This window comes from Rhizobium deserti (assembly GCF_004358025.1).
GTDB lineage: Bacteria > Pseudomonadota > Alphaproteobacteria > Rhizobiales > Rhizobiaceae > Neorhizobium > Neorhizobium deserti.
Genome location: NZ_SMTL01000003.1, coordinates 171814 through 228155 on the forward strand (window position 1 = coordinate 171814; position 56342 = coordinate 228155).

Annotated in this window: 58 protein-coding genes, 2 tRNA genes, 1 pseudogene and 1 riboswitch (2 of these 62 only partly in view); of the genes and pseudogenes, 16 read left to right on the plus strand and 45 right to left on the minus strand. The window is 58.7% G+C overall.

The features are described 5' to 3' along the window. From nirB to E2F50_RS12860, 6 genes are all read right to left on the minus strand, one after another. Positions 1-457, minus strand: the start of a protein-coding gene (gene nirB, locus E2F50_RS12835; protein WP_133316572.1) for a nitrite reductase large subunit NirB. It extends 1994 nt beyond the left edge of the window; only the first 457 of its 2451 coding nucleotides appear in the window; its start codon is at positions 455-457; the stop codon falls past the left edge of the window. Between the two features lie 5 nt (positions 458-462). Continuing rightward, positions 463-1260, minus strand: coding sequence for an ABC transporter ATP-binding protein (locus E2F50_RS12840; RefSeq protein WP_133316573.1), 798 nt, complete (start codon positions 1258-1260; stop codon positions 463-465). 12 nt (positions 1261-1272) lie between these two features. After that, positions 1273-2166, minus strand: a complete 894-nt coding sequence (gene ntrB, locus E2F50_RS12845; protein WP_133316574.1) for a nitrate ABC transporter permease — start codon at positions 2164-2166, stop codon at positions 1273-1275. A 64-nt stretch (positions 2167-2230) separates the two neighbouring features. After that, complete coding sequence (locus tag E2F50_RS12850; RefSeq protein WP_133316575.1) at positions 2231-3544, minus strand: CmpA/NrtA family ABC transporter substrate-binding protein; 1314 nt, start codon at positions 3542-3544, stop codon at positions 2231-2233. 359 nt (positions 3545-3903) lie between these two features. Beyond that, on the minus strand, positions 3904-5163 hold the full coding sequence (locus tag E2F50_RS12855) for a CmpA/NrtA family ABC transporter substrate-binding protein (protein ID WP_133317099.1): 1260 nt from the start codon (positions 5161-5163) through the stop codon (positions 3904-3906). A 40-nt stretch (positions 5164-5203) separates the two neighbouring features. Then, on the minus strand, positions 5204-5791 hold the full coding sequence (locus tag E2F50_RS12860) for an ANTAR domain-containing response regulator (protein ID WP_133316576.1): 588 nt from the start codon (positions 5789-5791) through the stop codon (positions 5204-5206). A 215-nt stretch (positions 5792-6006) separates the two neighbouring features. Here E2F50_RS12860 and E2F50_RS12865 point away from each other — a divergent pair, with 215 nt between their 5' ends. The 3 genes from E2F50_RS12865 (at position 6007) to E2F50_RS12875 (ending at position 11546) form a co-directional block, all read left to right on the plus strand. Next, the gene (locus E2F50_RS12865; protein ID WP_133316577.1) at positions 6007-6252 is read left to right on the plus strand and encodes a DUF6074 family protein; all 246 of its coding nucleotides are present in this window, start codon (positions 6007-6009) and stop codon (positions 6250-6252) included. Positions 6253-7383: 1131 nt separating this feature from the next. Then, on the plus strand, positions 7384-8613 hold the full coding sequence (locus E2F50_RS12870; RefSeq protein WP_133316578.1) for a sensor histidine kinase: 1230 nt from the start codon (positions 7384-7386) through the stop codon (positions 8611-8613). A gap of 83 nt (positions 8614-8696) precedes the next feature. Continuing rightward, a complete protein-coding gene (locus tag E2F50_RS12875) occupies positions 8697-11546 on the plus strand; it encodes a hybrid sensor histidine kinase/response regulator (RefSeq protein WP_245515403.1) in 2850 nt (949 codons plus the stop codon). 232 nt (positions 11547-11778) lie between these two features. Here E2F50_RS12875 and E2F50_RS12880 read toward each other — a convergent pair whose 3' ends face one another. The 5 genes and pseudogenes from E2F50_RS12880 to crcB form a co-directional block, all read right to left on the minus strand. Further along, positions 11779-13551 carry a diguanylate cyclase gene (locus E2F50_RS12880; RefSeq protein WP_133316580.1) on the minus strand — a complete coding sequence of 591 codons (1773 nt, stop codon included), beginning with the start codon at positions 13549-13551 and terminating at the stop codon, positions 11779-11781. A gap of 136 nt (positions 13552-13687) precedes the next feature. After that, positions 13688-15052 (minus strand): TadE/TadG family type IV pilus assembly protein, encoded by a 1365-nt coding sequence (locus E2F50_RS12885; protein WP_133316581.1) that lies wholly within the window; start codon positions 15050-15052, stop codon positions 13688-13690. Positions 15053-15313: 261 nt separating this feature from the next. After that, positions 15314-17317: a methyl-accepting chemotaxis protein gene (locus tag E2F50_RS12890; RefSeq protein ID WP_133316582.1), complete on the minus strand. Its 2004-nt coding sequence runs from the start codon at positions 17315-17317 to the stop codon at positions 15314-15316. A 1096-nt stretch (positions 17318-18413) separates the two neighbouring features. Then, complete coding sequence (gene zwf / locus E2F50_RS12895) at positions 18414-19922, minus strand: glucose-6-phosphate dehydrogenase (RefSeq protein WP_133316583.1); 1509 nt, start codon at positions 19920-19922, stop codon at positions 18414-18416. A 194-nt stretch (positions 19923-20116) separates the two neighbouring features. Beyond that, positions 20117-20376, minus strand: a pseudogene (gene crcB / locus E2F50_RS12900) (fluoride efflux transporter CrcB); the annotation flags it as partial. A 76-nt stretch (positions 20377-20452) separates the two neighbouring features. Beyond that, a riboswitch (Fluoride riboswitch) is annotated at positions 20453-20515 on the minus strand. Positions 20516-20732: 217 nt separating this feature from the next. On the opposite strand from crcB, the gene E2F50_RS12905 reads away from it, so the two are divergent. From E2F50_RS12905 to E2F50_RS12910, 3 genes are read left to right on the plus strand one after another with little or no spacing between them, the layout of a single operon-like run. After that, complete coding sequence (locus E2F50_RS12905) at positions 20733-21287, plus strand: Crp/Fnr family transcriptional regulator (RefSeq protein ID WP_245515404.1); 555 nt, start codon at positions 20733-20735, stop codon at positions 21285-21287. Continuing rightward, positions 21284-21562, plus strand: coding sequence for a hypothetical protein (locus E2F50_RS23405; protein WP_245515405.1), 279 nt, complete (start codon positions 21284-21286; stop codon positions 21560-21562). The genes E2F50_RS12905 and E2F50_RS23405 overlap by 4 nt, the downstream gene beginning before the upstream one ends. A gap of 3 nt (positions 21563-21565) precedes the next feature. After that, positions 21566-21826, plus strand: coding sequence for a DUF6894 family protein (locus E2F50_RS12910; RefSeq protein WP_133316584.1), 261 nt, complete (start codon positions 21566-21568; stop codon positions 21824-21826). Positions 21827-21915: 89 nt separating this feature from the next. On the opposite strand, the gene arsK is transcribed toward E2F50_RS12910, so the two are convergent. The 7 genes from arsK to E2F50_RS12945 all read right to left on the minus strand — a co-directional run bounded on the left by arsK (position 21916) and on the right by E2F50_RS12945 (position 27063). Then, positions 21916-23118, minus strand: a complete 1203-nt coding sequence (gene arsK, locus E2F50_RS12915; protein WP_133316585.1) for an arsenite efflux MFS transporter ArsK — start codon at positions 23116-23118, stop codon at positions 21916-21918. Then, positions 23115-23840: an arsenical resistance protein ArsH gene (gene arsH, locus E2F50_RS12920; RefSeq protein WP_161974133.1), complete on the minus strand. Its 726-nt coding sequence runs from the start codon at positions 23838-23840 to the stop codon at positions 23115-23117. Before arsH ends, arsK begins: the two co-directional genes overlap by 4 nt. After that, positions 23815-24237, minus strand: coding sequence for an arsenate reductase (glutaredoxin) (gene arsC, locus E2F50_RS12925; protein WP_133316587.1), 423 nt, complete (start codon positions 24235-24237; stop codon positions 23815-23817). Before arsC ends, arsH begins: the two co-directional genes overlap by 26 nt. Positions 24238-24241: 4 nt before the next feature. Next, positions 24242-25282, minus strand: coding sequence for an ACR3 family arsenite efflux transporter (gene arsB, locus E2F50_RS12930; protein ID WP_133316588.1), 1041 nt, complete (start codon positions 25280-25282; stop codon positions 24242-24244). Positions 25283-25286: 4 nt separating this feature from the next. Continuing rightward, positions 25287-25748: an arsenic resistance N-acetyltransferase ArsN2 gene (gene arsN2 / locus E2F50_RS12935; RefSeq protein WP_133316589.1), complete on the minus strand. Its 462-nt coding sequence runs from the start codon at positions 25746-25748 to the stop codon at positions 25287-25289. Further along, on the minus strand, positions 25745-26101 hold the full coding sequence (locus E2F50_RS12940; RefSeq protein WP_133316590.1) for an ArsR/SmtB family transcription factor: 357 nt from the start codon (positions 26099-26101) through the stop codon (positions 25745-25747). The genes arsN2 and E2F50_RS12940 overlap by 4 nt, the downstream gene beginning before the upstream one ends. A 575-nt stretch (positions 26102-26676) precedes the next feature. Further along, the gene (locus E2F50_RS12945; protein ID WP_133316591.1) at positions 26677-27063 is read right to left on the minus strand and encodes a hypothetical protein; all 387 of its coding nucleotides are present in this window, start codon (positions 27061-27063) and stop codon (positions 26677-26679) included. 200 nt (positions 27064-27263) lie between these two features. Here E2F50_RS12945 and E2F50_RS12950 point away from each other — a divergent pair, with 200 nt between their 5' ends. Next, positions 27264-27578 (plus strand): hypothetical protein, encoded by a 315-nt coding sequence (locus E2F50_RS12950; protein WP_342635729.1) that lies wholly within the window; start codon positions 27264-27266, stop codon positions 27576-27578. A gap of 2 nt (positions 27579-27580) precedes the next feature. Further along, positions 27581-28198: an exopolysaccharide biosynthesis protein gene (locus E2F50_RS12955; RefSeq protein WP_245515406.1), complete on the plus strand. Its 618-nt coding sequence runs from the start codon at positions 27581-27583 to the stop codon at positions 28196-28198. 233 nt (positions 28199-28431) lie between these two features. Here E2F50_RS12955 and E2F50_RS12960 read toward each other — a convergent pair whose 3' ends face one another. Next, a complete protein-coding gene (locus E2F50_RS12960) occupies positions 28432-29355 on the minus strand; it encodes an alpha/beta fold hydrolase (RefSeq protein ID WP_161974135.1) in 924 nt (307 codons plus the stop codon). 897 nt (positions 29356-30252) lie between these two features. On the opposite strand from E2F50_RS12960, the gene rpsU reads away from it, so the two are divergent. After that, positions 30253-30519, plus strand: a complete 267-nt coding sequence (rpsU, locus tag E2F50_RS12970; protein WP_133316594.1) for a 30S ribosomal protein S21 — start codon at positions 30253-30255, stop codon at positions 30517-30519. A 380-nt stretch (positions 30520-30899) separates the two neighbouring features. Here rpsU and E2F50_RS12975 read toward each other — a convergent pair. The 11 genes from E2F50_RS12975 to E2F50_RS13025 all read right to left on the minus strand — a co-directional run bounded on the left by E2F50_RS12975 (position 30900) and on the right by E2F50_RS13025 (position 37793). Then, positions 30900-30975: transfer RNA gene (locus E2F50_RS12975), tRNA-Phe, on the minus strand. A 165-nt stretch (positions 30976-31140) separates the two neighbouring features. Continuing rightward, positions 31141-31347, minus strand: coding sequence for a DNA gyrase inhibitor YacG (gene yacG, locus E2F50_RS12980; protein WP_133316595.1), 207 nt, complete (start codon positions 31345-31347; stop codon positions 31141-31143). A gap of 2 nt (positions 31348-31349) precedes the next feature. Then, positions 31350-31970 (minus strand): Maf-like protein, encoded by a 621-nt coding sequence (locus E2F50_RS12985; protein WP_133316596.1) that lies wholly within the window; start codon positions 31968-31970, stop codon positions 31350-31352. A 24-nt stretch (positions 31971-31994) separates the two neighbouring features. After that, complete coding sequence (gene infA, locus E2F50_RS12990) at positions 31995-32213, minus strand: translation initiation factor IF-1 (protein ID WP_004435948.1); 219 nt, start codon at positions 32211-32213, stop codon at positions 31995-31997. A 127-nt stretch (positions 32214-32340) separates the two neighbouring features. Beyond that, the gene (locus E2F50_RS12995) at positions 32341-32820 is read right to left on the minus strand and encodes an arsenate-mycothiol transferase ArsC (RefSeq protein ID WP_133316597.1); all 480 of its coding nucleotides are present in this window, start codon (positions 32818-32820) and stop codon (positions 32341-32343) included. Positions 32821-32822: 2 nt separating this feature from the next. Further along, positions 32823-33296: a UPF0262 family protein gene (locus E2F50_RS13000; RefSeq protein WP_133316598.1), complete on the minus strand. Its 474-nt coding sequence runs from the start codon at positions 33294-33296 to the stop codon at positions 32823-32825. A gap of 3 nt (positions 33297-33299) precedes the next feature. Next, positions 33300-34613, minus strand: coding sequence for a histidinol dehydrogenase (gene hisD / locus E2F50_RS13005; protein ID WP_133316599.1), 1314 nt, complete (start codon positions 34611-34613; stop codon positions 33300-33302). Positions 34614-34671: 58 nt separating this feature from the next. Beyond that, the gene (locus tag E2F50_RS13010) at positions 34672-35103 is read right to left on the minus strand and encodes a DUF2948 family protein (RefSeq protein WP_133316600.1); all 432 of its coding nucleotides are present in this window, start codon (positions 35101-35103) and stop codon (positions 34672-34674) included. Positions 35104-35197: 94 nt separating this feature from the next. After that, complete coding sequence (locus E2F50_RS13015) at positions 35198-36040, minus strand: oxidoreductase (protein WP_133316601.1); 843 nt, start codon at positions 36038-36040, stop codon at positions 35198-35200. Between the two features lie 128 nt (positions 36041-36168). Next, positions 36169-37461 (minus strand): UDP-N-acetylglucosamine 1-carboxyvinyltransferase, encoded by a 1293-nt coding sequence (murA, locus tag E2F50_RS13020; protein WP_133316602.1) that lies wholly within the window; start codon positions 37459-37461, stop codon positions 36169-36171. A gap of 101 nt (positions 37462-37562) precedes the next feature. Beyond that, the gene (locus tag E2F50_RS13025; protein ID WP_133316603.1) at positions 37563-37793 is read right to left on the minus strand and encodes a hypothetical protein; all 231 of its coding nucleotides are present in this window, start codon (positions 37791-37793) and stop codon (positions 37563-37565) included. A 152-nt stretch (positions 37794-37945) separates the two neighbouring features. On the opposite strand from E2F50_RS13025, the gene E2F50_RS13030 reads away from it, so the two are divergent. Next, positions 37946-38020, plus strand: a tRNA-Thr gene (locus E2F50_RS13030). Between the two features lie 813 nt (positions 38021-38833). On the opposite strand, the gene E2F50_RS13035 is transcribed toward E2F50_RS13030, so the two are convergent. Beyond that, positions 38834-39136: a hypothetical protein gene (locus tag E2F50_RS13035; RefSeq protein ID WP_133316604.1), complete on the minus strand. Its 303-nt coding sequence runs from the start codon at positions 39134-39136 to the stop codon at positions 38834-38836. 816 nt (positions 39137-39952) lie between these two features. Here E2F50_RS13035 and E2F50_RS13040 point away from each other — a divergent pair. The 3 genes from E2F50_RS13040 (at position 39953) to E2F50_RS13050 (ending at position 42079) form a co-directional block, all read left to right on the plus strand. Continuing rightward, positions 39953-40840 (plus strand): DNA-processing protein DprA, encoded by an 888-nt coding sequence (locus E2F50_RS13040; protein ID WP_133316605.1) that lies wholly within the window; start codon positions 39953-39955, stop codon positions 40838-40840. After that, positions 40833-41468 carry a hypothetical protein gene (locus E2F50_RS13045; RefSeq protein ID WP_202615452.1) on the plus strand — a complete coding sequence of 212 codons (636 nt, stop codon included), beginning with the start codon at positions 40833-40835 and terminating at the stop codon, positions 41466-41468. The genes E2F50_RS13040 and E2F50_RS13045 overlap by 8 nt, the downstream gene beginning before the upstream one ends. 281 nt (positions 41469-41749) lie before the next feature. After that, positions 41750-42079: a hypothetical protein gene (locus E2F50_RS13050; protein ID WP_133316607.1), complete on the plus strand. Its 330-nt coding sequence runs from the start codon at positions 41750-41752 to the stop codon at positions 42077-42079. A 73-nt stretch (positions 42080-42152) separates the two neighbouring features. On the opposite strand, the gene E2F50_RS13055 is transcribed toward E2F50_RS13050, so the two are convergent. After that, on the minus strand, positions 42153-42506 hold the full coding sequence (locus tag E2F50_RS13055; protein WP_133316608.1) for a hypothetical protein: 354 nt from the start codon (positions 42504-42506) through the stop codon (positions 42153-42155). Further along, positions 42493-42960, minus strand: coding sequence for a hypothetical protein (locus E2F50_RS13060; protein WP_133316609.1), 468 nt, complete (start codon positions 42958-42960; stop codon positions 42493-42495). The genes E2F50_RS13055 and E2F50_RS13060 overlap by 14 nt, the downstream gene beginning before the upstream one ends. Before the next feature lie 249 nt (positions 42961-43209). Here E2F50_RS13060 and E2F50_RS13065 point away from each other — a divergent pair, with 249 nt between their 5' ends. Next, entirely contained in the window at positions 43210-43437 is a 228-nt protein-coding gene (locus E2F50_RS13065) for a hypothetical protein (protein ID WP_133316610.1), read from the plus strand. A 50-nt stretch (positions 43438-43487) separates the two neighbouring features. Further along, positions 43488-43706 carry a hypothetical protein gene (locus E2F50_RS13070; protein WP_133316611.1) on the plus strand — a complete coding sequence of 73 codons (219 nt, stop codon included), beginning with the start codon at positions 43488-43490 and terminating at the stop codon, positions 43704-43706. Between the two features lie 110 nt (positions 43707-43816). Here E2F50_RS13070 and E2F50_RS13075 read toward each other — a convergent pair whose 3' ends face one another. After that, positions 43817-44983 carry an N-acetylmuramidase domain-containing protein gene (locus E2F50_RS13075; protein ID WP_133316612.1) on the minus strand — a complete coding sequence of 389 codons (1167 nt, stop codon included), beginning with the start codon at positions 44981-44983 and terminating at the stop codon, positions 43817-43819. Positions 44984-45105: 122 nt separating this feature from the next. On the opposite strand from E2F50_RS13075, the gene E2F50_RS22960 reads away from it, so the two are divergent. Continuing rightward, the gene (locus E2F50_RS22960) at positions 45106-45273 is read left to right on the plus strand and encodes a hypothetical protein (RefSeq protein WP_161974139.1); all 168 of its coding nucleotides are present in this window, start codon (positions 45106-45108) and stop codon (positions 45271-45273) included. A gap of 19 nt (positions 45274-45292) precedes the next feature. On the opposite strand, the gene E2F50_RS13080 is transcribed toward E2F50_RS22960, so the two are convergent. From E2F50_RS13080 to E2F50_RS13130, 11 genes are all read right to left on the minus strand, one after another. Beyond that, entirely contained in the window at positions 45293-46570 is a 1278-nt protein-coding gene (locus tag E2F50_RS13080; RefSeq protein ID WP_133316613.1) for a class I SAM-dependent methyltransferase, read from the minus strand. A 63-nt stretch (positions 46571-46633) separates the two neighbouring features. Further along, complete coding sequence (locus E2F50_RS23220) at positions 46634-49240, minus strand: hypothetical protein (RefSeq protein ID WP_202615453.1); 2607 nt, start codon at positions 49238-49240, stop codon at positions 46634-46636. A 33-nt stretch (positions 49241-49273) separates the two neighbouring features. Continuing rightward, positions 49274-51421 carry a phage tail protein gene (locus E2F50_RS13090; RefSeq protein ID WP_133316614.1) on the minus strand — a complete coding sequence of 716 codons (2148 nt, stop codon included), beginning with the start codon at positions 51419-51421 and terminating at the stop codon, positions 49274-49276. Continuing rightward, a complete protein-coding gene (locus E2F50_RS13095) occupies positions 51418-51825 on the minus strand; it encodes a DUF6950 family protein (RefSeq protein ID WP_133316615.1) in 408 nt (135 codons plus the stop codon). Before E2F50_RS13095 ends, E2F50_RS13090 begins: the two co-directional genes overlap by 4 nt. Beyond that, positions 51822-52403, minus strand: coding sequence for a transcriptional regulator (locus E2F50_RS13100; RefSeq protein WP_133316616.1), 582 nt, complete (start codon positions 52401-52403; stop codon positions 51822-51824). Before E2F50_RS13100 ends, E2F50_RS13095 begins: the two co-directional genes overlap by 4 nt. Next, entirely contained in the window at positions 52403-52618 is a 216-nt protein-coding gene (locus tag E2F50_RS13105) for a hypothetical protein (RefSeq protein ID WP_133316617.1), read from the minus strand. The genes E2F50_RS13100 and E2F50_RS13105 overlap by 1 nt, the downstream gene beginning before the upstream one ends. 52 nt (positions 52619-52670) lie before the next feature. Beyond that, the gene (locus E2F50_RS23410; RefSeq protein ID WP_245515407.1) at positions 52671-53138 is read right to left on the minus strand and encodes a hypothetical protein; all 468 of its coding nucleotides are present in this window, start codon (positions 53136-53138) and stop codon (positions 52671-52673) included. A gap of 206 nt (positions 53139-53344) precedes the next feature. Further along, the gene (locus E2F50_RS13115; RefSeq protein ID WP_133316618.1) at positions 53345-53920 is read right to left on the minus strand and encodes a hypothetical protein; all 576 of its coding nucleotides are present in this window, start codon (positions 53918-53920) and stop codon (positions 53345-53347) included. 153 nt (positions 53921-54073) lie between these two features. Beyond that, positions 54074-55222 carry a phage tail tape measure protein gene (locus E2F50_RS13120; RefSeq protein WP_133316619.1) on the minus strand — a complete coding sequence of 383 codons (1149 nt, stop codon included), beginning with the start codon at positions 55220-55222 and terminating at the stop codon, positions 54074-54076. A gap of 244 nt (positions 55223-55466) precedes the next feature. Continuing rightward, positions 55467-55895: a hypothetical protein gene (locus tag E2F50_RS13125; protein ID WP_133316620.1), complete on the minus strand. Its 429-nt coding sequence runs from the start codon at positions 55893-55895 to the stop codon at positions 55467-55469. A 9-nt stretch (positions 55896-55904) separates the two neighbouring features. Further along, positions 55905-56342 carry the 3' portion of a phage tail tube protein gene (locus tag E2F50_RS13130; RefSeq protein WP_133316621.1) on the minus strand. 252 nt of this gene lie beyond the right edge of the window, so only the last 438 of its 690 coding nucleotides appear in the window; the start codon falls outside the window, past its right edge — the gene reads right to left on this strand; its stop codon occupies positions 55905-55907.

The following is a 56342-nucleotide window of genomic DNA, read 5'->3' on the forward strand; positions in this document are numbered from 1 at the left end:
CGCCGCCAATGACGACCGCCTTTTCACGGCTTTGCGCCGCCAGCAGCATGGCCTCGACGTCATCGAGGTCGCGATAGGTGATGACGCCCGGCAGGTCCTTGCCCGGCACCGGGATGATGAACGGCACCGATCCCGTGGCGATCACCAGCTTGTCGTAACCTTCGGTCACGCCATGGTCCGAGGTGACCGTCTTGGCTGCGCGGTCGATAGCGACGATCCTGTGGCCCTTGTAGAGCGTGATGCCGTGGTCGATGTACCAGCCGTCGCCATGGATGACGATCTGCTCATAGGTCTTTTCCCCGGACAGAACTGGCGAGAGCATGATGCGATCGTAATTGACGCGCGGCTCTGCATTGAAGATCGTGACCTGGTACTGGCCGGGCGCCTGTTCGAAGAGATGCTCCAGCATGCGCCCGGGCGCCATGCCATTGCCGATGATGACGAGTTTCTGGGTCATGGATATTACTCCGCGGCTTCGACGAAGCGGTGACGTTCGTAGAGGAACTTCAGCACGGCTTCGCGGCATTTGAGGTAGGCGCGGTCCGAAGCAAGCTCGATGCGGTGGCGCGGGCGTGCGATCGGCACGTCGAGGACTTCGCCGATGCGGGCGGCCGGACCATTGGTCATCATCACGATGCGGTCGGATAGCAGAACCGCTTCGTCCACGTCATGGGTGATCATCACCATCGTGTTGCCAAGGCGAGCGTGGATCTCCATTACCGCATCCTGCAGATGGGCGCGGGTCAGGGCATCGAGCGCCCCGAAAGGCTCGTCCAGCAGCAGGATCTTGGGTTCCATGGCGAGCGCCCGGGCGATGCCGACGCGCTGCTTCATGCCGCCGGAGATTTCCGAGGGGCGCTTGTCCTTGGCGTGGGCCATCTGCACGAGGTCGAGATTGGCCATGACCCAGTCGTGCCGCTCGGCCTTGTTCTTGGCACGCCCGAAGACTTTGGAAACAGCGAGGTTGACGTTTTCGTAAACGGAAAGCCAGGGCAGCAGCGAATGGTTCTGGAAGACCACAGCGCGTTCCGGGCCAGGCGAATTGACCTCGCGGTTTTCCAGCAGCACCGCACCTGCCGATACGGGCGCCAATCCGGCGATCAGGTTGAGCAGTGTGGACTTGCCGCAGCCGGAATGGCCGATGATCGAGACGAACTCGCCCTTTTCGATGATCAGGTTGATGTCCTTGAGGACTTCAGCACGATTGCCGCCGCGGTCGAAATGCTTGTCGATATGGTCGAGCTTGAGATAGGCGTTCATGGTTGTCGCTCCTCAGTTTGCCGATGCGCCGCGGGTGATGATGCTGCCGAGTGCGGAAACCAGCTTGTCGAGGGCGAAGCCGACGATGCCGATATAGGCGAGGGCGACGATGATGTCGGGCAGGCGCGACGAGTTCCAGGCGTCCCAGATGAAGAAGCCGATGCCGACGCCGCCGGTCAGCATTTCGGCCGCGACGATGGCCAGCCATGACAGACCGATGCCGATCCTCAGGCCCGTGAAGATGTAGGGCGCGGCCGACGGCAGCATGATCTTGAAGAAGAATTCGAACTGGTTGAGCCGCAGAACCTTTGCGACATTGCGATAGTCCTGCGGGATATTGCGCACGCCAACCGCCGTATTGATGATGACCGGCCAGATCGAGGTGATGAAGATCACGAAGATGGCCGACGGGCTGGCATTCTGGAAGGCCGCGAGCGACAGCGGCAACCAGGCGAGCGGCGGCACGGTGCGCAGCACCTGGAAAATGGGATCGAGACCACGCATCGCCCAAACGGACTGGCCGATGATGGCGCCAACGACCACGCCGGCGACGGCGGCAAGGCCGAAGCCATAGGCGACCCGCTGCAGCGAGACGAGGACGCGCCAGCCAAGCCCGATATCCTGCGAACCATTGTTGAAGAACGGATAGGCGATCAGGTCATAGCTTTGCTGCCAGACCACCAGCGGTGACGGCAAGGATGCGTCCGGAGACGAACAGAGGACCTGCCAGACCATGAGGATGAGGCCGAGCACCACCATGGGCGGCACGACATTGCGCAGGACTATCGAGCCGATATGCTTCAGGTCGATCCTGGACGTCGGTCGTCGCGAGAAAGGCACCACATTGGCTGCGGGTTTCGCGGCAGCGTTGGCAGGAATATTGTCTTGTTTGGCCAGGGCGGACATCAGCGCGCTCCGTTGAGAAGGAAAAGGCCGGCGCATCCCACGGATGCGCCGGAGGTGGGGAAGCTCAGGAGGCCGCCTTGATCGACAGGCTGTCGAGATAGGCAGACGGATTTTCCGGGTCGAAGACCTTGCCGTCGAAGAAGGTTTCCTTGCCGCGCGATGTCGAAGTCGGGATATCGGCCGAAGCCACGCCCAAATCCTTGGCTGCGTCGCGCCAGATATCCTGGCGGTTCACCTGACCGACCAGCGCCTTGATGTCGGTATTGGCTGGGAGATTGCCCCAACGGATATTTTCGGCCATGAACCAGGTATCGTGGCTCTGGTAGGGATAGGAAACGCCGCCCTTCCAGAATTTCATGAAGAGGTCGGTGCCCTTCACATTCCGGCCATTGCCATAGTTGATGTCGCCCTTCAGGCGGCCGAGCACATCCTTGGCAGGCACGTTGAACCATTGCCGCCTGGCCAGGATTTCGGCCATCTCCGCCTTGTTGTCCATGCTGTCGCACCATTGCTGGGCTTCCATCACGGCCATCAGCAGGGCCTTGGCGGCATTGGGGTTCTTCTCGATCCAGTCGGCGCGCAGCCCGAGTGCCTTTTCCGGGTGCCCTTTCCAAAGCTCGCCCGTGGTGGCGGCGGTAAAGCCGATTCCCTGGTTGACCAATTGTTCGTTCCACGGCTCGCCGACGCAGAAGGCGTCCATGTTGCCGACCTTCATATTGGCCACCATCTGCGGCGGCGGCACGACGATGGTCGAGACGTCCTTGTTCGGATCGATACCGCCTGCGGCAAGCCAATAGCGGATCCAGAGGTCGTGGGTGCCGCCGGGGAAGGTCATGGCGACCTTGATCTCGTTGCCTGCGGCCTTCTTCCTGGCGAACGCGTCCCTAAGCTTGGAGGCGTCCAGCTGAACGCCGGTATCGGCATATTCCTTGGCGACCGAAATCCCCTGGCTGTCGTAGTTGAGCCGGGCAAGAATGGCCATTGGCACCGGCTTGTTGTTTTGCGTCACCTTGCCGGTATGCATGAGGTAAGGAAGGGGCGACAGAATATGCGCGCCATCAATGCCGTTCGCGGCGCCGCCGAGAACCAGATTGTCGCGCGTCGCTCCCCAGGACGCCTGCTTGGCGACATCGGCATCGGGCAGGCCATGTTTGGCAAACAGGCCCTTTTCCTTGGCAATGATCAGAGGTGCCGCATCGGTCAAGGCGATATAGCCGAGCTTGACACCCGCGACTTCCGGACCGGCCGCAGCGGCCAACGCGCCCGAAGGGAAAGCTGAGCGGACGGCCGTGACGAGTGCGGCAGTGGCCGTGGTCTTGATCAGGCTGCGGCGGCTGATGCCACCCGCCATTAATCCGGTCTTCGAAATCTTCGTCATGCGCAGGTTCCCTCTGCAGGTGCTTTGATTTATTTGGACATAAAAAAACGCCGCTTGGAGATCGCGCTCGCGGGATCAAGGAGATCCCGGGCAGCAAAAACCTTGCGACGTCGATGTCTTATGTGAGCGCGTGCTTCGCGCTTATCCGCTCCGGTCGCCGTTGACCGTCACGATCCTAGATAAGCAAGCAGCGTGCCACTTCACAAAGGCACGATTACCCGACTGAATATGCTCGTGATTTTTCTGGCTTGTCAGCAGCCTTAAACTGTTATTCCCGAAGGCACTGCGAATATTTTGTGCGACTGCTAAATTATAGGCGGCTTAGGCGTGGGCAATTTCTGCTTGCCGCCGGCGATTTCCTAGTCGTCCAACCCACTTGCCTGAGCGCTGCCGACAGGGAAATTCGCGACATAGGCCTTGATGTCGGATGGGTCGAAGACGTGCCCGTCCATGAAGCGAAACCCGTCCCGGTCGCCCTCGATGCCGATATCGGATTCGGCCGGGCCTGCGCCGAGAGCTGCCCGGTAAAGGTCTGGCCGATAGGCAGTGGCTGCAGCCCGCATTCCAGCCTCGCTGAACTCTAACTGACCCCAGCGGATCATCTGGCTGTAGATCCACAGTGCATGACCAGGGCGCGGATAATTTGCAAAGCCGCGATGGAAGGTGAAATAGTCGGCGATGACCCGCCGGTTGCCTTTGGCATCGAGGCTGAATTCGCCGGCCAGGACATGGCGGATGATCTCGACAGGGGCCGCAATATAGCGCGCATCGGCAAGCAGTTCGGCGAGGGCATCATGGTTATCCGCCTCGTCGCACCAGCGGGCGGCCGCGTCGAGTGCGACGAGAAGCCGCGACACGATTTCCGGATGGCTCTGCGCCCAATCCGGCCGCATACCAATCACCTTTTCCGGCGCCGACGGCCATATGTCCTGCTTGGCGGCAACGATGCGGCCCAGGCCCCGCTCAGAGGCGACCATGTTCCAGGGCGCACCGACGCAGAAGCCGTCGATACCGCCCGCCGCAAGCGCATCCGACGTCAGCGGCGGCGGCACGACCACGAGTTTCACATCCCGGTCCGGATCGATGCCGCCGGCGGCCAGCCAGTAGCGGAACTCGTAATTGTGCGACGAAAAGGGATAGGTCATGCCAAAGGTCGGCAGCGCCTCGCCACCCGCTTTCATCGTCTGCACAACTTTTGCCAGCGCCTTGGCGTTTTCAAGTGCGGTAGCCGTCTCCGAAAGCTCGCCAACCTCTCGCATCCTCTCGAAAAGCTGGACCGACAGCGTAATCGCATTGCCGCCCTTGCCCAGTGAAAACGGCGCGATCGTCGGCGATGGATTGGATCCTAGGCCGAGCATGGAGGCGACGGGCATGGGAGACAGCATATGGGCGATGTCGAACTGCCGGAAGGCCAGGCGATCGCGCACATTGGCCCAGGACACGTCCTTGACCAGATCAAGAGTCAGGCCTTCCTTTGCCGCAAAGCCGAATTCCGCGGCGGCGATCAGAACGGACGCGTCGACGAGCGGAATGAACCCAGCCCGCAGAACCTTCGGCCCCTCCCCCTTGGAGACTGACGGAGCTCCTTTGCTTCCCGTTTGGTTTTCGGCAGACAGCATGTTCACTCCGGTCTTCTCCGGCGGACGTCTCTCGTCGGCATCACATCAACAGTCCCGCCGCCGTCACCACGCTCTGGGCGATTTCGGACATCTTCTTCTTCTCGTTCATCGCCGTCTGGCGGAGCAAGGCGAAAGCATCTTCCTCGGAAAGGCCGCGCATCTTCATCAATATACCCTTGGCCCGCTCAACCACCTTGCGCTCTTCCAAAGCCGATTTCGCTTCGGCCAGTTCCCGCTGTAAACGGCTGAAGGCGTTGAAGCGGCTGACCGCCATGTCGAGGATGGATTTGACCCGTTCCTTCTTCAGGCCGTCGACCACGTAAGCCGAGACGCCCGCTTCCATGGCCGCCTCGATCAAGGCTGTGTCCGACCGGTCGACGAACATGGCGATTGGCCGGCTGACCGTGCGGGTCAGCTGGAAGAGATGCTCCATCATGTCACGATTGGGGTTTTCGATGTCGATCACGATGACATCGGGCCGCAGTGTCTCGATGATGCGCGCAACGCCCTGAACCTCGTGGATGACCGTCACGCGCCCATGCCCCGCTTCGCGCAGCCCTTCCTCGATGATGGAAGCGCGGATGGCGTTTTCGTCGATGACCAGAATGGTGAGGTCGGAATGGGACATCCCGATATCATGCTGCATCGCAACAGCGGTGACAAGCGAGACAGGCGCGCAAAAACCCAGTCGACTGCAGACGTCCACATACCTCTGGCCGCCCGAAAAACAGCCTTTCCCGACCATCTGGAACAGTCGCCGCCAAGCAGCGTTCAACATTTGTGAAGGAGTAGCAGCGATCTTGGCTGCCATACCGGCGATTCGCCGGCAATGACGGAGACGGCATGACGCTTCTACAATTCCCTGCCGATCGGCGCACTGCCGATGTCAAACGTTGCGCCCATGCGCTTCAGAACCTGCACGGCAAGCAGGCAGACGAATTTTGGCGCGCTGAGATGGCAGGCTTTGCTGCCGCGCTGCGAGCCCAAGGCGAAGTCGAGGAAGAAATTTCCCGCCAAGCCGGCCGCTTCCTGCATGCGGTCCAAAGGGAATTGCAGCTGGCATTTGCTGAAAGCGAAACCGGCAACTAGCTGCGCCCGCAAGGTTTTGTCGCACCTCCCGATCGGCGCGGCGGCCGGGTGGCGGTTCACCTCGAATTGGACTATCTTAGCCACTTGCGTCGGCGGGGCCTCAGTATAGGGCTAGGCCCCGCATCGCTATTGAAGCCTTTTCTGGGGGAACGGCATCTGCCGCGGCAATCCACGACGAAATAGCGCAGCGCGCCACATTCGCGCCAGGAGTACTACCAAAATATCCAGGAAATATAATGGTGCCCGGAGGCGGATTTGAACCACCGACACGCGGATTTTCAATTGGCCGAAGCACCCTCTAAAATATTGTTACGACTGACGCATATTGCTCATCGTGCTAGAAATGCGCTAGTTTTGGAGCCGCCGGTTGTTTCAACTCGGCAATGAATCCGCAGAGCGAGAGGGATTTCTAAAGTTGCTTTGCCTGCCAAAGCGGCCGCTGCACCAGTTACCAGCCGCCTCCGTACACTTCAGGTTTGCCCCTAATTTCGGCCGCTGACGCCCGATGGAAGGCTGCCCGAGCAAGGCGGCGCAGCAATCTGACACCCTGAACGCGACCCGGCCATGCCGCTATAGGCGTGGCGGAGAAGCCCATGAAGATGCAGGCCACTTTCGCGCGTGTTACTTGAGGGTGCTGCACCTCAGCGCGCGCCGATCTTGCACAAGTAGTCCGCATAGGCGGCAACGAAGCAGTCGCGCGAATGTTCAAGATGGCAGCGATACAGCAGGGCAGAGGTGCATGCACCGCCGGCGGCCCACTAGCTTTGGTCCGGAACGGATGCTGAAGCCGGTCTCCGAATACTTCAAAGCGTCGCGTGGACCGGTAATGCTCCTGTCGTCGAAAAGGCCGTTCCTGACGAAGACAGGATGGTCCCATTCAAGACGAAAGCCGACAGTGATCACAGTATCCAAGACAGCGCCCTGCAGCTCTTGCCGATGTGCCCCCTCGAGCCAAGGTGTTTCCGGCTCGCCGGTTCAGCAAGCAGATGAGAATGCAGCCGACCCGCTCTTTTCAAGTGGTGGAGCATGCGGTTGGGCCAGTTTGGCGCGGCACGCCATGGATGCGCATCCATCGGAACCGACCGTGGCACTTGCGCATTTTCGCTACGCTCAAACTCACGAAGGCGTTACATGGCAGTCGAAGCTTCCCGCCCCGACCATCGCACTGGCCCAGAAGAACTCGCTCACCGCCTTCGACAACAGAAGCTTGCCGCCGACTTCGGTCACTTCGCTCTGCAAACGCACAACATGCAGGCGCTTCTCGACGAAGCGACGCGGGTCTGCGCCCTTGGGTTGTCCAGCGGCTATTCGAAGGTACTGGAATATCTGCCGAACGAGGACCAGTTCATCATCCGGGCGGGCGTCGGCTGGAAGCCCGGCATCGTGGGACATGCGCGTGCGGGGGCGGATTTGAACAGCCCTGCCGGATACGCCTATCAGATGGACGTGCCGGTGATATCCAACGATCTTGACCGGGACGACCGCTTCAGAAATCCACGGATCATGCGCGAGCATGGGATCAGCGGCGCTATCAACGCTCCGATCCATGGAAAAAACCTAAGGTACGGGATCCTTGAGGCGGACAGCTCCACCCCGTGCAAGTTCGAAGAGGCCGATCTCTCCTTCCTCGAAGGGTTGGCGAACCTGCTCGGCGTCGCCCTGGAGAGGCAGCGTGCCGAAGACTCTTCGCAGGCCAAAGAGGTTCGTCTGATGGAAAGCGAAGCCCGCCTGAAACAGGCGATGGCGCACCAGCAGGTCCTCACACGCGAGATCAGCCACAGGGTGAAGAACAGCCTCGCGATGGTTGCCAGCCTTTTGAACATCCAGGGCCGCATGTCTACGGAACCTGAGGTTCAGAGGGCCCTGTCGGACGCTCAAACGAGAATCCATACCATTGCGCAGGTGCATGACCGCCTGTGGAGGAACAACGAAGTCCAGACCGTCGACCTCGCCGAATTCATGTCGGAGCTATGCGAGCAGTTCAAGCAGACGGCTCAGCCTGGTAATACAATCGAATATGACTTCCTGCCCATTACTGTGCAGACCGACCAGGCGGTTCCTCTGGGGCTGCTCACCAACGAGCTGGTGACGAACGCGTTGAAGTACGCCTATCCTGAGGGACAGGGCGTCATCTCGATTTCGATCCGGCAGACGGACCACGGGCACCTGCGCCTCGAGGTCAGCGACTCCGGGGTCGGGCTGCCTGATGGGTTCGACACGGCGAGCTCGAAAAGTCTCGGGATGAAGGTGATCAACAGCTTCAGCCGGCAGATCGGCGGTCGCCCGGCATGGGAGGACGCCAACCCCGGCACTATGTTCCTCCTCGACTTCTTCCCGCAGGACAACAGCGACCGCTCTTGAGCAGGACACAGAGTGCCGTCCTGCCGACGCAGGTCCAGGAGGAGCCTCGTTCTAATTGTATCCGTGCACAGCGAATAGGAACAGTGGAACGTAACTTTTGCCAACGAGTTGCGGAAACCAGAGTAGGTAACCGGATCAACCGCCATATGAATGAAGAAGAGTTCGAGCAGCTAAAGCGGCGGACACAAAAGCTCGAGGAAGAAGTGTCAACGTTGCGTGCTGCGAATGATACGCTGCGTGGCGACTGGCACCGCGCGGTTGTTGAGAGCGCTATCGATTTTGCTATCATCGTTCTCAACAGCCACGGCATGGTTCGCGATTGGAACCATGGGGCGGAGCGCATCCTTGGCTGGACTGCCGGCGAAATGATCGGACGTCTAGCGGATGTGTTCTTCACACCTGAGGACAAGCTTGGTCAAAGGCTGCAGACGGAGATGCGCCTTGCATCAACCGAAGGCAGGGCCGAGAATGAGCGATGGCATTTAAAGAAGGATGGATCCCGGTTCTGGGCAAGCGGCCAGATGATGCCGCTGATAAACCCAGATGGCTTCCATGATGGTTATGTCAAGATCCTGCGCGACCGCACACAGGAGCATCTAGCTGGGCAGGAGCTGCAAGCTGCTGTGTCGGCGCAGCAGCGCTACCGGGATGTGCTGGCCTCAACAGAGGTCGGCTTCTGTGTTTTAGAATTGATCTTCGACGACAAAGGCATAGCGATTGATTACCGCTTCATAGAAGCCAATGCTGCTTTTGAGCAGCAAACCGGGCTGAAGGAGGCTGCTGGCCGTACAGCAATTGAGCTGATCCCTGAGCTCGAGCTATACTGGGTAAGGACTTACGCCGACGTTGCCCTAAGCCGTCAGCCCGTAAGGTTCGAGCACCACTCGGAGGCCATGGGCCGATGGTTTGACGTTTATGCGTTTGCCGTAGACGAACCGAAACACCACAGGGTCGCGCTACTGTTCAACGACCTAACCGCGCGCCGAGAAACGGAGGAGGCCCTACGCCAGAGCGAGGCTCGGTTCAGGACGGCGCTGGAGATCGAGACAGTAGGCGCGCTCTACTTCGATATGGACGGCAAGATTACGGATGCCAACGCCGGCTTCCTTAGGATGAGCGGCTACACTAGGGAAGATCTCGAACACGAGACGCTAACATGGCAGGATCTGACGCCGCCGGAATGGCTGGAGGATTCGGTAAAAGCATTTGATGATCTGCGGGCGAGGGGCCAGACCGTCCCATACGAGAAGGAATACCTCCGAAAGGACGGCTCTCGATGGTGGGGGCTTTTTGCAGCCAAATTGCTGCCGGGCAATGTTGGATTTGAGTTCGTGCTGGATATCACTGACCGCAAGAAAGCTCAGGAGGCTCTCCAGGAATCAAACGTGTCTTTGGAACGGCGTGTCGAGGAGCGGACCGCTGATCGAGACCGCATGTGGCGGCTTTCAACGGACATCATGCTCGTTGCAGACTTTGAGGCTAAGATCCTTGCAGTCAACCCTGCCTGGACCAGCCAGCTTGGATGGAGCCAGGAGGAACTGCTACAAAAGGACTTTCTCGCACTTGTTCATCCTGATGACCTAGAGCCTACTTTGGCGGAAGTCCACAAGCTGTCGGAAGGTCAGACGACGTTGCGTTTCGAGAACCGTTACCGCCAAAACGACGGCGGCTATCGCTGGGTCTCCTGGACGGCGGTTCCGGACGAGCAGTTCATCCACGCAGTCGGCCGAGATGTACAGGCGGAGAAAGATGCGGAGGAAGCTCTTCGGGCCACGGAAGACGCTCTGCGTCAGTCTCAAAAGATGGAAGCCGTGGGCCAGCTGACCGGAGGCATTGCTCACGACTTCAACAACCTCCTTGCAGGCATCTCCGGCAGCCTCGAGCTGATCAACATTCGCTTGCCGCAGCGTCGGTTCGAGGATGTGGAGCGTTATGCTGCCGCTGCACTTGGTGCAACAAAGAGGGCTGCCGCCCTGACGCACAGGCTTCTTGCTTTTTCGCGACGACAGACACTTGATCCAAAACCCACGGACGTCAACCGTCTCATAGAGGGTCTGGAGGATCTGGTGGGTCGAACCGTTGGTCCACAGGTGGACATCGAGGTGATGGCTACTGCCGATTCATGGCCTATTTTGGTAGACCCTAACCAGTTGGAGAATGCGATCCTGAACCTTTGCATCAACGCAAGGGACGCCATGCCAGAGGGTGGTAGGATTACGATAGACACGTCCAACCGTACGTTTGACAAACGCGGCGCCCGCCAAAGAGGGATGGATCCAGGAGACTACGTCTGCGTCTCCGTATCCGATACCGGAACAGGCATGGCTGAAGATGTCCTTTCCAAAGTCTTCGAGCCATTTTTCACGACAAAGCCTATGGGAATGGGAACAGGCCTTGGCCTGTCGATGATCTATGGCTTTATCCGGCAGTCCGGCGGACAAGTTCGAATGGATTCCATCCCCGGCAATGGCACGACTGCCGAATTGCTCCTTCCCCGGCATCTGGGTGAGCAAGACAACACTCCAGCCAAAGCACAGCCGGCAGACGCACCGAGGGCAGGTGCAGGGGAAACAGTGCTCGTGGTGGATGACGAGCCTATGGTCCGCATGTTGGTGGTCGAAGTGCTCGAGGATCTTGGTTACGCTGCATTGGAAGCTGAAGATGGAGCGTCGGGGCTGGAGATCCTGCAATCGGATAAACGCATAGATCTGCTGGTCTCGGATGTCGGCCTTCCAGGCGGTATGAACGGGCGGCAGATGGCGGATGCGGCACGGCAGACACGTAAAAACCTCAAGGTGCTATTCATCACCGGATATGCCGAAAAAGCCGCCGTCGGCAATGGAGACCTGGAACCAGGCATGCATGTAATGACAAAGCCATTCGCGATCGAGGCGCTGGCCACACGGATCAAGCAGTTGATCGTTGACAGCTAGCAACAGAGAGCCGCCTGAAGCGCTTATGACGCGCTGCTGCCACGCCGTCGTATACAAATAGAAGGATTTCACAGCCATCGGCTTCGGCAGCATGCAGAACTGATGCCGGAGCATTATGCGCTCCAAAGCGCTTATCGCGCCTCCGGCATTCCCCCACCTCGGAACGGCAACCTAAGAAAATTCTGTTGGGCGGGGCGGCCCATTGCGACGCGAGCGAGGCCCGCCTACTTCCTTATCTCGCCGTTACAACTACCCGATTACGACCCTCGGCTTTTGCTGTCAGCAGGGCAGCATCAGCACGCGAGACAATGGTCTCGCCTGAGCCTCCCTCCGATGAAGCCGCGACGCCAATGGAAACCGAAACCGTTCCGATCATCTGCCCAGCATAAGAGAGCGTCGTGCTGTTGACCTTCCGGCGGATCGCCTCGGCATACTCTGCTCCACCTTGTTCGTCATAGTCCGGCAGCAACACCGTAAATTCCTCACCCCCGAAACGGTAAGCGCTGCCAGCCTCTCCAACGCTCTCGCGCAGTATCTGCCCCACATGGCGCATGACCATGTCTCCCGCATCATGACCAAATTGATCATTGAAGCGCTTGAAATGGTCGATGTCGATCATCAGACATGCAAGAGGTTCCTTAGGATGGTCCGCTAGGCGCGTTTGAAGCGTCTCTTCCAGGTGGCGGCGGTTGAACAGACCGGTAAGCGGATCTCGAATGGCGAACTCCGTCAGTTTTTCGCGAAGCTGGAGGTTAGCGATCGCCAGGCCAACATTTTCAGCAATCAACTCGAGGTAAAGCCGGGAGTTTGTGAGCTCTATCGTGCCTTCTGCGTTCTTCTCCAGGTAAAGCAGGCCAATCATCTCCCCTTGCGCCGTCAGTGGTACACAAAGCGCCGACACCTTGGCGCCGTCGAGGTGTTGGCATGGCACGTCTGTGTCGTGGACGCCGCTAATATGCGGACGGCCGCGGCGTAGTCCCCAGCATGAGGAAGCAGGAAGACTGTCCCCCGCATGCTTCGGCTGTTGCCAAAGAGCGGCCCCGATCAGAGTCGTCCTGCTTTCATTGAGAATGTAGAGCCCACCTGAAAGGTCAGGGAATATCTCTGGTGCCAAGCGAGCAACGACGCCCGCAAGCTCACCCTGGTTATGGCATGCCTGCAGACGATGCATCATCTCCAGAATGAGGTCCTTGGTGCGCTGGTCGGCCTGCCGTTCAGCATCTAGGCGCTCCTTCTCAATGCCATTGGCCCGAAATATCTCGATTGCCTCGTTCATTTCGCCGATCTCATCTCGCCGGAGATCTGGAAGAATCTCGACAGTGTAATCCTGCTTCGCTAGCCGCCCGACGATCCCGGTCATGCGTGTCAACGGCATAGTCACACGCCGCCTCAAGATGAAGTACAATACCGCGAGGAACAACGCGCCGGTCATTCCAAGCATAATTTTGGCAATAAGGCTCCACCAGTCGCTGCTGGCTCGCGCTGCGGCCAGCTGAGAACCCGTGCGCGCAGCCGTCAGGTCGCGAAAATGGCTTACAGTCTGTAGAAGGGCAGATTGCAGCCGTTCATGCTCCGCACCAAACAAGATCTCTTGCGCGTGAGCCTTATCTCCGCCCTGGAAAGCCTGGATTGCCGATGCTTCTATCTTATCAAGCTCTTCTGCATCTCGGGCGATATCATCAAGCGCCTGCGTCTCGGCGGGAGGCAGTCCATAAGACACTAGCCTTGCTGCCGAAGCTTCCCGCTGCCGTTCGGCTTCTTCTTTAGCATGGAATGCTTGTAGATGCCGCTCCTCGCCCCGCATGACGTAGAGGCGAGCCTCATCGCTCCTGACCTCCGCGCCTAAAGCAAGTTCCTCCGCAAGCACATCAAGCGTCAGGTGCTCCTCTACGGCAACACGCTCTTCGACAGCGTTGCGGGACGACATGATGAAGGATGCGCCAGACAAAGCGGTCAAAGCAACGGTAACAGCGTAAGCCCAGTTGGTGATGGTACTTATCTTCATGAACGGACGATATCAGAGCCATCGTGAGGGAGAAATGAAAGAAGAACCTAAATGAATGCCATTCCCATCGATTGAGGTTGCGTCGGCGACTTGATCTTCCGGGTTGAGGAATAGATGCCGGCCGAGGCCCATCGAGTCACCGCGTCAGCCGAAGGCCTGCTGTTCCAGAGGTTGAGCGCACGAACAGCTTGACCATCGCGGCCTGCATGTCGTCATCGGGACCTACTTCGAAGAAGAGGTCGTCCGACGCACATTCCTTCAAGCTGGAGGCGATGCGGTCGGCAAAGACTTTCTTAATCAAACTGTCCCAGGTGCCGTCACCGTCAAGTGGGATATAGGTCGTGTAGAGGATGGCGAGTTTGATGTTCTTGTCCTTCAGCGCCTTGCACGACTTTGTGTCGATTGGCTCAAGACAGCGACCCTTGTTGCCCTCCCAACTCCCCCCGCAGCTTTTGCCAAGCTTGAGACTGTCAGCGACGCCGTCGGTGACGAAGTAAACGATTTTTGCCGGATCAGCCGCGCTGCTACCCGTACCGCCATTGCCGCCAATCTCCTTGCCGATTTCAGACAGCGAGGTGTCGAAGCTGGTCAGCGCATTGTCATTGAACCAATCATGATCCGTCGTCATCAGCGCTACATTGCCCGTCGCTTTTGAAGCGCTCGTCATGTCGAGCGTCAACCCAGAGATCTTGTCGATACGGTAACCAGGCTCCAGCGCATATTTGCCGAAGGAGTAAGCGGCGATCCGGTACTGATTGGCTGAGACGGACATCTCTGTGCGGATTTTTTCGATCAAGGCTTCTGCCGCCTTGGCAACGACATCGGTACGCAAGGTAATGCCGTTGGCGCGGGCGACAATGTAGGTGCTGTTTGGATCCTCGTTGAATTTACCGCTATTGTCATAGTAGCCGAGATGGCATGCGAAGGCGCACTTGTTGCTGGTGAGGCTCTTGAGTTTTGCAATGTCCTTGCGCGTTGCGGCGATCCCCATGGATGGGGTGTTGTCCAACAGCATGTAGAAGTCGGTGTAGCTTTTCGCTTCCCCGCCGGCCATCGCTGTCGCGGTGCCTGAAATCGGCACGAAGTCCCAGCCCAGGATGCGCATGAAGGTCGTCGGCACTTCTGCTGAGAAGGTGGCGGTGGATGTCACCGCTCCATTCTTCCGCATCACCTTCATCGAGACATCAAGGTTCACCTCAGCTAGATTGGATGCACCGGCTCCGGCCCGCTGAGACAGAAAGATCTTCTTGCCGTCTTTCTCCGCAATCTCGATCTCGCCGTCGGATGTCATGGCCTGAACGGCTTTATAGCTCGGCGACCCTTCAGAAATGGCACCCAGAGCGGCAGCATCTGCAACGCCCAGCAACTCCGTGCGGACACTCAATGCTTGACTGAAGTCCATAACCAAACCGGTTGCGCCCACGAGCGGCACGAGCAGCAGTCCGGTCATCATGCCGAAGTTGCCGGATCGGTCTGAAAACAGCTTCTTCAGCGAAAGCATTTGGGTTTGGTCTCTACAGCATGATAAATAACTGAGGGAAGATCGCAGACCGAAGTGAAATTGAACTTAACATCGGTAACAAACGCGATGTCTTGGCCGCTTCATTGGAATGTCTCGAGGGAGCAAACGTCAGGCCGCTGACTTGGAACTCCCTCAGGAGAGCCACACCCTGGTCGAGGCCTCACCTCTTGGAGCCGACTAAAAACGAGGGAGGGCGGGGCTTGTGGCCCCACCTTTTCATGTTTGCTGCTTGTGCTGAGATCAGAATTCTTCCCAGCTGTCGGCGGCGGCCGATGGCGCGGCGGCGGCACTTGAGCGGCCGGTAAAGGCCTGGGCGATCTTGCCGACCATGCTGCGGGCTGGCGAAGCGGCAGGCGGCGTATAGGAATTGACGGCCCTCACCGGCGTGACTGGCGAAACGATAGGCCTGCTAGACGCGGGGCGCGTAGCCGACTGAACCGACACAGGTCCACCGGCACCGAGGTCGAACCGGCCGATCAGTTCGCGCAGGCGGGCGGCTTCATTGGCAAGCGTTGCGCCGGCGGCATTGGCTTCCTCGACCATGGCGGCGTTCTGCTGCGTCACCTGGTCCATCTGGTTGACGGCCGTGTTGACTTCCGACAGGCCGACCGACTGCTCGCGCGCCGAGGTGGCGATCGAGTCCATGTGCTGGTTGATGGTGACGATGTAGCCTTCGATCGTCTTCAAGGCGTCGCCGGTTTCGCTGACCAGCTTGACGCCGCTTTCCACGTCGACGGAGGAATTGCGGATCAGGTCCTTGATCTCCTTGGCCGCCTTGGCGGAACGCTGGGCCAGTTCGCGCACTTCCTGGGCAACCACCGCAAAGCCCTTGCCGGCTTCGCCTGCACGCGCCGCTTCGACGCCGGCATTCAGCGCCAGGAGGTTGGTCTGGAAGGCAATCTCGTCGATCACCGAGATGATCGAGGAGATCTGGCTGGAGGACTGCTCGATCTTGCCCATGGCATCGACGGCATTGGCCACCACGGCGCCGGAATGTCGGGCGCTTTCATTGGCCTGGATGGCCACCGTGCGGGCTTCTTCGGCGCGCTTGGAGGAGTTCGACACATTGGCGGTGATCTGGTCAAGAGCCGCGGCCGTCTGTTCGAGCGAGGCTGCCTGCTGTTCGGTGCGCTTGGCGAGGTCGTCGGCGCTCTGGCTGACTTCGCGCGAACCGCTGTCGATCGAGCTGGTCGCCTGGGAAACGGCACCCAGCGTGCCGCGCAGCTGTTCCACGGCCATGTTGAAGTCGGCGCGCAGGCTTTCGAAATCGGCGGCGAAGGGCTGGCTGAGCTGGAAGCTGAGATTGCCGGCGGACAGCTGCTTCAGGCCATCGGCGAGACCGCTTGTCGCCTGCGCCATGGCTTCGGCACGGACACGATCCTGCTCGGCTGCACGACGCTGCTGTTCTTCCGACTGATGACGCTGGGCAGATGACTCGCGTTCGAGCTCCAGCCCGCGCAATCCGTTGTCCTTGAAGACCTGCACAGCACGCGCCATGCCGCCCACTTCGTCCTTTCGATCTGCGCCGGCCACCTCGGCCGTCAGGTCGCCGTCGGCTAGGCGCCGCATGACGTCGCTAAGCGCACGCACCGGCTTCACAAGCCAAGTTTTGATGGCGAAGTAGCTCACCAACGAGATGACTATGATACCGACGATCACCGAGATGATGTTGCTCCAGTAAGTGTCGGTAGCATCATCAGCCAACTGGGCGCGGCTGGCACTGGTTGTTTTGGCAAGCTCTCCAACTTTGGCAACGAAGGCCGCTGTCATTTCCTCGAAGTGAGGGTGACACTGCTGAAAGAACAATGCGGTGGCGCTTTTGAGTTCCAGATAACCGATGGCCGTTGTTCCAAGTTGCACGGCCTTCTGGCAGTTCTTGTCAACGGCCTCTAAAGCTTTTTGCTTGAGATCCTTGATGACGGCATCATCCGGAAGATCTGCAATCGCCTTGTCCATAAAGCCGGAAAATTGCTCCCGCCCGAGGGCGATCTTGTTCAAGGCTGCCTTGTCCATGTCGGCATCCGTGGACATCAGTACGTCACTCATGGAGCCCCTTACCGATTGAAGTGCACGACTTGCGCGAGACAAAGCGGTTGATGCATCCGCCTCATGAAACAGAAGATATGAATAGCCGGCATCAACGGCTTTGATCTGCTTTCCGGAATAAAAGGCAGTGCCTAAAGCAAACAGGCCAAAGGCGGCAAGAAGGAGTAAAAACTTGCTGGTTATTGTAACGTTCTGCATGAGACCTGCCCTAAAGGAGAATGGTCGAGGTCCATCGGTCGCAAAATCGCAACGGCAGGCAGATGACCAAAGGCCAGTGCACCTGGAGATGACCTTCATGTCATCCGAGGGAGGACTACGAGATCTAATGGTTTAGTTTTTATGGGAAGTTAATGCCTCACCGGCCGTCTTCGCCTTTCGACTTGGGAGTCCCGCCAACATATCCTTATCAGAAACCGCACCCGGCCAAAATCGGACCTACGGATGCTGATCAGATCGCGCCAGCCTTTAAGGCGAACCAGACGGGGACGCTGGCAATGACCAGCGCCGCGACACAAGAAACCGCAAACTTGATCAGATATGCTCGCCTTGCTTTTACGGCATCCTACTCGTAGGTCATAACGCTCCTCCAGCATTCCGACAGAAAGACTGAGGGAGAGCAGCCAGCAAGTTGAGTGCACGGCTGCAACAGCCCGTTCAAAAGCATCTGAAGTAGCATAGCAGCATCATGACGATCAGCGCTGCAGAGGTGCTTCGCTTCCTTGCCTTTTGCTCAACATAGCGGTGGATGTCCCACTCATAGAACATAATTGCCTCCTGTTCGAGATCTCTTGCTTAGCTTCATCTACTGGAGCGGAGCTTGCTGATCTGCTGGTGGAGGCTCGCCTCAGCCTGGTGAGCCATGGGTGAGCCCTGATCATCGCGGCCGCATATAGCAGGGCCGCCTCTACCTGAGTGTCAGAGGCCCAACCGATGGTGATCGGCAATGATATAGCATGAAGCTCGGCAAGAGCATCTCTGGCGTTGGCGCTTTCAGCGTGCCGATGCCGCCCCGCATGCCAGGATGACAAGCACGCATTGTCGAGAAGCACGCTTCTCTTGAAGCCATTGGTCCAATCAACATGGTTTGCTGTGCGCACCAGGTCTTCTTTGAAATTTGTGGTGCGGCTCACGAAGATCTCCAGAGCAGACACCCTTGCTTCGAAATCGTTTTCGTCAAGTGAAGCGCCGAGCATGAGCCAGGATGTGCTTGTCTTGCTTCCCCTGGAAGGAAAGATATGCACGGACACATCGGAGTTGTGGTGAGACACCAATTGCCTCTCTCATTGGTTCAGCTTCACCTATTGGTCAGTCTGAAGCCAATCTTGTGCCACCTGCGCCCGTCTCGCTCGATCAAGCTGTCGGCGCCGGCTGGACCCATACTTCCCGGATCGTATTTTTCCGGTGCGGTCGGATCTTTAGACCAAGCGTCCAAAAATGGCTGAACCGCTGCCCATCCTGCTTCGATCCCATCAGCGCGCTGAAAGAGCGTTTGATCGCCGATAAAGAGGTCATAGATGAGGGACTCGTAGCCCGTGGTCTTGCCGATATCAAATTTATCGGCATACCGAAAATCGAGCGAGACTGGCTCAATGTCGACCATAGGTCCTGGTGACTTGATCGAGATTTCCATGCTCATCCCTTCATCCGGCTGCACCTGGATCACGAGACGGTTCGGCGGCAGCTTTCGTGTCACCTCGGTCTCTCGAAATTGCGCAAAAGGTACCTTGCGGAAAGTGATAACAATTTCGGTGTCACGCGCCGTCATTGCCTTTCCGGTACGGAGGTAGAAAGGGACACCGGCCCAGCGCCATGTGTCTACGAGCAACTTTAGCGCCACAAAAGTTTCCGTCCTGCTGGCGGGTTTGATATCCTTTGTATCCTGATAGGCCGGCACGTTCACGCCATTGAGCGTGCCTGCTCCATAGGTGCCGCGAACCGCGTACAATTTCGCTTCCTCTTCTGTGTAAATGCGAAGGGCCTTCAGCACCTTGCTTTTCTCGTTGCGGATCGCCTCTGCGTCGAAACTATTTGGTGGCTCCATGGCGATCATGGCGAGGAGCTGGAACAGGTGGTTCGGCACCATGTCACGAAGTGCACCAGTCGCGTCATAGAACTTGCCGCGGCTCCCGACGTCCACCACCTCCGCTGCCGTTATCTGCACATGATCAATATAGTTGTTGTTCCAGAGTGCCTCGATCATCATGTTCGCGAAGCGAGCGGTCATCAAATTCTGAACGGTTTCCTTGCCAAGGAAATGGTCGAGACGATAAACCTGCGCCTCTGCAACGCGTTCAAGGATCCGCGCGTTCAAAGCCTGTGCTGATGCAAGGTCGGTCCCGAAGGGCTTCTCAATCGCAACGCGGCGAAACCGGGTTTCGGTTTCCCTCATCAACCCGTGATCGGCGAGCTTCTCAACAATCGGCCCAAAGAAAGCGGGCGGAACCGCCAAGTAGAAGGCAGCGTTTTCATCAGCGCCTAGACGCGCAGCAATATTATCGAAAATATTGTCCTGGGTGAAATCGCCACTCAAATAGAAAATGCGAGAGCGCACGCTGTCCCAAGCTTCATCCTTTTCGGTCTCCTCTTCAACACCTGGCGTTAAGTGGATGAGAAACTCATCGAGCCGCCGACGCAGGGATTCGTCATCCCCCTCCTCTATGCCAATGCCGAGGATGGAGAGGCTGTTGCCGACAAGGCCGCTACGGGTGAGATTGATGATCGCGGGAACCAGCAGTCGCCGGGTGAGGTCTCCTGTCGCACCGAAAATGACAAGGGTAACAGGCGGGGCTTGTTTAACGGTCACGGTGGGCTCCAAAACAGCGGGAGGCGGATATAAAGCACTTTCCTATGACGGCAATTGCCCAACCCGTCACTGCCCGATTTGGCTCAACGGCCTCAGCTCTCACTGCTCACTGAGATGGCGGTAGGCAAAACAAGAAAGCCTGACGCTTCGACGACTGTAGTTGCCCGCCTTCAGCACATCAGTGACAGTCAGCTGTTGTGCCACAGGTCAAGGGTTTGCAGACTGAACGACGAGAAGGTCGTGTAGCCCCCGCAGAGGCCGATTATGACGAACAGGCGCCAGTTCTCAGGTACTGGAAACCGGCCCGAGGCTAGGGTCAAGGTGCCAAATAGCCCAATCATGAAGGAACCGGAGATATTGATGAGGAATGTGCCCACGGCAGATCCTTGCTGATCGGTGCGGCAAGCACGGACACTAGGTAGCGCAGAAACGTTCCGATCGCGCCGCCCAGCATTACGACGAGACATGAGGTTAAAAGACATGAGGTACTCCTATCAACGGTCAAAGCCTGGTAGCCTTGAGCCGCCAAGCGATTGATAGGAGTCATCAGCCCACGGCGGGCGGTTTCGGGGAACCCCATCCCCAGCATGCCTCGCAACATATCAAGGAGCCCGCCGGCTAAGGAGGCGGTTACACCGTCCTGACCCGCTAACCTTAATATCTGGCATGGTAATCTCTCCTGCAGAGTCTGAAACCGTACCAAGTACAGACACTGCGTCTTCCCTGTGCTATTATAGGGTATCGTTCGCCACAATATCAGGGCGCGAACGGCAGGGAGATCATCACTCTTGCCCCAAGCAAGAGACACCCGTGCCCCATTTTCCAAAGTTTCAGAACCGCCTCCTGGCCCAACTTCCCGCTGGTGAAATGGCTGCGCTCCTCCCCTACCTGGAGCCCATCGAGCTGCCCCTGGGCTTTCGCATCGTTCTGGCTGCTCAGAAGATCGACTACGTCTACTTTCTTGAAAGCGGGCTGGGCTCGATTGTGACGGTTTCTCCAAGAGGCCAGAAGGCGGAGGCTGGAATGTTCGGCTGGGAAGGCTTTGCACCAACGCCGCCGGCGGTAGGCTTCGGCCAAAGCCTCCACGAGGTCGTTATCCAGTCCCCGGGACATGGCCACCGTATCGAGCTTCAATCGCTTTGGAACCTGACGAAACGCTGTCCGTTCCTCGCCAATCAGCTTAGCCGCTCGTCTCACAATCTTGCCACCCAGGTTTCCTATACGGCTCTGTCGAACGGGGTCCACAAAATCAATGTCCGGCTGGCACGCTGGCTGCTGATGTGCCAGGACCGCCTGGGGGGAAACGAGATCGTTATTACCCATGACTTATCGCGCTCATGCTTGCCATCAGGCGTCCAAGTGTGACGACCGCGCTTCATGTTCTCGAAGGCAAAGGCTTTATCCGCTCGCTGCGCAAGCTCGTGACCATGAGAAACCGCCGCGCCATGGAGGAATTCGCCTATGACGCCTATGGTGAGCCAGAAAAGGAATACCGGCAACTCTTCGACATGTCTTCGTACCCCGACCGTGCTGCTCAAGATAGGCTGGTTTCCAATGCCGATGGCGCTGAGGTTTTTCCATTGGTCATCGATCGTACAGAAGCCAACATAGACTGTGTCCATCAGCGGAACGTGAGGTGAATCATGCCATTATTCTATTTCAACATCCGCAAAAACGACGCCAATGTTGAGGATATCGAGGGGGAAGAGCTTCCGGATCTCGGGACGGCTACAGCCTACGCTGAGGAAAGCATCCTGGCCATGGTGGCCGAGCAACTGAAAGCGAAGTCTTCGGTCGATGTCTACGGCATTGAGATCACCAATGCGGAGAAAAAAGTTATCGCTGTGGTCTCAACAGGTGAGGTTTTGCCTAAGGTCATCCCGCCGACAATCCTGCCTCGATAGCCCTATTCGGCGCATCCGCTGCGCTTGGACCACCTTCAATGAGCTATCACTCAGCTTGTCGCAGTGCGACTGGCGCCTCCCACATGCGCTTACTCCTTACGATGAGACCCGTTCCGGCGAAAGCGCCCAAGCACGATAAACAAGGCCAGGGCGAGCAGACCCAGCGCAACAATGGCCGCCAGGGACAGGGAGATCCCCAGCCATTCCATCGCCAGGGCCATCACAAAGGGCGCCGAGGCGGAGACGATCAGGCGGGCCGCCATCATCTTCCCCTGCAGCTTGCCGTAGCCCTCACTGCCGAACAGCGCGAGCGGCAGGGTGCCTGTGACAATACTCAGCAAGCCGTTGCCCATGCCGAAGATGACCGCGAAGAGCATGGCACCGGAAACGGACGGCGCGGTCAGCTCCAGGACCAGCGTGCCGGCGGGGATGAGTGCGGCCGAGATCATGGCGAGGTGCAGCGCGTCGAGGCGTATGCCGAACAGCATGTTGATCAGCCGGCTGGCGACCTGCGACGGGCCGAACAGGGTGCCGACGAGTGCGGCGGTGGTGCCCAGCCCCAGACCTGCCAGCAGCGGCACCATGTGCACCAGGACGGACGCGCTGGCGAGATATTGCACGGCGAAGGCCGTGGTCATCAATATAAAGCCCATGCGCCGGTGCGACGGCGCCAGGGAGCCGGCGACCGGAGTGGCCGGATTGGTGGCGGCCTCCCGGCGGCTGACGGTCAGGCCATAGGACAGCCAGGCGTGAAGTGGCAGGCAGACCAGCAGGTTGAGCCCGGCAAATACCAGGTAGACGTTCTGCCAGGACAGCTGCGCGTGCAGCGCCGTCGTGATCGGCCAGAAGATCGTCGAGGCGAACCCAGCGATCAGGGTGAGATAGGTAATGCTCTGCTGCGCCACCGCCGGCCGGAGCTGCACCAACAGCGCGAAGGCCGCGCCGTACTGGACCAGGTTGGCAGCAACCTCGATCGCCACCAGGGTAACTGTAAAGGCTCCCTTCCCCGGCGCATAGGCGCAGGCAACCAGGGCAGCGGCTGCCACGGCGGAGCCGATGGTCATGACCCGCCCTGCCCCGATGCGATCGATCAAAACGCCGAGCCACGGAGCGGTGAGCCCGCCGACCAGCAGCGCGATCGACAGGGCGCCGAAGATCCATTCCTGCGACCAGGCGAGGCTTGCCGCCATGTCCGGCGCCAGGATGCTGAAGCTGTAATAAAGGGTGCCGTATCCGATAATCTGGGTGACACCGAGGGCGGCGATCGCGCCGGTCGGCAGCCGTGCGGTCATATGGAGTTGAGGCTCACGCGCTGCTCCAGCTTCTCAGCCTCTTCCTTGCGCTCACTGTAGCGGTCGGTGAGATAGGCCGAGGCGTCACGGGTCAACCAGGTGAACTTGACCAGCTCCTCGCATACGTCGACGACGCGGTCATAATAGGCCGAGGGCTTCATGCGACCATCGGCGTCGAACTCTTGGAAGGCTTTGGCAACAGAGGACTGGTTCGGGATGGTAATCATACGCATCCAGCGGCCGAGGACGCGCAGCTGGTTGACTGCATTGAACGACTGGGAGCCGCCGGAAACTTGCATCACCGCCAGGGTTTTGCCCTGCGTTGGACGCACGGAGCCTACAGCCAGCGGGATCCAGTCGATCTGCGCCTTCATGATGCCGGTCATGGCACCGTGACGTTCGGGGCTGACCCAGACCTGGCCTTCGGACCAGGCCGACAGTTCGCGCAGCTCCTGGACCTTGGGATGGTCCACGGGCGCGGCGTCCGGAAGCGGCAGGCCCTCCGGATTGAAGATCTTCACTTCACAGCCGAAGTGTTCGAGCAGCCGCGCGGATTCCTGCGCCAGCAGCCAGCTGTACGATACCTCACGCAGCGACCCGTAAAGGATCAGAATGCGCGGCTTATGCGTGGAGAATGCCGGACGAAGCGCGTCTCGGTCCGGCTGGCGCAGATGCGCGAGCGATGCGGCAGGCAGATCAGACAAGGCGCTTGCCCTTCGCATTGAGAACCTGTTCGCCGTCTTCCTTGGTGAACGGGCCTTTGTGGGTGTCAGGCAGGATGTCGAGAACCGCTTCCGACGGCCGCGACAGCCGCGTGCCCATGGGCGTCACCACGAACGGCCGGTTGATCAGGATCGGGTCCTTGAGCATGGCGTCGATCAGCTGGTCGTCTGTTAGATCCGGGTTATCGAGGCCGAGTTCGGCGTAAGGGGTGCCCTTCTCGCGAATGGCTTCCCGCACGGTCAGCCCGGCGTCAGTGATCATTTTGACCAGTTGCTCGCGGCTGGGCGGGGTCTGCAGGTATTCGATGACGGTGGGTTCGATGCCGGCATTGCGGATCAGCTCCAGCGTGTTGCGCGAGGTGCCGCAGGCGGGGTTATGATAGATGGTGACGTCCATGGTGTTAGACCCTCTTGATGGTGGTGGCGTTGGTCCGGACGGCGGCGCTGCGCTCGTACCAGCCCTTGCTGCGGTTGACGATCCAGACCACCGACAGCATCACCGGCACCTCGATGAGGACGCCGACGACGGTCGCGAGTGCCGCTCCTGAATTGAAACCGAACAGGCTGATGGCAGCCGCCACCGCCAGCTCGAAGAAGTTGGAAGCGCCGATCAGCGCCGATGGACCGGCGACGCAATGCTCCTCACCGGTGGCCCGGTTGAGCAGGTAGGCGAGACCGGAGTTGAAGTAGACCTGGATCAAAATCGGCACGGCCAGCAGGGCAATCACGGTCGGCTGGGCAATGATCTGCTCGCCCTGGAAGCCGAACAGCAGCACCAGTGTCGCCAGCAGCGCCAGCAGGGACACCGGCTGGAGCTTGGCGCCGAGTCGGTTGACGTCAGTCACGCGACGTAGGACCTGAGCGGCAATCACCGGCAGGACGATGTAGAGCACCACCGACAGGATCAGCGTGTCCCAGGGGACCGTGATGGCTGAGAGACCCAGCAGCAGGCCGACGATCGGCGCAAAGGCGACAACCATGATGGTGTCGTTAAGCGCCACCTGCGAGAGCGTGAAATGCGGCTCACCCTTGGTGAGATTCGACCAAACGAAGACCATGGCGGTGCAGGGTGCGGCGGCGAGGATGATCAGGCCGGCAATGTAGGAATCGATCTGGTCGGCCGGCAGGTACGGCCGAAACAGGTAACCCACGAACAGCCACCCCAGCAGCGCCATCGAGAACGGCTTCACCGCCCAGTTGATGAACAGGGTGACGCCGATCCCGCGCCAGTAGCGGCTGACCTGGGTAAGCGACGCGAAGTCGATCTTGAGCAGCATGGGAATGATCATCAGCCAGATGAGCACCGCGACCGGCAGGTTGACCTTGGCAACTTCGGCCGTGCCGATCGCCTGGAAGACGCCCGGCATGACATGACCAAGCGCGACACCAACGATGATGCACAGAAATACCCAGACGGTCAGGTAGCGCTCAAAAGTGGACATGGCTTTACCCTTTGATTGTCTTGGAAAGCAGTGCGGCCGAAGCCGGGCACAGGCTTGCCGCCTGGCCGGTCGCTAGGATCGCATCCGGCGCCGCGGAGCGGTCGATCCTAGAAAAGCCGAGGTGTTCAAAGAACGGGGCGGCGGACTCGGTCAGCAGGTAGACGGTGCGGACGCCGTCCGCTGCGGCCTGATCGAGCAGGCGACGTGTAATCACCTCGCCATTACCCTTGCCGCGCTGCGGCGGCAGAACGACCAACGAGCGCAGCAACGCGACCTCCCCGTACTGCTTCAGACCGCCAAAGCCTACCGTCTCGCCGTAATGCGTGAACCGGAAGAAGCTACGCCCGTCCTCATCGAGATCATCGACCGGCAAGCTCGCGGCCTGCAGCGCCTCGCGCAGGCCAACATCGGCTTGGCCGATCCGTTGCTGCTTCAGATCCCCAGGCTCGTTGACGGGCAGGATCATTGCAGGCTCTCCTCCGGAGACGGGGCGCAGCAGGCGGCCACTTCGGCGGCCGGTGCGCAGATTTCCGGGTGCCCGGCGCAGCAGTCTTCCATCAGGAAGCGGATCAATGCGCCCAGGCCCTCGTAATTGGCGGTGTAGATGATCGAGCGGGATTCCCGCTGCTGGTTGATCAGCCCTGCCCTCTCCAGCTCCTTCAGGTGGAAGGAGACATTGGATGGCGAGACGCCGGCCTTCTCGGCGACGGCGCCGGCGGCCATGCCGTCGGGTCCTGCCACCACCAGCATGCGCACGATGTGCAGGCGGGTTTCCTGCGACAGTGCGGCGAATGACATGAGGGCTCGACCTTCTTCCATATTTCTACAATCCTTGAAATGTTGAACTATTGGTAACTCATATGAATGCGATCGACAAGCCCCTTTTTGGAATCCGACATCAGCCTGGGCCGCCTTCTGGAGGTCGCCGACGCTGCCCGCGACCTGCCTTGGTGTTTTCCTTAGACCGTCGGCCGGTGAGGCCAGGCTATCATGACACCGAGGTGAAGGCCGGTAGTTTACCGCGATGATCACTTCAGCCCAGGTGTTCACGTGATCGAACGTCTGCAGCGTAACACCCAATATGGCCGGGGCAGTTTGCCTGCTTCCAACCGGCTTCATGCCGATGTCTGCCTCTCCTGCGACTACAAGCGTTGGTACAGAGATGCGTGCCACTGCCTCTGCTACGTCCCGCAGAACATGGCGAGATCGCCTTTTTGCTTATATCGAAGGGGAGTCGATCGTCATCAGCCAAGCTGTATATTCTCGCTGCGTCGGGTCGCGATCGTGCCCTAGCCGGGTTTAGCGGTCGGATGCATTGATCCGCTCAAGTAGCTTTGCCATCATGTAGCCAGCGAAAGGCTCCAGCTTACGGTCCTCTGGGAAACTCCCGTGACTCATCCATAAGCGCGATCAACCAAAGCCATGATGACCAGCCCAGTTGCTACGCCGGCTGTAAAGAGGCTCGATCCAAGAATAACACTCCTGGGTGACAGTCGTCGCCGCTTGGAGGCACCTGTATCGGCTTGATTGACGGCAGACGCTTCAAGCATGGTGTCTTCCTGGATCGGCTCCGGGAATGGTCGGGTCTCCCGCCCAGTCGGTAGTGCGACGTCCGAGACAGGGACATTGGCGACTGTCACCTGGCGAATATTATCTTCATCGTATCTCACGGTGAACTCTACGGCGCCATCTGACTGTAGCTTCGTGAGGACTCTTCGGGCTGCTTCGGCTTCATCCGCGCCTTCCACGAGCGACGTCTGGGTAACGAGGTAGTACGGCATGCGGGACTTCTTTCTATTCGCGCGATGCATTGTGATCGACCGGAACGACTTGGTCGGTCAAGGGACCGCAACCTTGAACACCCCTGCTCCTCTTACCAAATCATGTTCGACCCGCTGGTCCGGGCCCCTCTGGTGAATGTCTTCGGCGCTTTCACGATGTCGGACCTTAAACCGACAGATGCCGTGAACACGGGACCAGAATGATGATCGCAAACATTGCTGCATGGATTTTTACGCTGTTCGTTATCGATCCGCTGCATGCCGAGATGCGGCAACATCTCGATCGTGCAAACTTGCCGGTTGAGCTTGTGCAGCAGTCGCGCCAGTGCCTGACTAATGAGGTTCCACGCCTGATCGACAAGGCCGGCAATGAGCCGGGCTGGGCGGCGGCTATGACGGTCGGCATCTCGATTGGCTGGATATCACCTGAGCAGCTGTTTGACGGGGCCGATCCGAGCTGCGGCGCGTTGCGCGGACTGATCAACCCACAGACGGCGCGCGAGGCGGAAGGTTGACCGTGGCAAAGCCCGACTACGAGCGCAAAACCAGCACGGCATCCACGATCTTCTCCCGTCTTGTGGCGGAGGCACGCAGCCGGGGCGGCTTGACGATCGCCGACGCCCTCGAGTTGATGGGAAGGTCCGGCTTCGGTTTCGTTATGCTGCTTCTGGCACTGCCGGCGTTGATCCCCATTCCCGGTCCTTTCGGAATGATATTCGGCTCAGCGCTTGCAATCGTTTCGCTCCAGTTTGCGGTGGGACTCGAATCCCTGTGGCTTCCGTCCCTGCTGGCCGATCGCCGCATATCGGCGAAGGCATTCGACGCATTGGAGCGGTATGCGTCGCCGCTGGTCCGACGGATCGAGCGTTTTGTTCGACCGGGTCGGATGAAGGCGTACGCCGGGCCGCGCATGCCTTACCTGCTTGCGCTTCCTATCTTCTGCCTTGCGGTCGCCGTCGCTCTGCCGATCCCGTTTGGAAACCTAGCCCCTGTCGCGGCACTCTGTGCTATCGCCGTTGGTTTGATCGAGCGCGACGGGCTCGTGGTTCTTCTCGGCCTTGGCATGACACTCATCGCGCTTGCCATCACAGGAGCGCTCCTTTACATGATGGCTGGTGTTATCCCCTGGATTTAAGCTCGTCCTCGCGGACGCAAAAGTGCGGCTTCATCGGGGCTAACACGATGGGGCATAAGTCAGCCGCGTTCCTTGCAGTCCGCCCGGATCTCCGCGGTGACTTCGAAGACGGCCACAATGCAAGGGCGATCAAACTGGACTGTCCGGTGAGACACGGATCGCGGACTCGTAACAAGCTGATGTATCGCTTTGAAGCAATTCAAACCGGCGACCGCGTTGCTCTAAGAAGAGATCTAACGTTGCAGGGGGCTGGCCGCGGATGGTCTATGAGTGTGCTGCCGGAAAATCTTTGTCGCGAAGTCCCGAATTGCTACGTTATAGTCTTGCGACTTCTCGAGGAAGCCCATGTGGTTGACGTGGCCAAACGTCTGCAGGAACGCACCAGGCACGGTTTGAGCAATGTGCCTGCTGGCATCGGGCTTGGTGACGATGTCTGCCTCTCCTGCCAGGACAAGCGTTGGTACAGAAATTGCTGCCAGTGTCTCTGTTGCACGCCACCGAAACATTGCAAGATCACCCCGCGCTTGCACAGATGGAGAGTTGGTCGTCATCAGCCAAGCTGTATGCTCTAGCTGGCTTCGCGTCACCATCGTACCGTAACCAAGTCTCGCGGTGAGGTGCATTGATCCACTCAAGTAACTCTGCCACGACATCAGCCATGCCAGCGGCTTGAGAATGATCTGAAGCCACATCATCGGCTCGATCAACGGCCATCGCAACAGGCGAAGCAGCGGGCTTAAGATGATCGTGCGCAGGGGGTTAGTGTAGGTCGTATTGACCAGCACCACGCCGGCAACCGCCTGCTTTTGCACATCAGGGTGATCCCGCAGGAGAGTTTGGATCGCCATGCCGCCGATACTGTGCCCTACCAGTAGGACAGGCTGCTGGAGGTGGCCCAAGAGGACCTGCAGGTTGTCAGCCATGTTTGACAGGCTCACCTGCTTGGCGCTTGATCTGCCGAGACCCGGGAGGTCCCAAGTCACAACACGGAAATCGCGCGACAAGTCGCGTACGCCATACTGCCAGACGCTATGATCGAGTGACCAACCATGCGTAAGAAGCATGGTCGGTGCGTTCGCCGGACCATCAATAAAAACTTGTAGCCTCTCTCCATCGGCACCCGTGATGACTATGCCGTTCTCGTTACCTTTCCTCATGGGTGCGGTATCCGGCCGCGTCAATAAGAATAGAGTCGGCCACCTACCCAGGAACGACCAGGCCAGCAGAAGGCCGCCAACCCATAGTCTCCAAGCGTCACGATGCACTTCGAACGTGGCGTCAGGCCTTTGAACGACCTCGCCGCGATACCAGGTCCAGAATAAGTAGATCGAGATTATGAGAATGAGGGATGAGATAAGGGAGATTAGCGGGCGTAGCGGCGTCATCAGGTGCTCCAGATTTGCTACCCGAACCTGACGTCAAAGACAAAGTTCCTTCTCACGCTACCGACCAAACGTTCAGCGCTAGAAGCAATCCGGCATTGTAATCTGCACCAAAGGACGGAGCTTTAAATACCCGAAACCTGACACCCCCTGCGTTGCCTCCTTCCCCCTTAAGGGCTGCGTCGCCTTATACGATCATTTCGCTCGGCGATGGCTTCAGCAAGGTGCTGGCGATCTTCCAGCGAAAGAGTGGCCGCAAAGTTCAGAGCTTCTTCCTCTACCGCTGGCCGTACTTCGAAGTCAGCACGACGGGCCTCGTCCAGCACAACCTTGAGAGCCGCCAGATCCAAGTGAGGAGCCTTGATGAGCTCGGCTGCTGTAGTGCGCACGCGCCGGGCCACGACGTAGTGCTGAACATGCTCCCTGGTAGCGTCCAGCTTTACTTAAGCTGGTATCACCGCCATGCGCTTCTTCGCACTGAATGGTATCGAACTGCTGCGCCCCGGCTATCTGCTAAGGCTCTTCATGGCCTGCTTTACGGTGTGACAGGACTCCCCGCGTTGGTAGTAATTTTGCGGCAGTTGGCTCGAAGAGCTGCCTCCTTTTCGTGTATTGCTCAACACCTGCCCTGCAGGTAAGGAAGCCATTGAACGGACGCACTAGGAGTTAAACTTGCAGGTCCTTGTAAGAGATAACAATGTTGATCAGGCTTTGCGGTTTCTGAAAAAGAAGCTGCAGCAGGAAGGCATGTTTCGGGAGATGCGACTTCGGGAGCACTACGAAAAGCCTTCGGAAAAACGTGCCCGCGAGAGAGCCGAAGGCATTCGCCGGACCCGCAAACTGGCCCAAAAAAAGCTGAACCGAGAGCTGGGTATTGTGACGGCGAAGAAACCCAAGGTCGCTCCCCGCCCAAAAGTATCTGCTCCGCCTACTCAGTGAGCGATCGCAGGATCCCTGCAACCATGCCTGAACGCGAGGTCCGGGGGGGGTAACGAGGGCAAGGGTTGGTGCGGCCGCAGGCGTAGCCGAGGTTTGGGGCGGCGCCTGCTGGAGGTGCCGACGGTGCCCGCGACCTACCGCTGGTGTTTTTCATGACGGCCGGCCGGTGAAGCCGGGCTGTCATGCGAAAGAATTCAAGGCCGGTAGTTTGCCGCGATGACCCCTAAGGCTAAGACTTCAGGCAAAAAATTTGACCAGCCCTTTCGCCCTCGGGCTTTCAGGCGAACGGTAGGTAAACGGTATAGACTTCAGAAACGCAACCACGACGAGACGATTCAGTTGACACTGCAGCCTCAACTCATTGATTTACTGAGGACAAATGGTGCCCGGAGGCGGATTTGAACCACCGACACGCGGATTTTCAATCCGCTGCTCTACCAACTGAGCTATCCGGGCATCGAGGCTTCGAGAAGCCTTCCGACACGAAGTCGGCGGGGGTATCTCCCCCGGAAGCGAGCGGGGTTATAACATCTTGTTCGTTCATGTCCAGCACCAGAACCGACTTTTTTGACAGGTTTGCGAAAATCACAAATTCATGAACAAAAACAGGTGCCGCCTGGGCTAATCATCCGGAAACTCAGCTTTGGTCTCATCTTCCGCCACGGGAATGGCATAGGAGCCGGTCAGCCAGCGGGACAGATCCTGCGTCCGGCAGCGATCGGAACAGAAGGGATAATGGTCACGCAAGGACGGCCGGCCGCATTCGGGGCAAGGCCGCGTCTTTCTCAGCGGCTCGACCTTGCCGCCAGCTTTAATCGGTTGCGCCATGTTCACCCCTCCGGCCAGGCGGACGCCACCTCAAAGCCTTCGCCCGCCAGCAGCGTCGTGACTTCGTAGAGCGGCAGGCCTACCACATTCGTGTAGGAGCCGACCAGTTTCTGCACGAACGCGCCGGCAATGCCCTGAATCGCGTAGGCACCGGCCTTGCCCCGCCATTGGCCGGATGCCACATAATTCTCGATTTCGAGGGGCGAAAGGCGCTTGAAGCGAACCTTGGTCTGCACGACCTTCTGGCGGAACTGGCCGCCGGGGGTGACGAGACAGATGCCCGTATAAACCCAATGGCCGCGCCCCGACAGCAGATGCAGGGCCGCCGATGCTTCCTCGGTATATTCGGTCTTTTCGAGAATCCGGCGTCCGACCGCCACCACCGTGTCGGCAGACAGGATATAGCTGTGCCGCCAGGCAGGATCGAGGCGGATCGCGGCAAGCGCCGCTTCGGCCTTTTCGCTCGACAGCCGCCGCGCCAGCGAACGGGGATGTTCCGATTTTTTCGGCGCCTCGTCGATATCCATGGGCATCAACCGCGCCGGCGCGATGCCGGCCTGGTTGAGGAGGTCGAGACGGCGCGGAGAGCCGGAGGCCAGTATCAGCTTTTGTTCTTGCGCCATGAGAGCCCGCCGCGGATGAGGAGATTACTTGAAGCGGTAGGTGATCCGGCCCTTGGTCAGGTCATAGGGCGTCATTTCAACCAGCACCTTGTCGCCGGCGAGAACACGGATACGGTTCTTGCGCATGCGGCCGGCGGTATGGGCGATAATTTCGTGTTCGTTTTCGAGCTTGACCCGGAATGTCGCGTTCGGCAGCAGTTCGGTAACGACGCCCGGAAACTCGAGGACTTCTTCTTTAGCCATCTAAGGGTTTTCTTCCTGTTTTGGGTGCTGGGCCAACGGATAAATTCGCCTGCCCGGAATTTTGCGCGGAAACTACACAATCATGTCCGCTTTGTGAACCTCGCTTGAGAGCGATTGTAAATGTCTTTCAGGCCGTTTCGGCCGGATGCCGGCTCATGCCCGACAAACGCTCGTCGATCAAGCGCCACAAATGATCGCGAACTTCCCGATAAGCATCCAGCATCTGTTCCCTGGTACCCGTGGCAGCCGTCGGATCCATGGTTGGCCAATAAACGACCTCCACTGCGCTGGCGCGGGTGAGTTCGAGGGCGGAATGATGCGCTTCGGGCGTCAAGGTTACGATCAGGTCGAAGAAATCGTCTTCCAGCTCTTCCAGGGTACGAGGCTGGTGACGTCCGATGGAAAGCCCCACTTCTTCCAAGACCGCATCGACGAAAGCATCCCTTTCGCCGGACCGGACACCGGCTGACTGCACATATATATCGTGCGGCAGCAGCCGTTTTGCAATAGCTTCGGCCATGGGAGAGCGGATGGCGTTCCATCCGCACATGAACAAGATGGCGCCCGGTCTCACCTGGTTGCGTCCCGATGCGGGTGCAGTTTCCATTGTCAGCCGCGCCAGTAGAGAACGCAGACAAGCGTGAAAAGTCGGCGCGCCGTGTCGAAGTCGACGCGGATCTTGCCGTCCAGGCGGTCCATCAGCGTCTGGGAGCCGTCATTGTGGATGCCGCGGCGTCCCATGTCGATCGCCTCGATCCGGCTTGGGGTGGAGGAGCGGATCGCCTCGTAATAGCTCTCGCAGATCATGAAGTAATCCTTGATGATCCGCCGGAACGGCGTCAGCGACAGGATGTGAGTGGCAACGTCCTCGCCCGTTTCCGTGGTGATCCCGAGGACCAGCTTGGAATCCACCAGCGAAAGCTTGAGATGGTAGGGACCACCGGCATGGCCAAGGGGCTCGAAGGCGTTTTCCTCGACCAGATCGAAAATGGCAACTGCCCGCTCATGCTCCACGTCAGGCGTCGAGCGCCCGATCGAGGCGTCGAGAACGACATCCGAGAGCCGGAAGTCACCTTGCCCCATCCATCAACCTCCGTCGCTGTCAGGGAAGGCGTTGAGGCGAATGGCAACCGAGCGTGCGTGTGCATCGAGCCCTTCCGACTGGGCAAGCGTAATGGCAGCCGGCGCCAGCTGACGAAGCTGGTCGGGGCCGAGCCGCAGGATCGACGTTCGCTTGACGAAATCCAGCACGGACAGTCCCGACGAAAAGCGCGCCGAGCGTGCGGTCGGCAGAACGTGGTTGGAACCGCCGACATAGTCGCCGATCACTTCCGGCGTGTGGCGGCCGACGAAGATCGCGCCGGCATTGCGGATGCCCGGCAGGAGCGCATCGGGATCGGCAACGGCGAGTTCCAGATGTTCGGCGGCAATGCGGTTGGCGAGCGGCAGGCAAGCCTTCAAATCCGGTACGAGGATGATGGCGCCGAAATCCCGCCAGCTGGCTGCCGCCGTCTGCGATCGCGACAGGGTTTTGAGCTGCCGCTCCACGGCCGCCTCCACCGCCCTCCCCAGTTCAGCGTCGTCGGTGACCAGAATGGACTGCGCGCCCTCGTCATGCTCAGCCTGGGCAAGCAGGTCCGCAGCCAGCCAGTCCGGATCGTTCTCGCGATCGGCGATCACCAGCACTTCCGAAGGACCGGCGATCATGTCTATGCCGACCGTGCCGAAGACATGCCGCTTGGCTGCGGCCACATAAGCATTGCCGGGACCGACGATCTTGGCAACCGGCGCGATGGTTTCTGTTCCGTAGGCGAGTGCCGCTATGGCCTGGGCGCCACCGATCCGGTAGATCTCGCTCACACCGGCGATCCGCGCGGCGGCCAGAACCGCCGGATTGATGCGGCCTCCATTGGCCGGCACGACCATGACGAGGCGCGGCACGCCCGCAACCTTGGCCGGCACGGCGTTCATCAGAACGGAGCTGGGATAGCTGGCCGTGCCACCCGGCACATACAGCCCGACCGCATCTATGGCCGTCCAGCGTGAACCGAGGCCAACGCCGATCGCATCTTCATAGATATCGTCCTTGGGCATCTGCCGGGCATGATGCCGCTCGATGCGCTCGGCCGCGAACTTCAGAGCGTCAAGAACCTTGGGATCCGTTTCGGCCACCGCCGCATCGACATCCGCGTCGCTGACCCGGATGCCGGTCTCGCCGAGATCGATGCCGTCGAACCGCGCCGAATACTCCAGCAAGGCTGCATCGCCACGCGCACGAACATCATCGATGATGGCGCGCACCACCACATTTACATCTTCCGAGACTTCCCGCTTGGTCGACAGGAAAGCGGAGAACTTGGCCTCGAAATCATCGGATGCCTGCTCAAGCCAGATTGCCAAGCGGATCTTCCTTCTCACTCAAAGAACTAAAGCCGGCCTTGATTCCGGATCTTGCAATCTAGGGGTGACGGGGCCTTGATGGGGTTTCCCATGCGCCGCCGATATCTGCAAGTGCCACTTCGATGCACTCCACGTCGAGCGCAATGGTCGCACTGCCGGAAAGCACCAGTTCGACCGTACCTTCGGGGCCATCATCCTTTGGAGTGAAGCGGATTGCCAACAGGGACAAGACCTCGTCCTTGCTGTTGCGGTTGATGCCCGCCGAGCGCACCGCGTCGACGCGCTTCAGCACCAGCGCCGACCGGCGGCGCTCGAAGCCCTTGCGCTTCTTTCCCGCGGTTTCCCAGACGAAGCGGTTGGCAGCCAGCGAAAAGATCTTCTCGGAAGCCGACCAGCGGATGTCTCCCACCTTGAAGACGGCATCCTGAAGGTGAGCGGAAACGATCCCCAGATCGTCCGTGTCGAGTGCCAGAAGCTTAAGCTCGGTCATGCGTCGTTTCCATCCTAAGGCTTGTGCAAGGTCTCACCAGCCTCGAAATAGTGGCGCAGTCCTCAAGAAGCAACTGCCAGCCGGCAGCGACAGCTTATTTCGGGAAGTCTGCCGACAGCGTCAGCTCCTTCAGGGACTCGATCTCGGCCAGCCGCTCCTTCAGCTTGCCGGTCACGCCGTCGAAGGCCATTTCGCCCAGCACCAGATGGCGCGGAGGATTGCTGCTTTCCGTGATCTGGATCATCGCTTCGCCGGCGCGCACCGGGTCACCCGGCTGCTGACCGCTGTAGTTGGATGTGGTGGTCATGCGCGCGCCGGCGGTCTCGGCATAGTCGGCGATGCGGTTTGGCGTCTGCCTCAGGGAGCGGCCTGCCCAATCGGTGCGGAAAGGACCGGGTGCAACGCAGGTGACCTTGATGCCAAGCGGCGCGCCTTCCGCGGCAAGAGCATCGGAAAAACCTTCTACCGCATGTTTGGTGGCGGCGTAATAACCAGAGCCCGGAAAGCCGATAAAGCCTGCCTGCGAGGTGATGTTGAGGATGTGGCCCCGACGGCGCGTCCGCATGCCCGGCAGTACGGCGCGGGTCATGGCGAAGAGGCCGAAGACATTGGCATCGAACATGGCGCGGATCTCGTTCTCCTCGCCTTCTTCGATTGCCGCCTGATAGCCATAGCCGGCATTGTTGACCAATACGTCGATGCGGCCGAACTTCTGCTCCGCAGCCTCGACTGCCGCCTCGATCTGGGCGCCATTGACGACATCGAGATCGACCGCCAGCCCGTTCTCCCTGCCCTCCACGAGATCGGCCACCCGGCTACGGTCGCGCGCCGTGACGACCGTCGGCCATCCGCGGTCGAGCGTCAGCTTCGCAAGTTCGCGGCCAAAGCCGGTGGAGCAGCCGGTGATGAACCAGACGGGGGAAGACGTATCGGCCATGAATATCTCCGTGAAAACCGGATCGAGGACAAGTCGGAATGAAGCGGGATGTTCTCAACAGATAGGCATACAAAAAAGGACGGCAAGAGTTCCCCCTGCCGTCCTTTTCCAATGAGCGTCCGGCCGCCTTAGTCGCTGACGCGTTCGACGATCGCACCGCAGCGCGTGAGTTTCTCTTCCAGCCGCTCGAAGCCACGGTCGAGATGATAAACCCGGCTGACCATGGTCTCGCCTTCGGCCGCCAGTCCGGCAATCACCAGCGAAACGGAAGCGCGCAGGTCGGTTGCCATGACCGGAGCGCCCTTCAGCCGCGGCACGCCTTCGATGCGGGCCATCTGGCCGGACAGCGAAATGCGGGCACCGAGCCGGGCAAGTTCCTGCACATGCATGAAGCGGTTCTCGAAGATCGTTTCGGTCACATGCGAAACACCGCTCGACCGGCTCATCAGCGCCATGAACTGGGCCTGGAGATCGGTCGGGAAGCCTGGGAAGGGTTCAGTGACAATGTCTACCGGCTGGATGCCGTTGCCGTTACGCACGACGCGCAGGCCGCTTTCCGTTTCGGTGATTTCCGCACCGGCGAGGCGCAACGTGTCGAGTGCATTGTCGAGCAGCGAGGCCTGCGTACCCTGGAGGGTCACATCGCCACCCGTCATGGCGACGGCCATGGCGTAAGTGCCGGTTTCAATGCGATCCGGAAGCACGCGGTGGCGGGCGCCGGACAAAGAGGAAACACCCTCGATGGTAATGGTTTTGGTTCCGGCACCGGATATCTTGGCACCCATGGCGATCAGGCAATCGGCCAGATCGACGATCTCCGGCTCCCTCGCCGCATTCTCAATCACCGTCGTTCCCTTGGCGAGGGTAGCCGCCATCAGCATGACATGGGTGGCGCCGACCGAAACCTTCGGAAAGGTATAATGGGCGCCGACAAGGCCGCCCTTCGGCGCGGCTACATTGACATAACCGCCATCGATCTCGATCTCGGCACCGAGCGCCGCCAGGCTTTCGAGGAAGAGATCAACGGGACGCGTGCCGATGGCGCAGCCGCCCGGCAAGGACACGCGTGCCCTGCCCTCGCGGGCCAGAAGCGGTCCGATGACCCAGAAGCTCGCCCGCATCTTCGAGACGAGCTCGTAAGGGGCAGTCGTATCGACAATGGTGCGGCAGGTGAAATGAATGGTGCGGGAATAGCTTTCCGTCTGGCTTTCGCGGCGGCCATTGACGGAAATATCGACGCCGTGATTGCCAAGAATGCGCAGCAGCTGCTCGACATCGGCCAGATGCGGCACGTTTTCGAGCGTCAGCGTGTCGCTGGTCAAAAGGGACGCGATCATCAAAGGCAGGGCGGCATTCTTGGCGCCGGAAATCGGAATAGTGCCCCTCAGCTCATTGCCGCCGGTAATTCTGATGCGATCCATAAGGTGTAACTCTTCTTTTGTGAGGGCGCGAAAGACGCGTCCTTAGACGATATCCGCCTTCGCTTCAATCTCGGTCCGTGCCGACTGGCTGCCCGGCATGTCTAGGATGATTCGTCCGTTTTTGCGGCGGGAAGGCCCTGGCTGTCGTCGGCCTCGCCGGCCCGGCGTGCCCTGGCCTGGCTTTTGCGGCGCATCAGGTTTTCGCGAAGCTTGGCCGCGGCCTTTGCCCTACGCTGTTCCTCGCGGGCTGCCGCAGCCTGCCGCGCCCGTTCGCCGCGGCTCTGACCACGTTTTCCGGCCTCTGGTTCGGGAAATTCTTCGTCTTCTGCCATGCCGTTCCTTATCGAAAAGAGGCCGCTTTTGAAAGCGGTGCGCTGCTTTTCCTCGTTCGAGATGGAATAACTTGGCATTTGCGGCTTGCGCTGCCGGTGAAGCTATGGCAATAGGCCGCTGCCGACGACGCGGGTCTATCGCGCCGGCTGACGCTGCTATAGCTCAGGGGTAGAGCACTCCCTTGGTAAGGGAGAGGCCGAGAGTTCAAATCTCTCTAGCAGCACCACTTCCTCCTCCTACTAACAACGGTTCCGGCTGCTTTCGTAGGTGCGGATTGCACTCCGTGAACCAGCACGAAACGACGGAACAAAAGACGAAAGCTCGTCTCTTTACGTGCAAAAGCCGTGCATAAGGTTCCACATCCGTTCACTCCGCCCGGTCTGCGTATTCAGCTTGGGAAGCTTCGAGAAGGTTTAAGCAAAACAACGTGACGTTTCACTGACAGGAGGCCCCGCCGGTTACCAGCCGGCGGGGCCTCTGTTACGCCTTGGCCTTCGCGGAGCCCCTATCTCGAACGGGAGATGGCTTCGCGGAGTCTGCAGCAGGTGTCGATCGCATGACCGACATAGTCGTGGTCCCAATAACGCGATCACATTCGCGATATAACTACATTGATGTGATCGTCTACATTGTTTGTAAAAGTCCCGCATACCCGCTTCTTTTCAGGGCTCACGGGATCAGTTGTTTCGGTCATCTCACCAAATACTCCGCCGGAGCAAGACGTATTACTCGTACACTGCCAGAGGTCGCGCTCCCAGTGGACGGGCCCAACTCTTGCGATGCAGTGGTAGCCGCCGATATAGGATTTCGCTACCGAAAAGCAGAGCTGAACGGTTTGATGCCCAGTGACCTTAGCGGCCGCACTTCCTCCTGCAGATCTAGCCAACGGGGCGTGGCCCCTGTTCGCCATTGGTGGTTTACACTCAGCAGATCTAGCGGGCCAAGCCGATATCGTCGAAAGCATTAAAGCCACAAGGGCATACCTGATCAACTCACCATCTCCTCCGCGGGACGTAGATAGGGCATGAGAATTAGGGGCTCAGTCGGGAACAAAATTGGCGAACACAGCAAAGCCGCTGGTGAAACAACGACCATCTAAGGTCCAGGTTTTCGACTGGCCAGGGAATGCGCGAACGGTTGAGCTTGCACCAAGAGCCAGGGACAGCGTTGCATCCACCCGCTTAGAGTTGTGACGGTTCACGACAGAGCAACACCCACCACACGTGACTTCTACCCAACCTGCGGCATCTCCCTTGACACCGCCAAGCACCTGAGCGTTTGCGTCTCCGACCACGGGAGCGACTGCCATCAAAACAGCAAAAGAAAAATGCCTTACTCTCATCTGCCCCTCCTTTATGGTGCGATACAGTCACCATCTTTCAACCACGACGCCCTTGTTGCAGGCGAGTTGTTAGTAACATTCCTATAGATCACAGTAGCATATCCCGCATCCGAAAGACATACATCAATACCGCTGGTGATCTGGCCACCTCGCATCACGTATTGGCCGCGGTCACTCCTACAAACTTCGTCATATATAGATATGTTTCGTGTCTCTCCTGACACGAGATACTTCCCATCGATGCAGATACTGGCCGACATGGCATGCGTAGACGCAAGTAAAAATGGAGCGACTAATATTAGTTTCATCAAAATCTCCCATTTTTAACTCTCAAGCTAATATAGTTTTTGATTGTGTCAACGGGAAATTGCAATTTTTGCGTTTCAGTTGTAGGTTGGCTCACCTGCTGCGGCAACGACTAGTCGTCGTATACGATCTCCTGCGAACCTGTAGTGCGAAATTTAATGGATTGGTGGAGATCGACCCACGTCCCGAACGGAGATGGCTTCGCGAAAAGCCACCTCCTCCGGACCATCGAGAGGCAGATGATCTAGGTTTGTTCTGGTCCTGACAAGCGAAACGGTCCGCAAACGGTCCGCGCAAAGGCCTCAGTGCTGCGTTGGCACCTATACTGCCGATCAGATTGAGACCAATCTTATTCTCGCCTTCAAACGTGAGGAACAAGCCAGCAGGTTTTGAGCTTTACAGGATGTATTGTCGGCGCTAGGCCTTGCGCAGATAACACCCCCGACTATGCTGCCGGCTATCGGCCTCGATAAGTCGGGGCCAATACGCATACCCTGGGAGTCACATGACATGTGGTTAAACCGTGCCGATGATGGACCCGCCGCCGCCTCGATTTCACCTAGGCTTGAGCTAGGCGCTTACGAAGCTCTTTGGCTGGAGAAAGGCGCAACCTTCCGCTCTCTCGCCGCTAAGTTTGCGGCCGACAAATCCGCTCTTCCATCAGATTTTGTGCCTACTCAGGTGGCACTAAGCTGCGCTGACGATGTAATGAAGATGCTCAAGAAGGCGGGAGTGCATCAGTTTGGGGTACGCATCAATCACGCTGGCGATTATCCTGCAAAGCTACGAGATGCTCGGCACCCTGTAGAGTTGCTCTATTATCAGGGCGAGTGGGAGCTTACGGAGACGCGGGGTGTCGCCGTTGTCGGAAGTCGCGAAGCTTCCGATGAGGGTCGGAGACGAGCCGCTAGAATTGCTCGTGAGCTTGTCGATCGAGGCTTCACCGTTGTCTCTGGCCTTGCCAAAGGCATCGATATTGCCGCTCACACTGCCGCGATAGAACGCGGTGGGAAAACCATAGCAGTCATTGGCACGCCTATTGGTGTTTTCTATCCCCGCGAACATGCGGAGATGCAAAATACCATCGCCAAAGAATTTTTGTTGATCTCGCAGGTGCCCGTTCTCCGCTACACGAAGCAAGCCGTGCCGCAAAACAGGCTTTTCTTTCCAGAGCGCAACATCACGATGAGCGCCCTTACGGAAGGCACGATCATCGTCGAGGCCGGAGAAACCTCTGGGACATTAACGCAAGCGAGGGCTGCGCTTCACCAGGGACGAAAGCTCTTCATCCTTGAGTCCTGCTTCCAACGGAGCGACATCACTTGGCCGGCGCGCTTTGAAGCCGAGGGGGCAATCCGCGTGAGGACCTCAGACGATATCTGGAGCGCTCTTGGCTGAGCTTCTTCTAACACAGATCGATGAGACAACCCGACCAGACCACACTCGGCTGCTGGCGACTGATAAGTGCTACTATCTTTTTGAGTATACGTCGCGCAAAGGATATGATTTCAGCGCAACCAACAACCTGATTAGCAACCTTAAGAAGAAGCCGAGCACGGCTGGCACGGCTAGCTACAAATATAAAGGGCGCGCGATCAACGAGTGCACAAGCTCGCTCCGAGAAGTCCTGAACAAAAAGTGGCTTGCTACCGGAACACTAGTCCCGGTCCCCTGCTCCAAAGCTGTCGGTCATCCAGATTACGATGATAGAATTGAGAGAATCTGCAGAGGGATAAGCGCGGAAGCCGATGTCAGGAAGCTCATCATTCAAACAGCCTCAACCGCAGCCTCCCATGAAGTGGGCGAAGGTGAGCGTCTCACGGTAGAAGATCTTCTCAAGGTTTACAGGATCGATGAGAGCGTAGCCGCTCCGCAGCCAACGTCGATCGGCATAATCGACGACGTCTTGACGGCGGGCACGCATTACCGCGCCATGCACACGATCTTGTCGCAACGCTTCCCGCAAGCGAAGATGTATGGGATTTTCATTGCTCGGCGTGTGTTTCCGGATCCATTCGGGGATTAGAGACAGTATAAAAGAGCCGCGTTGGCATAGAAATTTCGATCCGATCTTTATTGGAGTCCCAGATGGACTGCGAGCATTTCCAAAATTAGCAACGATTACAATGGGAGCTCGACAAGGTGCGGGGAAATAAGGTGCAGTTGATTTCGCTCGCGCTTTTTACCTGATCCCCTCACCTATTGACCCTTGCCTCTTTCTGCGGAATCTATCCCTCACCTGCTGGCGGGCAGGATCACCATCAAGACCGATGCGGCCGGTCTCGTTAAACACGAGGACCATTCCGTATGACTGAAGAGATACGTCTGAAATATAGTTGGCGCCGCACCTGGCCACATACCGACGACAAGTTCAGCGGGTTCGATGGCAAATGGGTGGCCGGCTATATCGGAAGAGACCACATGGGCTATTGGACTTGGAGCTCTGGCCTTTCCGAACGGGAGAAGGGGCCGGGCCTTCATGGCGCTTCTGGCTTTGAACCCTCTGCAAGAGCTGCTGCCAAGGCGGTGGAAGAGTGCTATGACCGGATGCTTTCTGGAGAATGGCCGGGCATGAGTGACCGCGTCCGGACGATAGCAATGAGCTTGGCGGGGCGCGAGGGGCGGAAGTATGGCTGACGAAAGCAGGATGATGGAATGAGCAGAAGGCGAGACTGAATGCACCTCCTGCCTAACTGGGCACTGTTGGCAATCATCCTCCTGTTCGCGGCTTTCGCGGTCGTTGGGCTCGTGGCGCCCTTCGTGCTTTAGCCTCAAGATCCCTTTCCTCCGCCTCCGCCAGCTCCTGCAGCACGCGATCGAGCTTCGCCTCCGTCGAGGCCTGTTTGCGATCGGCAAGCACGGCGAGGCTGTCGGCAATGCGTTTGAGCTCGGCAATGACCTGGTCAGTCTGTAGGCGATTACCTAGCTCAAGCCCTACGCTCGTAACCACTGCGTCAGAGGTTTGTGGCGAGACGGCTGGCTTCTTTCCAAAGTAAGCAATCAACCCGGCGAAGATCCCCGCAACGAGGATACCGAGGTTCGTCAGAATTTCAGACTTGTCCACCTTCCGTCTTCCTCGCAATGGCATGGGTATAGTCGACGATCCGCGCATCTCTCAGAGCGCGAATGAAGTTTACGAAGTCGAGCACTAGAACGCCGGCCGCGAGGACAAACAGAAAGCCGGCAGTGTGAGCGACTGAAAGGGTAATCTGGACCCAGAAGAAGCAGCTCAGAAACGCTCCCGTGGCCCGCAGGTGAGGACTTCGCCGCCAAGCACCGTTGATCAGCAGGACGACGAGCCTACATGCAGCAAAGACCTTCATGACAGCAGACCATGTTTCCTGCGTGAAGATCATCAGCATCAGCTGGTAGGCGTTCGACTTACTGCTCGCCATGAGGTCCGGGTTGCTCGTGAGGACGAAGCCGAGAGCCATCAGCACGCCGGCCGCCCACCACTCGCTCCACCGCGGAAAAAATGCATTCGCGAAGTTGTCGCGAATATGAGTGAGGATTACCATCACTCCTCCTGATTAGGTTCAGCACCGGAGGTGCGGCTATGGTTGTGACTTGCAGGTCCTGCCGGGACACGAAGTGGATTTGCGAGGATCACCCGAATAAGCCGGGTTGGGGAATGCACGCCTGCAGATGCGGAGCGGCGGCCATGCCTTGCCCTCACTGCGAGCCGGACACCGATTGGAACAAGCCGCTAGACTTCTCGAAGGTGTTCACCTCGGTGATCCGAGTCGCGCGCAAGAAGGTGCACTGACGTGGCGGAGGATGTATTCGAAATCCTCATCCATGACGAAGACGGCGAGATCCTGCTTCACCAACAGCTCACGAAGGAACAGGCTGAGCAAGCCATCCTCAACTTTGAGCTAGTGAAGGATCGGCCGCACATGGCGCTGATCCGGGCCGTGCTCTCGGCCGGCGTCTACAACGTCGGCGGTAAGTCGATCTTTGCAAAGCGAGTACCTGTCGGACCTTTGTCCGATTGACGGCTGCAGTTGTACAGATAGAGTGAGTCCCCCTACCTGAAGGGCTCATCATGATACATTCTCACCTAAAGCAGCCGGTGGATGCGCATACTCCAGAACAATTAAGGCTGCTGCAGCGTGTGTTTGATCGCGCTTGTGAGGCAACCGGGATCAAGAAGAACACGCTCCAAGCCGAAGGGCTCGCGGCTACGGTGATCAAACTCTACAATTCCGGGATCCAGGACGAAGAGAAGCTTGAAGTGATGCTGGAAACCATCACCATCATCTGATCGGACTCAACACAGCATTAACCATAATGTGCTAATGTTGCAGTATCCGAGCGGCCTTATACGTGAGGATACAGAAGGGCTCGCCAGATGCAGTGGCGGGCCCTTTGTTTTTAGACATGCCTACCCTCCCGGTAGGCCAGAACTTGTTCCTTGATGAAGTTCGATCCGAAGTAGATCGCCACCGAGCCGGCGACCGCGCCCAGGATCCACGGCGACACCGACAGCAGAACGTCTGTCACCGCCTTCAGCTTGTTGACGCCGCTGATGACCTTGTCGAGGTCGCCCGCGCCTTCAGCAAGACCGCCAAGGCCGCTGGCTGCCAGCACGCCAGCGCCCAGCTTCTTCAGCATGTCGCCCATCTTGACGCTCGGCGCGTCCTTCAGGTCTTTGGCGGTAGCATTTTCACGAGCCGGCGCATTCTGCCGGATCGGCGCCTTGATCAGCGCCACCAGCAGAGCATCCGAGACTGCCCCCGAGAGCGCCATGCCGTTGTCAGCTTCGAAAGCCAGGATGGCGTTCCGGGTCCGACTGCCAGGCTTGTTGTCGACATTGCCGACTTCCGGATAACCCTTGTCCCGAAGAAGCTGCTGCACCTTCTCGATCAGCTTGGCATCGGTCGGTTCAGACTGAGGCGGCGCGGCCGGCACAATGGGCGCTGCGGCGGCTTCGAAAGGCGTGTCGTTGATCTTTGACCACTTGGCATAGGCAGCAGCAAGCTTCTGGTCATACTTGTTCACGGCATAGCCAGTGCCATTATAGCCTTTGGCGAAGCCCTTCCAGTCATGCCGGCGCAGCTCGTCGTCCAAGCCGGAGTTCTTGATGAAGGTCACCGCCGCCTGCAGATGCGCTTCCTCATCTTCCATAAAGGCGAGGATCATCGCCTCAACACTCGGATATCCTGCGAGCTCATGGTTGAAGCCCATGACCTGAGCAAGCCCCCACGAGCAGGATAGCAGCGCCGCATGCTCGTTGATCACCATGGCGCGCTGCAGCTTGCCGTACTGCTCGCTCTCCTTGCCGTAGCCGCCGGCTTTAGGATTGGCGAGGCCAGCCTTGACGGCGGCAGCGCGCTTCTCCTCCGGGCAATATTTGTAGAACTTGTGCCGCTCGAAGAGGATGCGTGGCCGGCCTTGGCTGTCGAAGCCGGAACCCCGCGTCTCCGCTTCCATGAAGGCGTGAAGTTCGTCCTCGCCCACGCTGATCTGAACACCGAGCCGCGGCAAATCGATGTCCTCGATGCGCTTGGCAGCGCCCATGAAGCCGTTGAAATTAGTCATGGCGAAGCCTCCGCCGCAGAACCTGCACGGTCGTAATCATGGTGATGTCCTCGAAATTCGGCACTTGCCGATGGTTAACGAAACCCTACCTAGGCCGGCTCGCGACCAACCAGGGGATCTTGATGAGCGATGATGTGAAGGACGATGCGGCCGAGGTGCCTACGATCGACGAGGCCGAAACCTCTCAGGCGGTTGCCAGTCTTTCAGAAATCGCGAGAGAACTGCGCGCCTTGGCAGATCAGGCTGCGGATCTGTCCAGCCAGCCGCTCTTCAAGCCGACATTTCACTAAACGGGGCCGGCATGGAATTTTACAGCCCTTTGGGTTTCGCGTCAGGCTGCCGCACGGCAGCTAGACGACGCCACCACTTGTTTCCGGACTTCACCTTCTCCGTCGCGATGTCTTGCGGCTCCTCCGGATTGGGCATCAGGAGGTAAACCACTTCCTCTACATAGCCTTTTCGGATCCATGAGGGTGTTCTGCTCCTGCACTCCTCGCCAATTTCCGAGACCATCTGGGCAACAGTGAACTCATTGGCTTCGTGATTGATTGAAAGAAGGCAACGAGCTCGCTTTTTGATCTCATACATGTAGGCGCTGGCAGCAGCGAACGACATCTCTGTAAAAGAGTCGACATTTACGATGAGGTCATAAGTCTCCAGCCCTTCCAAGAAGAAGTCTGGCGGCATGATCTTGAATGCATCAGCCCGTGCTCCGTCCTCGCCATGGAGAATAACACTGTCATACCCGCAGAGCGTGCCAAGGTAGTAGGCCTGTGAGACGTTGGTCATGTGGAGATCGATCAAGGTGTAATCCTTGATACCCATCTTGCGGGCGTAGTAGGCCGACCGTCCAAGACCTGCGCCGATTTCAAGGACTTTGGCGTCAGGCTTTCCCTCGACGAGCTGCTTCACGCGCCATGCCTGATAGAGAGCGTGCACTGCCCGATATGTCGCGGTACCCCGGCTCGTCGGAATGCCGACTTCGTTTTGAAAAGGATTAGGAAAGTCGATCCGAAAACCAAAAGAATCATCCAGATCCCGCAATAGTTCGTCTGGTGCAGGAACCCCACTTCCCGCCTTACCTGCCTGACCGCTACCTTCAGGATACGCCATTGGACGTGCGCCAACTGCTTCTGTTAGTCTCCTGAGCGCGTCGTAAGTCCAGCCAGCCATCCATCTTGCCCAATACTTTGGCACGAGTTGGGATCCATCATCCTGAACGACGAGATTATCGAAACCTTGGAAAAGGTGGGAGCTAGATGGGTCGCGCAGGAACTCGGTGACAGCAGGGAAGTCACCTTCCATAAGAGCTTCGTGGATTGGCTCCTTCATTGGGCCAATCCACGTGAACCACATAGATTCAACTGTAGAATGTTGGCCGGTAAATGACCCTTGGTAGGCGGTGATTATCCGCTTCACTAGGCTTTCATCATTTCCTAGATATTGCCCTTTCGTCACGCCATAATCGAACGATATGTCGTCGTCGGGTCGGTGGCAGAGGTAAGAGTGCTCTAATCTGGAAGCGAGATGCTTACTGATATCCGGCAGTTCAAACGACTCCAGAACATTCCGCGTCAGTGCATTCATGCCGGTCTCCCACTCCGATCGATAACACAAGAATACATATCAGGGCGGGAAGAGGAAGACCCTTTACAATTTGCTGACAGTCAGCTGACAATCGCCTGTCGCGACATTTGCGTTCGATCCCACTGACACAGCCTGAAGAGCTAGGGCGAGAGTACCGGAGGTGAGGATGGTCATCTCACCTTCGAAATTTATCAAGCCCTCCGTTCCCGCAGCTTGCGGGTCTATTCTTCCCTTCAAAGCTGATACCGATTGGTGAAACGCTACTGATGCCGCGCCCGCAGCTCCTATATTCGTCTGCAAGAAGGTTATAGCCGTTGGACCGCCCGTACCCCCCTTGTTCAATGTAATTTGCCCGGACACGCGATACCTCTGGCCTTTTCGGACATCTGTCGGCGTCACAAAGCTGAGAACAGTTGTTCCGCCACTGGTAACTGTGACCGCCGATGAGTTGGCTACACCCACGAATCGGCCGCCGACGAAGTTGATGCCGGCGGTATCGTCGACTACTTCGGCTACTAAGGTCTCATTAGCGTATTGGCTCAACTGCACAATCATCCCAATCCGGCAAAGCTGCGTAGACCCAGTTAGCCAGACCGAAATCGAACCTCTTTCGTGGTTCAAAACATCGATTATGCAGCCGATGCTGTCTTTCACTCTGACGCCATGAAAGGCTCCGGAAGCTCGTGCATCCGCACATGAGTTGATTAAGGTGTTCCCATCGACCTGAGACTCATCACAGGAATCTAAATCTACAGCGATGGTGGTGCCGTCCGAGCCCACGTACTTGTAGATAAGGTTGTCGGACACGACGCTTTGCGGGGCCTTCACTAGACTTATTGCAGCGTCGAAGACATTGAAGTGTGAGCCGAAGACGTTGACATTTGGCCGGAGGGTATCATTCACCACGCCGATACCAATCCATGTACCGATGGCCTTGACGTTGTTGAACGTCAACCCCTCGTTCTCCCCCAGCGCCTTGAACCCAACCTTCGCGTGAAAGACTTGGCAAGCTGAGAGTTCGATGTCTCCAGGAATAGAAGCAAATCCGGAATCGCTATCTAAAACAATTCCAGCATCCATAAAGCCAAGACTTTTCCGGTGGTCATAAGCCGAGAAGAAGGTGCTGGCAGCTGTCTGCCCTACGTTCACAACATATGTTCCTGCTCCTCCAGACCCAGTCCCTAGTGCCGTTATTCTGGTTCCCGTGATGATGCCGGTTCCGGTCAGGCTTTGCCCCACGGCAAGGCTGCCTGTGCCAGCGTTGACACTGCTGACAGTAAGGGTGGTGCCGCTGATAGAACCGATGCCAGTCGGAATTGTCAGATCACGCCGCCCGGTTGCTCTGATTTCAGTCATCGAGTTGGCGTGAATGTTCTTAGTATACAAGCCCACCTTAGGGCCGTGCTTGTAGATATCCCATCCCCGGGTTGAGATGTTGGCAATCAGACACCTTGGCACCGTTCGGTTCCCAATGCTGTCCGCAGCCGAATACCGGACGCTCAGGGGGGTCACCTGCTCTTGGCCGAGGGTGTAGAAGCCAACATCGTAGATCAAAGTAGGAAAATTGAAGTCGGTCTGACTGATATCCACTCCCGCTGTCGCCGTTGCTTTGAACACGTAGCCGGAGACACCCCTGTCTGTGCCTCTAAGCATAAAAACAGCGTTCACTATCAGCGCGAGATTGGATGTCAGGAACAGTCCAGAAACGAAGCCTGGCCTCCGGAATGCTTTAAGAGCCGAGTGGAAGATGTTCAAAGAGGTTGCGTTGTCAGTTCCAGTATAGTTGACTTCGTTGAAGTCAGCGACTGCGCCGAACATCTCAGGTCGCAGTTGCTGATCCGCAATCTCCCATCGCTTTGTGCCACCATTTGAGGTTTGATCGCCAGGCATGTTGGCTTCAGGTGCAGCCTTCAGTCGGTAATTCGCGCCACCCTTTCCAGACGTCCCGGAGTAACCACTGGTTCGGACTGCGGTTACAGCTGAAGGGACAGTTGCGCCGTTTAGTGCAGCCACGGTGTCGAACGTCATCTGGTTGTTTGCGGCTGCCTGAGCGGCTGCGGCTGCAGCCTCTGCCGCCGCTACAATGGCGCTGGAAACCTGATCATTTAACAACCGAAAGGTCGATCCAGAGACTACGCCAAGCACGATCATGCCGGAGACGAGGCCGCCGGTGGCCGGGTTGTTCCCGCTATTGGTCTTGACCGTCAGAGCGGCGCCGCCGTTGAATGACACAGTAACCGGGGAGCCCGTATTGGTGTCAGCTATGTTCATCAAAACAAGCGATGAAGCCGAAACTGGAAGAGCAGACGTTGCCTGAATGGCGTTTGGCGTTCCAGCTCCTGAATCAACGGCAATGATGAAGCTGAACGGCAGATCACCCCGGCGAGTCCATGAACCCACTCCTGATGCGCCAACCTTACCGTAGATCCCATTGTTGGCGGCGGTCGCATCCCCGAGCACCCACGCCATCGAATTGGCAGAGTGTGCTAGGTCGGCATTCAGCGCCGCAACTGAGGAATAGATTAATCCATCACCGCTGACGAACAGCCCAACAAAGCGCTCCAACTCCGTACCCCATACGCCGACTTCCTGTTCGGAGATGGTACGCGCATTGCCGTTCTCGTCAGCAGATGCAAAGATCTGCTGAGCAAGTTTCGTGAAGATGCTCATTGAAGAACCCTATAAGGATTAGAGAAGCCGATCTTAGGCGGCAGGCGTGCTGCCGCTGAAGTTGAGGTAGGCGCCACCCGCGCCGTTACTCATATGCGCTTGTATTCGCCACTGGATGTTGCTGTCTGGGGTGGTCACGGTGTCGTTGAACCCAACCTGTTGCGCGGGTCTCACGTTAAACTGCGAAATGCCGATCCAAGGTCCGGAGTTGACGCGACGCTCCAACGTGAGATGCGTGACATGCATTTGCGGCTGCGTGACAACTACGGCCAACGTTCCGTCACCCCCGCCCCCAGACACCACAGTTGGCGCCAAGATTGGTGTGACATTGTCGACGGCAACGACGGTGTTCAGCAGCGGGGAAAATAGGCTTCCCTCTTCCCCATTGAAAACCCGCACACGCGCATCAATCGTCAGCCCTGCAAACGCTCCTGCCACGTAGGCACCCGCGGGGAACTCCGTCATGCTCTGCCAAGCATTGGGTACGCTGCCTGAGTAGGTGTGATAGGTGGCTTCTGCCAGATCATAGCTTTGCGCCGGCAGGACATAAGCCAAGCGAAGCTCTTTTGCCCCGCCTGGATAGGTCACCTCGATTGCCCCTTGCGGAGCGTTCGGTGTGATCATGTCGGTCTCATATCCGAGCTCTGGAATAATATCAGGCGCTGGCGCTTCGTCCGTTGCTGGATTCCAAGGCGCCAGCGTCGGCCAGACGGTGAAGGGTATCTCTACCGCGCCGTTCTCATCATCCACCCGCGGCGCATCCATTCGAACCTTCTCTACATCGTCTAAGTCCGGTTCGGTGATCTCGGCATACAGCAAGCCCCAAGCCGCGAGGCCCACCATGTTTGTCGTCATCGTTCCGCGATCGGCGCGAGCAAGCGCGAACTTGCGCCGTAGGATGCGTTGCGCCTGGCTGGCCGATGGGCAGAACGGAAGCTCAAGGTCGAAGAATTTATCGCCGTAGCGATCGACTTCATCCTGGACCTTTGCCCATACAACCTTTCCCTCAAGCGCGAGGTCGGTCATTTCGTAGTTGCGCTCGGGCGAATAGTATTTGACGCGGGCAATGTTCGGCCGCTCGACGGCCTCCGGCCCGGACTGCCAGGAGTAGTCGTAGATATCCTCTGGCGTAAAGCTGATCTCTGGCGCGATATCGTCGTCGATGAACTCAAAATAGATCAGTCCGTTCTCGTCCAGCCGCTGCTCAAGGCCGGCGGAGTCCAAGAACTGCTGCATGGTCTCGCCACGCTCGCTCTCCCATGCCCACATGCCCCAAAGGCGGGAGCGTTTCTCGGTGCCCGTGAGGGTCGGGACAAGAACGTCTGCCTTATTGGCGGCGTCCGCAATCTTTGCCCAGCTGAAGCGCGTCCACTTAAACGCCGGATCTCGGCGCAGCACATGAGCGCAAATCAGCGGGCTATTATCGGACCATTTCCACGTCAGAGGGTCGTTCGGCCACTGGGAAAGATCGCGCGGATCGAAGACTTTTGAGGCGCGAGCGATCCATTCGCTCTCCGGCGCCCCGTTCTGGTAGAGGCTGAGATACTTCTCCTCTTTCAGGCCCGGATTGTAGAACAGCAGCTGCGATTGCGCGATGCCGCGAACGCGATGCGCAGAAGTCCATAGATCGGGAAACAGCGACATGATGCCGGCCCATGCCGTCTCCGCGCCAGTGCCCAGCTTGTCCTGCCAGTTAGCCCATGATCCGCCAGGACGCGCCCACGGTGGCGAGCTGACATCTCCATTGGCTTCCACAGTGACTTCGCGCTGGCCGAGATAATAAGCCTCGATCGCATCGATCGGTCCCTGAAGCCGACAGACCAAGCGTGCGCGTGTGCTGCCATCCGTATTGCCAAAGGCCTTCAGCCCGCCGACCCGAACGCGGCCGACGCCTTCGATGATGGAGCTTTCGCCCGTTTCAAATGTGCTCTTCACGTCAGACGGCTTGACGGCTCCGCCCTTCTGCTGGCGACCGAGCAGAGACGCACCCACGATCGCAGCACCGGCTACGCCATAGCCGATCACCGTTGCCAACGTGCCGGCCACCGTGGCGGAGATGGCCGTGCTGGACAGCAGGAAGCCATGAATGCCGATGATCAGGCTCTCAATACCGGCATGCGCCGGCACTGCCCCAGCCCAATAGGCGGCGCTTATCATGAGCAGCAATGTGCGAAGTTTCATCTCTGGAAGGTCCAGGCCTTGACGATGTTGCGCGGCTGCAGGATCGACACGCCGACCTTGACCCGCCAGACGAACCGGCCGTGATCAAGGAAGATGCCGCTCACCTGCCCTGCAATCCTTGTTTCGATGATACCGACATCGCCGAACACCGGCGGGCCAGATGGCCAGATCGTGTCGTAGCGATCGGCTAGGGCTTCGTCCCACAGAGCGCAGAGCGAGCCCGCGCGCTTGATCTTGGCTTCCGCTTCCGGCCAGCTATGCCAATCGGGCTCGATCACCCGCACGCCGGTGGCTTTCTCGACCCATGAGCCGCACCAGGGCGAGCAGTCATCGACGCCAAAGACCGCTTCCTTCTCCTGGACACTTTCCATGTGCTCCTTGAGCAAGGCTTGAAGATCGATCATGCCTTGATGATCTCCGTTACCTTGACGCCCACGAAATTGAGCCCCTTGTCGCCGGGATAACGGCGCTCTTGGTCGGCTGGCGTCCACTTGCCGCCGAACGGATAGTTCTGGCTCTGCCATAGCGTCTCGACAGTGAAAGAGACGGTGCGAAGGCCAATGCCTTGGCTCTGCCGCTTTGGCGCCGACAGATAGCCTGGGAAGAGCTTTTTCAGCCCGCCGGTCCAAACCTCCTGCGTTTCCTGATCGAAGGCGCACCAGTAGAGGTCAGCAAGCGAGCCCTCAATCTGGCGAGCAGTGTCTTTAACCGAGCGAAGGAAATCGACGTTCACACCCGACAAGACGATATCGACTTTGGCCGCTTGGCCGAAGCGCGGGTCCTCCACAGCCGAGATGGACACCAGCTGCCGGCCGCCCGGGTCAGACACGCCGAACCATTCCCGGCCCCCAACCGTCTTCCGTCCGACACCATTATGAACAAGCCATGTGCCAGTCGGCAGTTGCAGCTCCATGAACCATGCGCGGGCGATGTGCGGCCGGCGCAGGAAGGCACGTTCGGCTTCCGAGAACAAAGGCGCCATCAGCTATTCGCCTCTACCCATGCAGCCAGCTCTTGGCGATGGCGTTCGCGGATCTCTGCAACTGTCACCTGGATCTCTGCTTTCTCTTCATCGGCAATGGCATCATCGTGCCGCTCGGGCTCCGGGAAGAGCGCAGCATTCATCTCATTGGCATGCAGCCGCGCCAGATCCCGCCGCTTCATGACGACGACTTCCTCAAGGGTTCTCTCTACCATGATCAGTCCGCGAAATAGTCGCGCACGTCGTAGTCGAAGACTTCCGACAGGATCAGTGTGCTTTCCTGACCCACATCAACGCCGCGGCGAGGTCCGCGCCGCTCTCATTGTCGAGCGTCATCACCAGCACCGGCATCAGCGTGGCGAAGTCGTCTGCAGTGATGGCTTTGCGAAGCGGAGGCCATATCCGATACTCACCCGATCCGAGCGCTTCAGTGATCATGTATTTTCCAAAGTGGAGCGGGAAGAACCCGATCTCGTCGCCGTAATCGAGGCCATGTCCCCAGAAAGCGGAGCCGAGCTTGATCACAGTCGTATCTCTGGCTGCGCCACCGGCCACGGCCACGTTAGGCGGTGAAACGCCCCAATTGATCCCGTTTGCCCAAGGCTGTCCGTTGCTCCAGGGCATCCCGACGCGCTCTTGCAACGGGGTGAAGTTAGCACCCGCCTCCTGAAGCGTAAGACTGTCGGGAGCGGGCCACGACACGCGCACAGCGTTCGCCCCGCCATGCAGAGCCATGACAAGTCCCTCAATGCGGCGGTAAAGTCGGCCCCTGGCAGGTGGAAGAACGAACTCATACTTCCAGTAACCAAAGGCCGACGCTACGGATTGAAACCGGCCTCCGGTGCTTTCCTGTCGACCGGTCGCCCCCTTTGATCGAGGGCCAGCCAAAGGGCGGCGGGAAATGATGCCGAGGCCGCTTGGCCAGTTGAGCAGTCGCGCCATCAGCCCCTCGTTTTACGGGTGTTGGATACCTTGTTGCGGGAATCCACCATCTTGCCGAAGTTCCGGCCCTGCTCGTCCATCCGGCGCTCCAAGCGAGCCAGGCCAGCAGCATCAGAATTCGGCGCATGGATGGTCGGCGCATAGACAAGCGATCCACCGCCGCTGGTCAGTTTCTGCCCCGGCTTGGTGATATCGACGCGCTCATTCGGCGACTTACGGAACGCGACCAATTGGCTATCGACGCCCCCGGTTCCGCCCGGCAGGATCGTCCCACCGGTAGAGAACCCGACCAGACCGCCGAGCAGGCTCTTGAAGATGCCGCCTCCGATCCCGCCGCCAAAATCCATGCTGGAGATCAGATTTGAAGCGACGGAGCTGATCGCATCCAGCGCCACATCCCTCCAGCTTTTCGTGCCCTTGATCGCATCGGCAATAGACGAGCCCACATTGCTGAAGGCACTCGCTATACCATCCCCAACTCCAGCCCCGACATTCTCGATACCGCTGAAGCTGTCGCGAATGCCACCGGCCACGCTCTGGGCGGCAGCCAGCGCCTGCGGGCCATTCTCCGCCATGCCGTTATTCAAGCCTTGGATGATGTTGGTGCCGACTTCATGCATGACACGCGAGGGCGAATGGATGCCAAGCGTACTCTTGATGCTGTCGCTGATCGAGTTGCCGATATCAGCAATGCCGGTCTTGACGGATTCCCACTTCGCCTGAATGCCCTACCAGAGGCCGTCAATGATCTGGCCGCCGATCTCCAGCATCTGTCCTGGCAAAGCCGCAAAGGCGGAAAGGATATCGGCGGCGAGCTGTTTCACTGCCGTCCCGACAGAACCGACCTTCTCGGCCACGCCATCCCAGGCAGACACAAACCCCGCCCAGGCTCCCGCCAGGAATTCGCTGATCGCGGTACCGAGCTGCTGGATCTGCGGCCAGAACGCGACAACACCGGCCGACAGAAGGGCGAGACCAGCAACCGCCGCGGCGATTGGCGCGCCGATCGCAGCAATACCGACTGCAACAAGTCCGAGGGGAACAGCCAGGGCGGCAAGGCCGGTGGTCAGGCCGGCAGCAATAGTGACGAAGCTCTGAGTTTCAGGTGACAGTTCCCGGAAATAGGTCACAGCCTCCAGCAGCCAGCTGGAAAATTCCGTCAGATAAGGAAGCATCTGGCCGGCAATGACCGCGGCGAGGCTTCCCATCGTCCCCATGATCTTGTCGAGGTTCTCGTTGAACTTGCCGGCATTGGCGCCCATCTCGGCCGTGAAGACCTGGCCGAACTTGTCAGCGTCCTTCATCGTCTGGGCTAGCGCCGCAGATCCGCCATTCAGCATCAGGATCATTTCAGCGCCCGACTTGCCCATCAGCTGCATGGCCATGGCCGTCTTCTGGGCACCATCGGGCATAGCCGCGAATTTGTCGGCGATCTCCTGCATCACAGTGCTAGCAGATTTCAGGCTACCGTCAGAGCTCTTGACGCCGATCCCGAGCTTCTGGAAGGCTTTAGCAGCATCGCCTGTGCCGGTCGCTGCGGACACCATGTTCTTAGACAGCTTACCCACGGAGCCCTGAAGGGTTTCAAAGGCAACGCCGTTGATCTCGGCTGCATATTTCAGGCGCGAAAGTTCCTCCGTCCCGATCCCGATCTTCTGGGCGATTTCGTCCATTTTGTCGGCTTCGTCGATCGCGCCCTTGACGGCCACGCCGATGGCGGCACCCGCCGCAACGGCTGCAGCGCCGGCAACCGCCAGGCCCTGCTTGATGGCAGGGCCAAACTTAGCAAGCCTGGACTGAGCACCAGTAAGGCCCTTGTCGAAGGCAGCCGAGTCCAACCCCAGAACGACCCGCAATGCACCGATGACAGAATTCATGAGCGTTTTGTTCGTCCGTTGATCCAGGAAGAGACGGAAGCGAGCTGATCTTGCCAGCTGCGCTTAGGCTCGCCGGCCTTTCCGTCACGCCAGAACAGCTTATCGAGGCGGATAAAGTCCCGGCCGTTCTGAGGCGCATAAGCCGTCAGACGTGCCACATGCCAAGCCAGCCAGGCCATAGCGTTGTGGCGGCTGCGCTGCGCCCCTTGGGCGCCGCGAATGATCGTGTCGATCTCTCGAAGGGTTAGCCGCCAGAAGGTTTTCGGGTCCTGCCCGATCTCGACCCATCCGGCGAGACGGTCGGACCAGGTGAATTCCTGCCCGCCGTCGCCTTCGGCTTTCCCGCATCGGATTTCACCTCCGGCATGGAAGCGACGATCACTTCGCCGATAAGCCGCGCACTTTCCACCAAACCATGAATTTGCATCAGACGGCCGGCCTCTCGCATGGTGATGCCGGGCTTTGCATCCGAGACTGCAGCTCGGAAGAAAGACCGCATGATGCGCATATCGAGATGCTCTTGTTCGGCCATTTCGCCGAACTCCTTGAGGAGCACGTCGGTTGTCTTGCCGAACTCGTCTTCCAGCTCGCACCATTCATTGGCGGAAAGCAGAAAGGCCAGACGCTCGCCATCGATTTCGGCCGTGATGATCCCGCGCACGCTATTTGTCATGGATCACCTTCAGGCTACGACATCAGCAGTTTCGGCACTCGTGACCGAAGTGCTGAATGCATCATTGGCGCCGGTAACGGCGACGCTCACACCTTTGCCGATATCGCCGATCAGCGGGATATAAGACTGGCCGGTAGAGCCGACGATGTTTGCGCCATCCACCTTCCACTGATAGGTGAGGTCCATAGCGCCGGCCCAGATGCCCGGTTCGATCGTCAGTGGTGCGCCGACCTTCGCCACGCCGGTCACAGCCGGAGCGGCCAGGTTACGAGGTGCGGCCGGATCGGTGAGGATCGGCTCGCCGGAAACCTTGAAGGTCACGGTGGCCGTCATCTTATCGTCGGTCGGCGCCGATTTCTCGTAGGACTGGAGAATGGCGTAGAACATCGCCTGGACGCCGTTCGGGAATGTGATCCGGCACCACTTGCGCTTGCCCTTGGCGGACAT

Bases quoted from the DNA above. Each gene is read 5' to 3' on its own strand.
- E2F50_RS13060 (WP_133316609.1), bottom strand. From the start codon at position 42,960: ATGGTAATCCTCACTCATATTCGCGACAACTTCGCGAATGCATTTTTT.
- arsK (WP_133316585.1), bottom strand. From the start codon at position 23,118: ATGACCGCACGGCTGCCGACCGGCGCGATCGCCGCCCTCGGTGTCACC.
- E2F50_RS12870 (WP_133316578.1), top strand. From the start codon at position 7,384: ATGGCAGTCGAAGCTTCCCGCCCCGACCATCGCACTGGCCCAGAAGAA.
- E2F50_RS12890 (WP_133316582.1), bottom strand. From the start codon at position 17,317: ATGCAGAACGTTACAATAACCAGCAAGTTTTTACTCCTTCTTGCCGCC.
- ntrB (WP_133316574.1), bottom strand. From the start codon at position 2,166: ATGTCCGCCCTGGCCAAACAAGACAATATTCCTGCCAACGCTGCCGCG.
- E2F50_RS12950 (WP_342635729.1), top strand. From the start codon at position 27,264: ATGATGATCGCAAACATTGCTGCATGGATTTTTACGCTGTTCGTTATC.
- yacG (WP_133316595.1), bottom strand. From the start codon at position 31,347: ATGGCGCAACCGATTAAAGCTGGCGGCAAGGTCGAGCCGCTGAGAAAG.
- E2F50_RS23410 (WP_245515407.1), bottom strand. From the start codon at position 53,138: ATGGCTCTGCATGGCGGGGCGAACGCTGTGCGCGTGTCGTGGCCCGCT.
- E2F50_RS12885 (WP_133316581.1), bottom strand. From the start codon at position 15,052: ATGCTTTCGCTGAAGAAGCTGTTTTCAGACCGATCCGGCAACTTCGGC.
- arsB (WP_133316588.1), bottom strand. From the start codon at position 25,282: ATGTCCACTTTTGAGCGCTACCTGACCGTCTGGGTATTTCTGTGCATC.
- E2F50_RS12860 (WP_133316576.1), bottom strand. From the start codon at position 5,791: ATGTCCCATTCCGACCTCACCATTCTGGTCATCGACGAAAACGCCATC.
- arsH (WP_161974133.1), bottom strand. From the start codon at position 23,840: ATGCGAAGGGCAAGCGCCTTGTCTGATCTGCCTGCCGCATCGCTCGCG.
- E2F50_RS13050 (WP_133316607.1), top strand. From the start codon at position 41,750: ATGACTGAAGAGATACGTCTGAAATATAGTTGGCGCCGCACCTGGCCA.
- E2F50_RS13000 (WP_133316598.1), bottom strand. From the start codon at position 33,296: ATGGGGCAAGGTGACTTCCGGCTCTCGGATGTCGTTCTCGACGCCTCG.
- E2F50_RS13015 (WP_133316601.1), bottom strand. From the start codon at position 36,040: ATGGCCGATACGTCTTCCCCCGTCTGGTTCATCACCGGCTGCTCCACC.
- E2F50_RS12940 (WP_133316590.1), bottom strand. From the start codon at position 26,101: ATGGAAGAAGGTCGAGCCCTCATGTCATTCGCCGCACTGTCGCAGGAA.
- arsC (WP_133316587.1), bottom strand. From the start codon at position 24,237: ATGGACGTCACCATCTATCATAACCCCGCCTGCGGCACCTCGCGCAAC.
- murA (WP_133316602.1), bottom strand. From the start codon at position 37,461: ATGGATCGCATCAGAATTACCGGCGGCAATGAGCTGAGGGGCACTATT.
- E2F50_RS12985 (WP_133316596.1), bottom strand. From the start codon at position 31,970: ATGGCGCAAGAACAAAAGCTGATACTGGCCTCCGGCTCTCCGCGCCGT.
- E2F50_RS12840 (WP_133316573.1), bottom strand. From the start codon at position 1,260: ATGAACGCCTATCTCAAGCTCGACCATATCGACAAGCATTTCGACCGC.
- E2F50_RS13125 (WP_133316620.1), bottom strand. From the start codon at position 55,895: ATGACAAATAGCGTGCGCGGGATCATCACGGCCGAAATCGATGGCGAG.
- E2F50_RS13100 (WP_133316616.1), bottom strand. From the start codon at position 52,403: ATGGCGCCTTTGTTCTCGGAAGCCGAACGTGCCTTCCTGCGCCGGCCG.
- E2F50_RS13105 (WP_133316617.1), bottom strand. From the start codon at position 52,618: ATGGTAGAGAGAACCCTTGAGGAAGTCGTCGTCATGAAGCGGCGGGAT.
- E2F50_RS13115 (WP_133316618.1), bottom strand. From the start codon at position 53,920: ATGGCGGAGAATGGCCCGCAGGCGCTGGCTGCCGCCCAGAGCGTGGCC.
- infA (WP_004435948.1), bottom strand. From the start codon at position 32,213: ATGGCTAAAGAAGAAGTCCTCGAGTTTCCGGGCGTCGTTACCGAACTG.
- E2F50_RS12880 (WP_133316580.1), bottom strand. From the start codon at position 13,551: ATGAAGATAAGTACCATCACCAACTGGGCTTACGCTGTTACCGTTGCT.
- E2F50_RS12865 (WP_133316577.1), top strand. From the start codon at position 6,007: ATGACGCTTCTACAATTCCCTGCCGATCGGCGCACTGCCGATGTCAAA.
- E2F50_RS13035 (WP_133316604.1), bottom strand. From the start codon at position 39,136: ATGAGAGTAAGGCATTTTTCTTTTGCTGTTTTGATGGCAGTCGCTCCC.
- E2F50_RS12945 (WP_133316591.1), bottom strand. From the start codon at position 27,063: ATGCCGTACTACCTCGTTACCCAGACGTCGCTCGTGGAAGGCGCGGAT.
- E2F50_RS13075 (WP_133316612.1), bottom strand. From the start codon at position 44,983: ATGACTAATTTCAACGGCTTCATGGGCGCTGCCAAGCGCATCGAGGAC.
- E2F50_RS13040 (WP_133316605.1), top strand. From the start codon at position 39,953: ATGTGGTTAAACCGTGCCGATGATGGACCCGCCGCCGCCTCGATTTCA.
- E2F50_RS12960 (WP_161974135.1), bottom strand. From the start codon at position 29,355: ATGAGGAAAGGTAACGAGAACGGCATAGTCATCACGGGTGCCGATGGA.
- E2F50_RS12850 (WP_133316575.1), bottom strand. From the start codon at position 3,544: ATGACGAAGATTTCGAAGACCGGATTAATGGCGGGTGGCATCAGCCGC.
- E2F50_RS22960 (WP_161974139.1), top strand. From the start codon at position 45,106: ATGAGCGATGATGTGAAGGACGATGCGGCCGAGGTGCCTACGATCGAC.
- E2F50_RS13090 (WP_133316614.1), bottom strand. From the start codon at position 51,421: ATGAAACTTCGCACATTGCTGCTCATGATAAGCGCCGCCTATTGGGCT.
- E2F50_RS13070 (WP_133316611.1), top strand. From the start codon at position 43,488: ATGATACATTCTCACCTAAAGCAGCCGGTGGATGCGCATACTCCAGAA.
- E2F50_RS13120 (WP_133316619.1), bottom strand. From the start codon at position 55,222: ATGAATTCTGTCATCGGTGCATTGCGGGTCGTTCTGGGGTTGGACTCG.
- E2F50_RS13025 (WP_133316603.1), bottom strand. From the start codon at position 37,793: ATGGCAGAAGACGAAGAATTTCCCGAACCAGAGGCCGGAAAACGTGGT.
- E2F50_RS12995 (WP_133316597.1), bottom strand. From the start codon at position 32,820: ATGGAAACTGCACCCGCATCGGGACGCAACCAGGTGAGACCGGGCGCC.
- arsN2 (WP_133316589.1), bottom strand. From the start codon at position 25,748: ATGATCCTGCCCGTCAACGAGCCTGGGGATCTGAAGCAGCAACGGATC.
- E2F50_RS12910 (WP_133316584.1), top strand. From the start codon at position 21,566: ATGCCATTATTCTATTTCAACATCCGCAAAAACGACGCCAATGTTGAG.
- E2F50_RS13080 (WP_133316613.1), bottom strand. From the start codon at position 46,570: ATGAATGCACTGACGCGGAATGTTCTGGAGTCGTTTGAACTGCCGGAT.
- E2F50_RS23220 (WP_202615453.1), bottom strand. From the start codon at position 49,240: ATGAGCATCTTCACGAAACTTGCTCAGCAGATCTTTGCATCTGCTGAC.
- E2F50_RS12855 (WP_133317099.1), bottom strand. From the start codon at position 5,163: ATGCTGTCTGCCGAAAACCAAACGGGAAGCAAAGGAGCTCCGTCAGTC.
- E2F50_RS13010 (WP_133316600.1), bottom strand. From the start codon at position 35,103: ATGACCGAGCTTAAGCTTCTGGCACTCGACACGGACGATCTGGGGATC.
- E2F50_RS13095 (WP_133316615.1), bottom strand. From the start codon at position 51,825: ATGATCGATCTTCAAGCCTTGCTCAAGGAGCACATGGAAAGTGTCCAG.